This window comes from Serinibacter arcticus (assembly GCF_003121705.1).
Taxonomy (GTDB): Bacteria; Actinomycetota; Actinomycetes; order Actinomycetales; family Beutenbergiaceae; genus Litorihabitans.
Window position 1 is genome coordinate 3,393,223 of the sequence record NZ_PYHR01000002.1, and the last position, 57,671, is coordinate 3,450,893.

Sequence of the window (57,671 nt, forward strand, 5' to 3'; positions counted from 1 at the left end):
TCGGGCGCGACGACGACGTTCCAGTCGGCGGCGGCCGCGCCCCAGGAGGCCTCGCCCCAGGAGATCGCCCCCCAGGAGGCGACGCCGGCAGCGGCGCCGGCCGCCGCGGCCGCCGACGACGGCCCCGCCCCCACGTTCGAGGCCGACTACCTCGACGGCGTCAGCGGGAGTGTCCCCACGACCTCCGTCAGCCTGGCGGGCACGTGGGACTTCGAGGTCGTCACCGAGACCGAGTGCGCGAGCATCTACCCGTACCCGATCGGTCCGCAGCGCTGCACGACCACCGAGTCCGACCTGGAGACCACCATCCAGGTGCCGGGCGGCGGCTGGCACAAGCAGGGCTTCACCTCGGTCTCCCAGGCGATCTACAGCCGCGAGATCACGGTCCCCGACATCGGGTCGCCGCAGGTGACCACGATCGCGCTCGGCGCCGTCAACCACCAGGCGACGCTGTCGGTCGACGGCGAGGTCGTCGCCACGAACATGACCGCGTTCACGGACTCCGTGTTCGACATCAGCGCGTTCGTCACCCCTGGCTCGACGCACACCGTCGCGATCGACGTGAAGGGCCGCAACGCCCTGGTCGACGAGGGCGGCTACTACACGGTGCCCGAGGCGGCGTCGTGGTCGAAGAACGTGCCGCAGGGCATCTTCCGCTCGGCGACGCTCGAGGTCGTCCCCGCCCTCAACATCGCCGACACCTTCGTCACGACGTCGGTGGCCGACGGCACCGTCACGATCGACGCGTGGCTGCACAACGGTGGCGACGCCGTCGCGACGGGTGAGCTCACCGGCGTCATCGGCAGCGCCTCCGACAGTGACTTCGACTACCCGGCCGTCCCGGCGCAGGCCGTCTCCGTGCCGGCCGGCGAGACCGTCAAGGTCACCGTCGGACCGCTCGCGTGGAAGGAGGGCAGCGACTCCTACTGGTGGCCCAACGTCCCGTACGTGGAGGGCTACCGCGCCGAGCTGCACGAGCTGGACCTCTCCCTCGAGGGCGAGGCGGCGACGTCGTCGTCGCACGTCCGGTTCGGCTTCCGGGAGATCGAGCAGGTCGGCGACGGCTACGAGCTCAACGGCGCTCCGGTGAACTTCCGCGGCGACAGCCCGCAGGGCGCCAACTACGACAGCATCGACTTCCACGGTCGCGGCGACGCCTTCCACACCTACCCGGGCTTCCTCGAGCCCAGCGCGGACAACGCCGGCTGGCCCCAGGTCGTCGACAACTACCAGCGCCTGAACTACAACAGCATCCGGATCCACCAGGAGCCGGCGTCGCCGTACATGCTCGACGTCGCCGACGAGATGGGCCTGATGATCATGAGCGAGACCGCGATCCGCGGCTCCAACGGTCGTCAGAACCTGACCACCGGGTTCGACAACATGGTCAGCCACGTCGGTGACCTGGTGCGTCGCGACCGCAACCACGCGTCCGTGCTGCGCTGGAGCCAGGCCAACGAGCCGACCACGGGCTTCCAGTCGCCGTTCCCGGCGCCCGGCTACACGCTCGAGTTCGACCGCGCGCTCTACTGGGCCGTGATGGCCGAGGACACCACGCGCCCGATCAGCAGCGACGGCAACTCCGAGGACCTCGGCTACGACAACTACACGACCTGGTGCCACTACGTCGGGGAGGACTCCGACAAGTACACCGACGACGTCTGCGAGGGGTTCCCGGCACCGGGCAAGCCCCACGGCTCGGGCGAGCACATCTGGTACAAGGACAACACCCACCAGGGCTTCATGTGGTTCGCCACGAGCACCGAGCGCATGCGCACCAAGGGTGCGGCCGACATCCGGCCCTACAGCCTGCTGTCCGCCTGGGGCTCCTTCGTGCCCGGGGTCAGCACCACCGACGTGATCCTCGAGCAGGTGCCGGGCGCTACCGGCGACTCGCACCCGCTGTACGGCGAGGACAACCTCGCCGACCCGTGGTCGCAGACGCAGATCGCCCGGATCCAGAAGGCGTTCTCGCCGCTCCTGGTCTCCGACGACGGCTACTGGGAGGCCAACAAGAAGTCGAACGCGGCGGGGGAGTGGCCGGCCCGTCCGGTCACGCTCGCTCCCGGCACCGAGGTGACGCGCACGTTCAACGTCTTCAACGACACGCTCGACAGCACCGAGGTCACGGTCGACTGGTCGGTCCACCGGGGCGCGGCCGACGGCCCGACCGTCGCCGAGGGCGTGCTCGAGCTGGAGATCGGTATCGGGGAGGACGTCCAGGAGGACATCACCTTCACGACGCCGGCCGGGCAGGAGGACCTGGTCCTCGTCGTCGCGTCCTCCACGCCCGAGCACGGTGAGGTCTTCGTCGACGACGGCACGCGCTTCGTCGTCGGTTTCGCTGACGTCGCGGCCGACAACCTCTTCTTCGAAGAGATCGCCTGGGCGCGCCAGGCCGGGATCACCACGGGCTGGACGGAGCCGGACGGCTCGACGACGTTCCGTCCCCTGGAGAAGATCAACCGCGACGCGATGGCGGCGTTCCTCTACCGCCTCGCCGACCCGGAGGGCTTCGTCGCCCCGGCGGTCTCGCCGTTCACCGACGTGCCGACGAGCAACCAGTTCTACACGGAGATCGCGTGGCTGGAGCAGGAGGGCATCACCACCGGGTGGACGGAGGCCGACGGGACGCGGACGTTCCGGCCGCTGGAGCAGATCAACCGCGACGCCGTCGCCGCCTTCCTCTACCGGCTGGCGGACTCGCCGGCCCACGAGGCACCGGCCGTCTCGCCGTTCACCGACGTGACCCCGCAGACGCAGTACTACGCGGAGATCACGTGGCTGGCCGAGACGGGCGTCGCCCGGGGGTGGGAGGGCAACGACGGGACGTTCCAGTTCGAGCCGCTGCTGCCGATCGCGCGGGACGCGATGGCCGCGTTCCTCTACCGGTTCGACCAGCTGTAGGTCGATCCCGCAGAGGTTGACCGATCGACGACGACCCCGTCCGGCACGCGCCGGGCGGGGTCGTCCGTCGTCGTCCGCCGGCCGAGGTCGGTCGGCCGCCGCAGCCCCCGGGCCGGGGTGGCGTGCGTCACGTCGCGGACTCCGACGAGCGGCGATGTGCAAAGATGCTGGTGACGGCGCGCCCATCCGGTGCGCCGTGCCGCGAGATCTTCCGCGCTCCACGGGTCCACGTCAGCGAACAGCGACACCCGCTCCGAGCAGCGATCGCATCCTTCCGCGGCCCCGGCCGCGAGACGCGGGCGCACAGCGCCCCGATTCGCAGAATCACAGAACTGGACCCACGTGTCTTCACCTACCTCCGCTGCGCCCACCTTCGCCGACCTCGGCGTTCCGCAGCAGATCGTCGCCGCCCTCGAGGCCCGCGACATCACCTCCCCGTTCCCGATCCAGGTCGCGACGCTGCCCGACTCGATGCAGGGCCGCGACGTCCTCGGCCGCGGCCGCACCGGCTCGGGCAAGACGCTCGCGTTCGCGCTGCCGCTCGTGACGCGCATCGCCAAGGGTCGCCACGCCGCGCCGAGCCACCCGCGCGCGCTGGTGCTGGCCCCCACCCGCGAGCTCGCCAACCAGATCACCGACACGCTGCAGCCCCTGGCCAAGGCCATGGGCCTGAGCGTCTCGACGATCTTCGGCGGCGTCGCCCAGGGCAAGCAGGTCTCCGCGCTGCGCGGCGGCGTCGACATCCTCGTCGCCTGCCCCGGCCGCCTCGAGGACCTCATGGGCCAGAAGCACGTCTTCCTCGACGCCGTCGAGATCACCGTGCTGGACGAGGCCGACCACATGGCCGACCTCGGCTTCCTCCCCGGCGTTAAGCGGATCATGGGCGCGACGCCCGAGGTCGGCCAGCGCCTGCTGTTCTCGGCCACGCTGGACAACGGCGTCGACGTCATCGTCAAGCGCTTCCTCAGCAAGCCGATCACGCACTCGGTGGACCCCGCCAGCTCGCCCGTCGCGGCGCTGACCCACCACCTGTTCGAGGTCGGCAACGCCGAGGAGAAGAAGGACGTCGTCGAGACGCTCGCCTCCGGCCGCGGTCGCCGCCTCCTCTTCATGCGCACCAAGCACCAGGCCCGCCAGATGGCCCGCCGCCTCACGTCCGTCGGCATCCCCGCCACGGACCTGCACGGCAACCTGAGCCAGGGCGCGCGCGAGCGCAACCTCGCCGCGTTCCACTCCGGCGACGTCCGCGTCATGGTCGCCACCGACATCGCCGCGCGTGGCATCCACGTCGACGACGTCGACCTCGTCGTCCACGTCGACCCGCCGGCCGAGCACAAGGCGTACCTGCACCGCTCGGGCCGTACCGCCCGCGCCGGCGCCGGCGGCGACGTCGTCACCCTGGTCCTCCCGGAGCAGCGCGGTGACGTCAAGCAGCTGACGCGCGCCGCCAAGATCACCGCGACGCCGCAGCGCGTCCGCGCCAACGACGCCGCCGTGCTCGCCCTCGTGGGCGAGATGGCGGACCGCGTCGACCCGAGCGCGATGCCCGCGGGCGCCGCGACCAAGCCCGAGCCGCAGCCGGTCCGCCGCAAGAGCGGCCCGGGCGCCGGTGCCGTGGCGGGTCAGGGCGGTGGCCGCCGCGGTGGCCGCAGTGCCGCTCGCCCGGCGACGGCGAACGCCAGTGGTTCGGGCGGTTCCGGCGGTTCCGGCGGTTCCGGCCGTCAGGGCGAGCGCTCCGCTCGTCCGGCCGGCGCCGGCGCTCCGGCGGGCAACGGTTCCGGCGGCGGGCGCGGCCGTGGCCGCGGTCAGGGCCAGTTCCCGGCGTCCGAGCCCCGCACCGCGGGTGCCGGCGCGCCGCAGCACGGTCGTCGCGGTCAGCGTTCCGCGGCCAAGGGCCCCAAGGGTGAGTCGCGCGGCGAGGGCGTGCGCGGCGCAGGCCAGGGCGGCGCCGGTGGGCGCGGCAAGGGCGGCAGCCGCGGTCGCGCGCCCGTCACGTACAGCACGAGCTCGGGTGGCGGCGCCGGCTTCGTCCAGATGACGCAGCGCTGACACCAGCTCCACGCAGCACCACGCCGGCGGCGGCGGACCCCAGGGTCCGCCGCCGCCGGCGTCGTTCGTGGGGCGGGCCTGCTCGTGGGTCGTGCGCGGGGCGTTGGCCGCGCCCTTGTGGTTGTTGCCCGACGGCGAGGGTGCCCTTGTGGTCGTGATCTGGTGCCCGCGGCGACCACAAGGGCGCGGTGGAGTGCGCGCGGCGACCGCAAGGGCGCGCCCGCGCCGCACCCCCCGCCCCCCCCGGACCGCCCGATCGTCGGACCGGAGGTTCACCCCGGCGCGAGAGTCGGGCAGGGTGGGGGGATGGCTGACCACGTCTCGCGAGGACCGACCATCGCCGCATCGATCGAGGCACGGCTGGAGCGTCGCGCCACGACGGTGCTGGCGAGGCGGGGCTGGCGACCCACGCCGCTGGTGTTCGACTCCTACGGCCGTGCCGCCGTCGACGGCGAGCCCGGCTGGGTCCGACTCCTGTGCCGCGTCCTGGTCATGCCGCCGACCGAGCGCCGCAGCGCCGAGGGCCGCTCGCGCGGCTGGCGCCGCTACCTGTCGGTCTCCGCTCCTGACCTGCCCGTCCACGTCCACCTCGGCGACACGGTCCACAAGGTGCGCACCGAGCCCGGCGGCTACATCGACGTCAGGCTCCCCGCGAACCTCCCGCCCGGCCGGCACGAGGTGTTCGTCGACGTCCCCGGCGGTGCCGAGGCGGGGCGGGGACGCATCGACGTCATCGACCCGGCCATCGCGCACGGGGTCGTCAGCGACATCGACGACACGGCGATGGTCACGCTGCTGCCGTCCCCGGTCCAGGCGTTCTGGAACACCTTCGTCATGCACGAGGGGCAGCGCCGTCCCGTGCCCGGGATGGCGGCGTTCCTCGAGCGCGAGAGCCGCGGGTTCATCGTCTACCTCTCCACCGGCGCGTGGAACTACGCCCCGGTCATCCGCGAGTTCCTCCGGCGCCACGGCTACCCCTCGGGCGCGCTTCTCATGACGGACTGGGGACCCTCCGCCCAGCGCTGGTTCCGCTCCGGCGTCGAGCACAAGCGCACCCAGCTGCGGCGGCTGCGCGAGGAGTTCCCCGAGCTGCGGTGGACGCTCGTGGGCGACGACGGCCAGCACGACCCCGCCATCTACGCGGACTTCGCGGCCGCGTTCCCCGACGCCGTCGACACGATCGCGATCCGGATGCTCACGCCCGCCGAGCACCTCGTCACGGGGGCGTGCCCATCCCGCCCGACCAGCTCGCCGCGATGCTGCCGGTGCCCGTCCTCGAGGGGCACGACCCGGTGACGGTCCCGCCGGTCGTGCGGCAGCTGCGCGGGGGCGACGGCAACGCGCTCGTCGTCGCGACGCTCACCGAGACCACCGACCCCTGGCACGCGCCCGGCGGCCGGCGCGCCACCCCGGCGGAGGCGGCCGCGGCGTCGAACGACGGCGAGGGCTGAGCCCCGCCCGTGGTCGCGCCACTCACGTCGCGTGCGCTGGGCCGCGCCACGCTCGCGCGTCAGCACCTGCTGGAGCGGACGCCGGTCGCCGTCGCCGACGTCCCCGCCTTCGTCGACGCGCTCGGCGGGCTCCAGGCGCAGCACCCGCAGAGCTTCTACACGGGACTGCTGTCGCGCATCGACGGTTTCACGCGGGCGGACGCGGCGGCGGTCGGTGAGCTGGTGGAGACCGGCGCCCTGGTGCGGCTCGCCGTCATGCGCTCGACGATCCACCTGTGCTCACCCAGGGTCGCCGGGGCGTGGCGCCGGGCGTCGCAGCCGGTCCTGGACATGGAGATGCGCCAGGTCGTGCGGTTCCGGGCGCTCGCGGCGGTGGACGTCGTCGCCGTCGCGCGGCGGGCGGCCGAGCTCCTGGCCGAGGGCGAGCTGACGACGGCGCAGCTCGGCGCCGCGCTCGCGCTCGAGTTCGAGGCCCCCGCCGACGCGCTGGGCTATGCCGCCCGCAACGCGCTCACCCTCGTGCAGGCACCGCCGCGCGGGGTCTTCGAGCGGGCCGGGGCGACGCGGTACCGACAGCTGCCGGGCTCCGGCGTCGACGAGCCGTTCGGCCCCGACCTCGAGGACCTGCCCCGGCGATGGTTCGCCGAGCGCCCGCGCGGCTCCCGCCCGCTGGCCGCCGTCGTCGACCAGCCGGGAGTGCGCGCCCTGATCCGCACCGCCCTGGCGGCCTACGGGCCGATGAGTGTCCGAGACCTGCAGCGCTTCACCGCGCTGACCCGGCTCGCGGAGATCACCGACGACATGCCCGGGCTCGTGCGGCTGCGGGCCGCGGACGGCCGCGACCTGCTCGACGTCGACGGCGAGGCCGCGGCGCTGCCCGACGAGGACACCCCGGCGCCCGCTCGCCTGCTCTACGACTACGACGCCGTGCTGCTCGCGCACGACGACCGCACGCGCGTGATCGACCCGGCCGTCAGCGCCCGCTGGCCGGTCGTCACGAACGGCGTGCAGCACCCCGCCGTCCTGCTCGACGGCCTGACCGCCGGGTACTGGGCGCTGCGGCGCGAGGGGCGCGGCGGGCCGGGCGACCCCGCGCGCCTGGTCGTGACGCTGCTGCGCCGGACCCGGACAGGGGAGCGGCCCGCGTTGCGCCGCGAGGCGGACCGCGTGCTCGCGTTCCTCGCGCCGGGCGACGGCGAGCGGGAGGTCCGACTCGACGTCGCCGTCGACTGACGGCCGCAACCGATCCAGCGGCACCCCGAACCGTCGCAGCGGCGATCCACCGCCGATCGGGGCCGCCCGGCGGCATCGCCGCAGGTCAGAGGGTCGCGACGGCGACGCCGGCGCCCGCGTTGCCGCTCCGGCGGATCCAGGTGCCGCTGGAGCGGTCGGGCGGTCGGGCGGTCGGGCGGTCGGCCGGCCCGCCCGTCGGCCGGCCCGCCCGTCGGCCGCCGTCGTCAGCGCGCGATCGCGTTGCGCAGCGGTTCGCCCGCGAGCAGCGCCGCGACGTTCGCCTCGACCAGCTCGTCCGCCCCGAGCGGGCGCCCGCCCGCGGAGTGCGGCGTCACGATGAGGTTCGGCGCCTCCCAGAGCGGGTCGTCGGACGGCAGCGGCTCCGGCGTCGTGACGTCGAGCGCGGCGCCCGCGATCACGCCGTCCCACAGCGCGGTGCGCAGCGCGTCCTGGTCCACGGTCGCGCCGCGGCCGACGTTGACCAGCCAGGCCCTCCGCGGCAGGAGCGCGAGCGTCGCGGCGTCGATGACGCCCGTCGTCGCCGTCGTGGCCGGGAGGATGTTGACCAGGACGTCGGCGTCGCCGAGCACCTGGGGCAGGTCGTCCGTCGTGACGACGGGGAACCCGGCCCGCTCGCCCGCGCTCTGCGCGATCCCGACGACGTCGGCGCCCATCGCCCGCAGGTAGCCCGCGAGGCGCTGACCGATCCCGCCGAACCCCCAGATGACGACGCGCGCGCCGCCCACCAGCGTGAACCGCGTGCTGTTGTCGAGCGGCTGCCCGAGCGTCAGCTCCGTGGCCCACCGGCGCTCGCGCTGCGCGTCGAGAGCGACGTCGAGCCGTCGGGCGGCCGCGAGGATCAGCCCGAGCGCGTGCTCGGCGACGGGGCCGTCGTGCAGCCCGTTGCCCGAGGTGATGACGGCCCCGGGCCGGAACCCCGCGGCCTCGACCGCGTCGGTGCCGGCGGAGAGCGTCTGCACCCAGCGCACCGCCGTGAGGTCCTGCGCGGCGCGGCCGAGGAAGCGGGAGGACAGGCTCCAGAGCACGATCGCGTCGGCGTCGTGGTGCTCGGGGGGAAGGGGATCGCGCCCGGAGTAGTGGACGACGTCGACCTCGTCGGGGAGGTCGGGGTGGAGGGGGAAGGAGTCGGGCAGCAGGAGCTTCACCCCTCCATCCTGCCTCGCTAGCCCAGGTGGAGCTCCAGGAAGCCCTCGGCGTTCTGCGGACCGAGCGCCGCGGTGACCTCGTCCCGGATCTCGGCGAGCACGTCGTCGCGCACGTTGAAGTCGGCGTCCTGGACGTCCATGTCGTGCGCCAGCTCGATCCTCATCACGGCGACGACGGCGCGCAGGTAGTCCTCGAGGCTGTCCGCCAGCGGGAGGACCACGCGCCCGACGCTGCCGCGGACCGCGCACGCGGTCGTCGCGGTGTCCACGACGACGGCCTCCTCGCCCCGCGTGGCGACGACCACCCACGTCGTGGGCCAGTCCGTGCTGCGCTGCGGCACGCCGTTCACCGCGATCACCGCGCGGTCCTCCTGGAACGTGTGCAGGTCGTCCCGACCGGCGAGCGACAGTGCGAGGACGCCGCCGATCACGGGGTGCTCGCGCAGCTCGAGGCTGTCCAGGTAGACCTCCAGCGCGCCGGAGCTGGCGACCTCGGAGTCGGGCGGCACCTCGCGCAGGGAGAGGTGACCGAGGTCGTGGCCCTCCCGCCCGAAGATCCCGGCGAGCGCGGTGACGGCGTCGGAGAGCGACATGGCGCCATCCTGCCAGCGCGGGGCTGGCCCCGACCGGAACCTCGCCGGGGCTTCGCCCGAGATCGGTGGGAACACCGGCGGCCGGGACGTGGTTGCCTTGAGGCAGCACCCGGCGAGAAGAGAGGTTCGCGAGATGAGCTACAAGGTCTGGAAGAGCGACGACGAGTGGCGCAGCCTGCTCGACCCCACCGAGTACGCGATCCTGCGCGAGGCGGCGACCGAGCGCGCCTGGACGGGCGAGCTGCTCGACGAGAAGCGCAGCGGCACGTACTCGTGCCGGGCGTGCAGCGCGGAGCTGTTCACGGCGGAGACGAAGTTCGACAGCCACTGCGGCTGGCCGAGCTTCTACGCGCCGAAGGACGGCGACGCGGTCGAGCTGATCGAGGACCGCAGCCACGGCATGGTCCGCACGGAGGTGCGCTGCGCGAACTGCGGGTCGCACCTGGGGCACATCTTCGACGATGCGCCCCAGACCCCGACGGGCGACCGGTTCTGCATGAACTCGGTGTCGCTGACGTTCGACGCCGCGGAGTAGGACGACGACGGGCGCGGTACCCGGGTTGCCGGGTACCGCGCCCGCGGTACGTCTGTGGTCACCCAACGGTGACCGGTACGACTAGCGTCGCGCCGAGCCCTTGCGGCCCGCGAGCGCGCCGTAGATCACGAGAACGAGCAGCGAGCCGCCGATGGCGAGGAGCCACGTCTGCAGGCTCCAGAACTCCTCCAGCGGGGCGTCGAACAGCACGCTCCCGAGGAATCCGCCCAGGAGGGCACCGACGACACCGATCACCAGGGTGGCGAGGATGCCACCCGGTGCGCGGTCCTTGAGGACGGCCTTGGCGATGGCGCCAGCGATCAGTCCGAGGACGATCCAACCGAGAATGCCCATGGTGTTCTCCTTCTATCTCACGGTGACCTGGATCAGCAGGTCGTTCTTTCAACGGTTGCACGCCGTGCGACGTGGTGGCAAGGATGGTGATTCGACCTTGAACGATCGTCGGTCGCCGACAAGAGCCTGATGGGGGTCCCTTGGTCAACCCGTGGTAGGCGCGATCGCGACGAGCAGCCGCCGCGCCTCCGCTGCCGCACGGGATCGTCCGCCGGCGAGCCCGCGCAGCCCCTGCGGCAGCTCGGGCCCCGCGTGCTCGGGGACACCGTGCTCGACCACGAGCGAGGTCGTCAGCGCGAGCAGGTCGGGCAGACCTCGGGCCGCCGTCGTCACGAGCGGCGGCAGTGCCGTGACGAGCGTCACCAGCACCTCGCGCGCCCCGCCTCCTGCCGCGATCGTGCGGAGCGGGTCGACCACGCGGGTCAGGACTGCGCCGTGCGCGACGGCGTCGACGAGCCGCAGCGCCGTCCACGCACCCCACGGCTGACCGGTCGCCGCCAGGTGGAGCGCGACGTCGACCGCCGTCGTCCGCGCGCGGGCCCCGCCGGTGAGGAGCTGCGCGAGCACCGCGCCGGTCGCGACGCCGACCCGCCCGTCGACCGAGGTCAGGGCGGCCGGCGAGGGAAGCCCGGCGCCGTCGCCGTGGAAGGACAGGGCCGGGAGCATCCAGGCGGCCTGCACCTCGGGGTGGTGCGGCAGCGGTACCAGGTCCAGCCAGCCGATCGCCCCGCTCGGCCGCTCGCTGCCGTCGACGTGACGCTGCACGACACCGGTGACGGGGACCGCGAGCAGGGACGCCGTCAGCGGTCCGGGGGGAGCGGCGCGCGCCGTCACGGTCGGGGCCAGCCACGAGGCGGGACGGCCGCCGTGGGGCCCCGTCGGTTCCGCGTCGAACCGGCTCACCGTGACGCCGGGGTCGGGCAGCCCGCCGTGCTCGAGCCAGCGGGCGAGAGCCGTGCCGGCGGGGGTGGCGAGGGCGTGGGCGACGCGCGCCAGGTCGAGTCGGGTGGCCCCGTCGAGCGGGATCGTCGTGCGCAGCAGCGCCTGCTCGAGGTCGATCGGCCACGGCTCCCACCGGCCGTGGGCGGCCAGGGTGAGGCGTTCGAGCAGGATGTCGACGGCGAGGCTCCCGTCCGTGTGCGTCGGCGTCGCCACGAGCATCGGCACGGGGCGCTCGCGCAGGTGACGCGCGGCCTCGGCCAGCCGCGCGAGGTGGGGGAGCGGCGAGAGGAGCGAGCCGTCGGGAGCGTTCCAGTCGGGTTCGCCGTCCGTCCCGACGGCACCGGTCAGCCGCGAGAAGAACGAGCGCACGGAGCCGCGCAGGCCGACGAGCGGCTCGTCGCGGATCTCGCGCAGCAGGCGTCGCGCGATGGCGGGGCCGTGCGGGCCGCCGTGCCAGCCGCCCACCTCGAGGTCGGCCACGCCGTCGCGCAGCGCGGTCGGATCGGTCGCCCGGAGGTGCACGAGCGCGGCGAACGCCGACTCCCACGCGACCAGGTCGCCGCCGAGCACACCGCGCAGGAGGCGCGCGACGTCGCGAGGCTCGGCGTCGACGACCGGCCAGGGCCGGCGCACCGGCGGCGGCGGGCGGTCGAAGGTGGCCACCGCCGGCAGCGCCGGCACCGCCGGCACCGCCGGCACCTCCGCGGCCGGCGCCCCCGTTCCCGGCGACGGGTCCCCGAACACCTCGCCCACCCGTTCCCGCAGTGCGGGGTCGATCACGACGGCGGCGCGCGCCAGGTCCTCCCGGGCGCGCGGCGTCAGCCGCGGCAGCAGCCGGGCGACCAGGTCGAGCGCGCGCTCGGCGACGTCGTGGGCGGGATGGTCGAACCCTGCGGCGGCCGTCCGCGCCACCGCTTCGGCGTTGATGCCTGCGTCGAGCTCCGCGTCGAGGCCTGAGCGCCCGGCCACGGCCTCCAGCAGCCCGAGGGAGTCCCGAGCGGTGCCCTTCGCGGGCAGCCGGAGCACCGTCGCGGACGCCTGGACGACGGCGTCGTCGGGGATGAGCTCGTAGCCGTGCAGGCGCCGGACCACGTCGAACGCGTAGGAGACGACGGGCCCGACGTCCGACCCCGTCAGCTCCACGAGCGCGCGGCCGTGCGGCTGCCACTCCGCCAGGGTCGTGCCGAGACGGTCGAGCAGGAGCGTGTACGGCCGCAGCTCGGCGGCGCTGCCGCCTCGTCCCAGCCGTGCGACGGCGCTCGCGACCAGCGCCGAGCGGTCCATGAGCCCCCGCCGAGAGATCTCCGCGATCCCCGACGGCAGGAGCGAGGTGCCGCGATGATCGACCTGGACCTGGGCGCCCAGCGCGCGCTCGGCGCCGTCGGCGACGATCCCGGGCAGGAGCTGGACGGCGAACGGGTCGGCCAGCAGGGCGTCCGCGGCGGCCGCGGGGGTCCGGTCCGGCCGGCGGTGCAGCTGCGCCGTCGCCCCGTCCAGCCACCCGACCACGGCGCCCGCCGGCACCGGGTCCGGCAGCGGGGTGCCCGTGGCGGCGAGCAGGGCGCTCGCGAGAGGGTAGAGGTCGGCGTCGGCGGGGGTGAGCGTGGCGAGCAGACGGAGTCCGAGCTCCCCCTGCCACCGGACCTCGCGGGTGAGGGCCACCCTCACGAGGGCGTCGAAAGGGAGGTCACGAGACGATCCGACGAGGGCGCGACGCGTCAGCGTCGCGGTGACACGGGCAGCCGTCGGCTGGGTCGCGACGGCGGTCAGCAGGACGCCGTGCACCTCGGCCCGGGCGGAGCGGCCCCAGGCGGTCCGGCCCCGGCTGCGGATCAGCTCGCCCAGCTCACGGGCCACGTCCGTGCGCTCCAGGGTCGGGTCGGCGAGCACGCGCTCGAGGGCGTCGAGGTCGCCGCGCCGAAGGTCGCGGTGGACGGCGTTCCACCCGGTCACGGGGCTCGTCGGACGCGGGTCACGCCGGGAACGACACGTCGGCGGCGTCGAGCACCTGGGCGGTGCGGCCAGGCGCCGCCTGGAAGCTCCAGTACAGGTTGGTGTGCGCCACGACGTCAGGCACGGACGGGGCTCCCCACTCGCTCTTGTCCCCGGCGGTGTGCGCGTCCCCGACGAGCGTGACGTCGTAGCCGCGCGTGAACGCGCCGTGGATCGTGGAGCGGATGCACGCGTCCGACTCGGCGCCCGCGACGACGAGGTGCCCGACACCGGCCGACGCCAGCTCGCCCTCGAGCGTCGTGTCCTCGAAGGAGTCGCCGTACCGCTTCGCCACGAGGGGTTCGGAGTCGAGCCGGCTCAGCTCCGGGACGTACTGCCACGCGGGGCTCCCCGCCTCGAGCTCGTCGTCGGAGTGCTGCACCCACACGACGGGGGTGCCGGCCGCGCGCGCCCGCTCGACGAGGGTGGCGATGCGGGAGACGACGGCGTCCCGCTCGTGGGCCCCGTCGACGACGCCCTGCTGGACGTCGACGACGAGGAGGGCGGTGCGGGGTCGGTCGGTGAGCGTGGTCACGGTGGCTCCTCGGGATGACGTCGTGGTCGGGCCCGGACGGGTCGGCGCCAGCGTACGACCGTGGACCGACATCCGGTCGGAGACGGTCGCGAACGACGACCGGGTCTAGGTTCGAGGGGTGACGGGAGTCCTGGCCGGTTTCGCGCTCATCGGCGCGATCATCGCCGTCGGGTACCTCCTCGGCCGCACCGGGGTGCTCGGCGAGGGCGCGGGGACCGTGCTGTCGCGGCTCGCCTTCTTCGTCGGCGCGCCCGCCCTCCTGTACGTCACGCTCGCGGGTGCCGAGGTCGGCACCCTCGTGGACGCCCGCTCCCTCGTCTCCTACGGCACGTCGGTCGCGATGATCCTCGTCTACGTGCTCGTGGCACGGTTCCTCATGCGCCGCCCCGCGGGGGAGACGGTCATCGGCGGGCTCAGCGCCGGGTACGTCAACGCCGGCAACCTCGGGATCCCGATCGCGGTGTACGCCCTCGGCGGCGCCGAGGCGGCCGCGCCGACGATGATCTTCCAGCTCGTGATCCTCGCCCCGGCCTCGTTCGTCGTGCTCGACCTGCTCGAGCGCCGCGGTCAGGGCAGGCGGCTGCGCAACGCGCTGGCGCCGTTGGTGAACCCGCTGCTGCTCGCGTCGGCGGCCGGGGTCGTCAGCGCCGTCGTGCAGTGGCAGCCGCCCGAGATCGTGCTCGCCCCGATCCAGACCCTGGGCGGGCTCGCCGTACCCGCGATGCTGCTGGCGTTCGGCATCTCGCTGCGCGGCTCGCCGCTGCCGGGGCGTTCGCCGGTGCGCGCCCAGCTGGCGCTCGTCGTCGTGCTCAAGTCCGTCGTCCAGCCGGCGCTCGCGTGGGGGGTGGGGGCCGCCGTCGGGCTCGAGGGCCCGGCGCTGCTGGCCGCCGTCGTCATCGCGGCGCTCCCGACGGCGCAGAACGTCTTCACCTACGCCGTGCGCTACGACCGCGGCGTCGTGCTCGCGCGCGAGTCGGTGCTGGTCACGACGCTCCTGTCGGTGCCCGTGGTGCTGCTGGCCGCCGCGATCCTCGCCTGAGGGCGCCTCGCGCGACGGCCGACGCGATCCTGGCTTTCCTCCCGCCGTCGTGCCTACGGTGGTTGAGCAGTCAACAACCTGCGAACGCCACGACGAGGAGGACTCCGATGGAGATCACCGCCCACCACGGCCTGTTCAAGGACACCAACCTGCACGTCGACGACACCGGCGGCCCCGGCCGTCCGGTCGTGCTCATCCACGGCTGGCCCCTGTCGGGCGAGTCCTGGAGCGAGCAGATCCCCGCGCTCCAGGCCGCCGGGTACCGGGTCGTCAGCTACGACCGTCGCGGTTTCGGCCGCAGCGACAAGCCGCTCACCGGCTACACCTACGACACGTTCGCCGACGACCTCGCGTCCGTCCTCGACGGGCTCGACCTCACCGACGTCACGCTCGTCGGCTTCTCGATGGGTGGGGGCGAGGTCGTGCGGTTCGCGGCCAAGCACGGGACCGAGCGCCTGCGGAGCACGGTCCTCGCCGCCGCCGTTCCGCCGTACCTGGCGAAGACCGGTGACAACCCCGATGGTCCGCTCACGGCCGAGCTGGCCGCCGAGATGGAGAAGGGCCTGCGCAGCGACCGCGACGCGTTCTTCGAGCAGTTCACGACGGACTTCTTCTCGGTGGACGGCGAGCTCAAGGTGAGCGAGGAGCAGCGCCGCGAGGCGGTGGCGCTGGCCCAGCAGTCCGACCAGCGCGCGGCCCTGCACGCGATGGAGGCCTTCGCGACGACGGACTTCCGCGAGGACCTCGCCGCGCTCACCGCGGTGCCCACCCTGGTGATCCACGGCGACGGCGACGGAACCGTGCCGTTCGAGGGCTCCGGCGCCCGGACGCACGCCGCGCTCCCGGGCAGCGACCTGCACGTCGTCGCCGGCGGCCCGCACGGGATCAACGTCAGCCACGCGGAGGAGTTCAACCGGGTGCTGCTGGAGTTCCTCGCCCGCTGATCAGGGTCGAGGCCGAGGACGACGACGGCGGTGGCCTGCGGGCCGCCGCCGTCGTCGCGTCCCGGCTGTCGCACCCCGGCTCGGCGTGCTTCCGCCGTCGCACCCCACCGCCCACGGCGCGTCCCGCCGTCGCTATGGTCGCCGGATGACCTCCAAGCGCGTCGGTGCCCTGCTCTGGATCCTCACGCTCGCGTACTGGCCGCTGCAGGTGCTCGTGGCCGGGCGCTGGCCCGAGCCGTACAGCTGGTCGGCGAACTACATCAGCGACCTGGGAGCCACGCTCTGCGGCACGGTCACCGACGACGGCCCGGCGCGCGCGGTCTGCTCGCCCGAGCACGAGTGGTGGAACATCGGGCTCGCGTTCGTCGGCGTGCTCACGGCGCTCGGCGCCGTCCTGCTGTCTCGCGGGCGCCGGACGGCCGAGCGGGTCGGCCTGCTGCTCGTGATGGCGGGCGGGCTGGCCGTCGTCGTGACCGCGGTCGTACCGTTCGACGTCGACACGGACGTCCACGACCTCGCCGCGCTCGCGCAGTTCGTGCTCCAGATCCTCGGCATGGTCGTGCTCGCGTTCACGCTCAGGACGCGCGGCCGGGTGGCTTTCGCCGTCGTGACTCTCGTGATGGTCCTCGTCGCGGGGGCAGGGTTCGCGGCCTTCCTGAGCGAGGGGCACCTCGGGTTCGGCGTCGGGATCGTCGAGCGGGTCGCGTTCGACACCCTGACGCTCTGGACGGTCGTCGCGGGGCTCTTCCTCGTCGGCGGCCGGGAGTCCGGCGTCCGCGTCCGCGGGTCGCGCCGGTAGGCGGTCGGTGGTCGTCCTCGCTCTCTGCGGACGGATCGATCCACACGGCGGGCCGCCATGCCCTGACCTGCGGTGATGCGCGACGGCGGATCGGCTCGCCCGATTCTGTCCGCAGAGAGCGAGGGCCAGGGGCCCGTTCGGCCGCACAGGGCCGCACCGGCATTCGTCAGCGATGGCGACGACGCGGGGTGAGTCGCACGTTCGGCAGCGGGGGAGCGGGGATGAGCTCCTCGCCGTGGCCGACCACGTGACCGAAGCGCTCCTCGCGGCGCTCGCGGTCGGACCAGTCGGCGCGCGCGGCGACGACCTCCTCGTGCGTGCGACCGACGAAGTTCCACCACATCAGCAGATCCTCGCGCAGCGGCTCGCCGCCGATGAGGAGGAGGCGGGTGGCGCCGTGCCGGCCGGTCGTGGGCGCCTGGAGCGCCTCGAGCCGGAGCGAGGTCCGCCCGGTGCCGAGGTACAGCAGCGGCCCCTCGCCGAGGTCCTCGCCGGCGACGCGAGCGGCGCCGTCGATGAGCTGGACCGCGTGCTCGAAGTCGGCGCGGAGCGGGATCTCGACGTCGGCCCCCGCGTCGAGCTCGATCTGGGCTCCGAGGATCGGCGAGTGGACGGTCGCGGGCGAGGCCCCGCCGTCGTGCTCCCCGAGGAACACCGTCACGCGGATGCCGGGTCGCTCGAGGACGGGCAGGTCGGCCACGTGCTCGAAGGCGCGAGGAACGCGCCGCGCCTCCTCCGGCAGCGCCACCCAGAGCTGCAGGCCGCGCGCGCCGACGTCGTCGACCATGAACTCGGAGTGGGCGACGCCGTCGCCGCTCGTCATGAGGTTGAGCTCGCCGGCGCGGAGCAGCTGCTCGGAGCCGAGCGAGTCGCGGTGGAGCATCTGCCCGGACAGCGGCCACGTCACGGTCTGGAGCCCGATGTGTGGGTGCGGCAGCACGTTCATCGGTGTCTCGCCGGGCACGAACGCGTCCAGGAAGCACCACGCCCCGACGGTGGACAGCGCGCGGTGCGGCAGCGTCCGGGAGACGACGGCGGAACGGACACCACCGAGCGGGACGTCGCGCGCCTCGTACCGCTCCAGCACGGGGGCGTTCGCGGCGTCGGCCGGGCAGGACTGCTCGGCGGGACGGGCCTCGAGATCGGTCATGGGGCCATCCTTCCCCCTCGGCGCTCGTCGCGCCCCGCTCCGTGCACGACCTCGGGCACGGCAGCGCGGTGCGCGAAGAAGATCGACGGGCACGAGGAGGTGTTCACGAATGTCAAAGAATGCACAACGGACTGCGAGAGCGGAGAAATTCGCCTCTTACCGGCATAAAGCACGGCCGAAAGATCCCGCAATTCTTAGGTAATGCGAAAAGTCAAAGGCGCCGCTAACGTTTCGCCCACGTGCGGTGCGGCCACGTGGCCACCGCCGGCTCGACCGAGCCGGCGCATGCGGAACTCCTCCCCAAGGTGCGACATGCGACTTCGATCTTCTGGGCGACACGCGGAGCGGCGATCCGCCCGGCGACGCCAGCTCCGTTCTCTCTCTGCGGCCGTCGTAACGACGGCCCTCGTCCTCGCCGGGGGCTCCTCGGCGATCGCCGGGCCCGCCGACTCCTCCCGAGCCTCGGCCCAGTTCCTCTCCGGCGGCATCCTGACCGGCATCGATCTCGACGACGTCGTCGGGCTCGGCGGTTCGGCCGCCGTGAACAACGGCCAGTCCTTCGATGTCGTCGACGCGGCTGACCTCGACCTCACCGCCCTGAACCTGCTCGGTGTCTCGCTGCCGGGAGGCCTCGACCTGCCTCTGGGTGACGTGCTCCAGCTGGGCGCCGTCAACCAGTACGCCGAGGCGTCTGACCTCGGGGTCTCGCGCGCCGCGTCCGGTGCCGTCAGCGACGACGGCGCCGTGTCGGTCAGCGGAGGCGACGGGTTCCCGGCGTCGGCCGGCCTGCGCCTGCAGCCGTTGCTCGGCCCGCTCAGCTCGACGATCGGCGACCTGCAGCTCGACCTCGAGGCCGTCACCGGCGTCGCCTCCCTCGACGCCTCCCAGGTCGGCGACCCGGCGGAGGAGTGCACCGACCTCTCCGACCCGACGCACTGCCTGGACTACTCGATCGCCGGCGGTGAGCTCCGGGTCGACCTGCCCGCCATCACCACTCTGACCGCGACGCTCACGGGTCCGGGCGGAGTCGCCTCGACCGTGGACGGCACGGTCGACGAGCTCGTCGGTCCGAACGGGTTGATCGCCGGCGCCCTCGTGACGCTGAACTCGGCGCTCGAGCCCCTGATCGGCAACGACGCGCTCACCGTGACGCTCGAGACCGACGTCACCGGCGCGCTGAACGCCGTCCTCGACACCCCGCTGACCGAGGACGGCAGCGCCGTCTCGATCAACCTGCGCACGGGCCGCATCACCGCCGACCTCGACGCGCTGCTCTCCTCGACGCCCGGCGTCGGGACGGGGCTGGCGAACCTCGACCCGAGCACCGAGATCCTCTCGGCACCCGTGCTCGCCGAGCTCGTCAGCCAGGTCACCGGGCTGCTGAACCAGGTCCCGGAGCTGGTGAACACCGCGCTGACCGAGACGCTTCAGGCTGCTGACCTCACCGTCGCCGCGAACGTCTGCCTCGCCGGGAGCGCACCGGACTGCACCACCCCCTTCGTCGACCTGGGCACTGGCATCAACGTCAACGTCTCCGGGACCGTGCAGCAGCTCATCGACCGCGACCCGGAGGCCACGGCCACCATCACCGTCAAGGCTCTCGGCCTCCCGATCACGATCTCCGCGGACGCCCTGCTCTCGACCCTCCTCGCCCCGATCACCACCGCCCTGTTCGACCCGACCACCGGCGTCATCGCCACCGTCACCGGCAGCACCTCGGCGCTGACCGGCGCCGTCACCGGCGTGATCGGTGGTCTCGCCACCCCGCTGCAGGCGATCAACGGCATCGTCTCGATCCTCGGCAACGTGCAGCAGCACTCCGGCGGCGTCCACCGCGAGACCGCCCTGTCGGTGACGCTGCTGGGTGGCATCGCGGGCGGCGTCGTGGTCAACCTCGGCCAGGCGCAGGTCGGGGAGAACGTCGTGGTCACCGTGCCCACGGCCGACGCGCTCAGCCCCACGTCCGGACCTGCCGCCGGCGGCCAGACCGTCACCGTGACGGGGTCCGGCTTCGTCGCGGGACAGACCAGCGTCACCATCGGTGGCATCACGGTCCCGGCGGACTCCGTCGCCGTGACCAGCGCGACGTCGCTCACGTTCACCACCCCCGCCCACGCTGCCGGCCCCGTCGACGTCACCGTCACGAGCCTGGGCGGCACGACCGCGCCGCTGGGCTACACCTACGTCGCGGCCCCGACCGCCGCGAGCATCGCCCCGGCCTTCGGCCCGGTGGCCGGTGGTCAGACCGTGACGATCAACGGCAGCGGATTCGTCGTCGGAGCCACGACCGTCACGATCGACGGACTCACGGTCCCGGCGACGGTGAACAGCCCGGTGCAGCTCACCTTCGTCACCCCGGCGCACGCCGCCGGGCCGGTCCAGGTCACAGCCACCACCCCGGGCGGGACCAGCGGGGCCCTGACGTACACCTACCTCGACACCCCGGTGGCGTCGTCGCTCACGCCCGATGCCGGACCGATCGCCGGCGGCCAGAGCGTCACGATCACCGGTGACGGTTTCGTCGCGGGTCTGACGTGGGTGAACGTCGACGGCGTCCAGCTCCCGCTCAGCTCAGTGTCGGTGACGAGCTCGACGTCCCTGACCTTCACGACCCCGGCGCACGCCGTCGGACCGGTGCCGGTCACCGTCACGACGCTCGGCGGCACGTCCGCGCCGCTGACCTACACCTACGTGGACCAGCCCGTCACGTTCTTCCTGACCCCGCCGTCCGGACCGGAGGCCGGTGGCAACAACGTGCTGGTCATCGGTGACCGGTTCGTGCCCGGCGCCACGACCGTGGCGATCGACGGGGCGCCGGTCCCGGGGACGGTCATCGTCCTCAACCCGACGATCCTCCTCTACACCGCCCCGGCGCACGCCCCCGGCCCGGTGGCCGTGACGGTCACGACGGCGGGCGGGACCTCGGCTCCTCTCGTTTACACCTACCTCCCGGCACCCTCGATCGCCGGGCTCGACCCGACGTCGGGCCCGGTCGCCGGTGGCACCTCGGTCACGGTGACGGGCGAGGACTTCACACCCGACGCGTTCGTCGCGGTCGACGGCGTTCCCGTCGACGCCGCGGATGTCACGGTCGTCTCGGAGACCGAGCTGACCTACGTCAGCCCGGCGCACCCCGCCGGTGCTGTGGACGTGACGGTAACGACGCCGGGTGGTACGTCCGCCCCGTTGACGTTCACCTACCTGGACGCGCCGACGCTGAGCACGCTCGACCCCGACTCCGGCCCCGTCGCGGGTGGGACGACGGTGACGGTGTCCGGTGCCGGATTCGTGGCGGGCGCGTTCGTCACGGTCGACGGCGTTCCCGTCGACGCCGCGGATGTCACGGTCGTCTCGGAGACCGAGCTGACCTACGTCAGCCCGGCGCACCCCGCCGGTGCCGTGGATGTGACGGTAACGACGCCGGGTGGTACGTCCGCCCCGTTGACGTTCACCTACCTGGACGCGCCGACGCTGAGCACGCTCGACCCCGACTCCGGCCCCGTCGCGGGTGGGACGACGGTGACGGTGTCCGGTGCCGGATTCGTGGCGGGCACGGTCGTGACGGTGGACGGCACCGACGTGCCGGCCGCGGATGTCACGGTCGTCTCGGAGACCGAGTTGACCTACGTCAGCCCGGCACACCCCGCCGGTGCCGTGGATGTGACAGTGACGACGCCGGGTGGTACGTCCGCCCCGTTGACGTTCACCTACCTCGACGCCCCGACGGCGGCCTCGCTCACCCCCGAGCAGGGTCCGGTCGAGGGCGGTACCACGGTCACCGTGACGGGGACCGACTTCGTGCCGGGGGCGGTCGTGACGGTGGACGGCACCGAGGTGCCGGCCGCCGACGTCGCGGTCGTCTCGGAGTCCGAGCTGACCTACGTCAGCCCGGCGCACCCCGCCGGTGCGGTGGACGTGACGGTCACGACGCCGGGCGGCACGTCCGCCCCGCTGACGTTCACCTACCTCGACGCCCCGACGGCGGCCTCGCTCACCCCCGAGCAGGGTCCGGTCGAGGGCGGCACCACGGTCACCGTGACGGGGACCGACTTCGTGCCGGGCGCGGTCGTGACGGTGGACGGCATCGAGGTGCCGGCCGCGGATGTCACGGTCGTCTCGGAGACCGAGCTGACCTACGTCAGCCCGGCGCACCCCGCCGGTGCGGTGGACGTGACGGTCACGACGCCGGGCGGCACGTCCGCCCCGCTGACGTTCACCTACCTCGACGCGCCGACGGCGGGTTCGCTCACCCCGGACTCCGGTCCGATCGCGGGTGGCAACCTCGTCGTCGTGACGGGCACCGGCTTCACGCCGGGCACCGTCGTCACGGTCGACGGTCTGCCGGCCTCGGTCACGGTGGAGTCCGCCACCCAGCTCACCTACCTCGCTCCGGCGCACCCCGCCGGTCCGGTGGACGTCGTGGTGACGACGGCCGGGGCACCTCCGCCCCGCTGACGTACACCTACCTGGACGCTCCGACGTTGGAGAGCCTCTCCCCGACCTCTGGTCCGGTCGCGGGCGGCACGACCGTCACGGTGACCGGTACCGACCTGGTCGCCGGTTCGGTGGTCACGGTCGACGGCATCGCGGTTCCCGCCGCGGACGTCACGGTTGTCTCGGACACCGAGCTGACCTACGTCAGCCCGGCGCACCCCGCTGGGGCCGTGGACGTGACGGTGACGACGCCGGGCGGCACGTCCGGCCCGCTCACGTTCACCTACCTGGACTTCCCGACCGTGACCGACCTGATCCCGACGTCGGGTCCGGTCGCGGGCGGGACCGGGGTCACAGTGACGGGCACCGGCTTCGTGCCGGGCGCCGTCGTCACCATCGACGGCGTGGCAGTCGCTCCGATCGCCGTCACCGTCCTCTCCTCGACGCAGCTCGTGTTCAGCACACCGCCGCACGCTGCCGGTCCGGTCGCGGTCACGGTCATCACTCCGGGAGGCACGAGCAACCCGGGAACCTTCACCTATCTCGACATCCCGACGGCGACCTCGCTGGACCCGACGGCCGGTCCGGTCGCGGGTGGGACGCCGGTCACGGTGACGGGCACGAACCTCGCTCCGGGGTCGGTCGTCTCGGTCGACGGTGTCGACGTGGAGACCGAGGTCGGTGAGGACGGGACGACCGTCTCGTTCGTCACGCCGGAGCACGCGGCTGGTCCGGTCGATGTGGTGGTGACGACCCCGGGCGGTGTCACCGCGCCGCTGACGTTCACCTACGTGGACGTGCCGACGGCGATCTCGCTGGACCCGACGGCCGGTCCGGTCGCCGGGGGCACGGAGGTCACGCTGACCGGTACCAACCTGGTGCCGGGGTCGGTCGTCTCGGTCGACGGTGTGGACGTGCCGACGGTCGTCGGTGAGGACGGGACCACGGTCTCGTTCGTCACCCCGGAGCACGAGGCCGGTCCGGTGGACGTCGTGGTGACGACCCCGGGCGGGGTCACCGAGCCGCTGACGTTCACCTACGTCGACGTGCCGACGGCGACCTCGCTGGACCCGACGGCCGGTCCGGTCGCGGGTGGGACGCCGGTCACGGTGACGGGCACGAACTTCGTGCCGGGGTCGGTCGTCTCGATCGACGGCGTCGACGTGGAGACCGAGGTGGGTGAGGACGGGACGACCGTCTCGTTCGTCACGCCGGAACACGCCGCTGGTCCGGTCGAGGTTGTCGTGACGACCCCGGGCGGGGTCACGGCGCCGCTGACGTTCACCTATGTGGATGTCCCGACGGCGATCTCGCTGGACCCGACGGCCGGTCCGATCGCGGGTGGAACGCCGGTGACGGTGACGGGCACGAACTTCGTGCCGGGTTCGGTCGTCAGCATTGACGGTGTCGATGTCGAGACGACGGTGGGTGAGGACGGGACCACGGTCTCGTTCGTCACGCCGGAGCACGACGCCGGTCCCGTGGATGTCGTGGTGACGACGCCGGGAGGGGTCACCGCCCCGCTGACGTTCACCTACGTGGATGTCCCGACGGCGATCTCGCTGGACCCGACGGCCGGTCCGGTCGCCGGGAACACCGAGGTCACGGTCACGGGCACGAACTTCGTCCCGGGTTCGGTCGTGAGCATCGACGGTGTCGATGTCGAGACGACGGTGGGTGAGGACGGGACCACGGTCTCGTTCGTCACCCCTGTGCACGAGGCCGGTCCGGTGGATGTCGTGGTGACGACGCCGGGCGGGGTCACCGAGCCGCTGACGTTCACCTACGTGGACGTGCCGACGGCGATCTCGCTGGACCCGACGGCCGGTCCGGTCGCGGGTGGGACGCCGGTCACGGTCACGGGCACGAACTTCGTGCCCGGTTCGGTCGTCTCGATCGACGGTGAATCTGTGGAGACGACGGTGGGTGAGGACGGGACCACCGTCTCCTTCGTCACGCCGGAGCACGAGGCTGGTCCCGTGGATGTCGTGGTGACGACGCCGGGAGGGGTCACCGCCCCGCTGACGTTCACCTACGTGGACGTACCGACGGCGATCTCGCTGGACCCGACGGCCGGTCCGGTCGCCGGTGGCACGCCGGTCACGGTGACGGGCACGAACTTCGTGCCGGGGTCGGTCGTCTCGATCGACGGTGTCGACGTGGAGACCGAGGTCGGTGAGGACGAAACGACCGTCTCCTTCGTCACCCCGCCGCACGCCGCTGGTCCGGTCGAGGTCGTGGTGACGACCCCGGGCGGGGTCACCGCGCCGCTGACGTTCACCTACGTGGACGTCCCGACGGCAACCTCTCTCGTTCCGGACGCCGGGCCCGTGGCCGGCGGGAACATCGTGCGGATCAACGGATCCGTCCTCGAGGCTGGCACGGTGCAGGTCGGGGGCGAGACGGCGGTCGTCGTCGCACGAGCTGTCGACGGCACCTGGATCGACTTCGTCGCACCCGCCCAGGAGGCTGGACCGCAGCCGGTCACGGTCACGACCGCGGGCGGCGTCACCGCACCGCTCACCTACACCTACGTGGACGTGCCGACGGCGATCTCGCTGGACCCGACGGCCGGTCCGGTCGCCGGTGGCACCGAGGTCACGGTGACGGGCACGAACTTCGTGCCCGGCTCGGTCGTGAGCATCGACGGTGTTCCGGTCGAGACCGAGGTGGGTGAGGGCGGGACCACGGTCTCGTTCGTCACCCCGCCGCACGAGGCTGGTCCGGTGGACGTCGTGGTGACGACGCCGGGCGGCGAAACGGAGCCGCTGACGTTCACCTACGTGGACGTGCCGACGGCGATCTCGCTGGACCCGACGGCCGGTCCGGTCGCCGGTGGCACCGAGGTCACGGTGACGGGCACGAACTTCGTGCCCGGCTCGGTCGTGAGCATCGACGGTGTTCCGGTCGAGACCGAGGTGGGTGAGGGCGGGACCACGGTCTCGTTCGTCACACCGCCGCACGAGGCTGGTCCGGTGGACGTCGTGGTGACGACGCCGGGCGGCGAAACGGAGCCGCTGACGTTCACCTACGTGGACGTGCCGACGGCGACCTCGCTGGACCCGACGGCCGGTCCGGTCGCCGGTGGAACGCCGGTCACGGTCACGGGCACGAACTTCGTGCCTGGCTCGGTCGTGAGCATCGATGGTGTTGGGGTCGAGACCGAGCTGGGTGAGGACGGGACGACCGTCTCGTTCGTCACCCCGCCGCACGAGGCTGGTCCGGTGGGCGTCGTGGTGACGACGCCGGGTGGAGTCACCTCGCCGTTGACGTTCACCTATGTCAACGTCCCGACGGCGATCTCGTTGGACCCGACGGCCGGCCCTGTTGCGGGTGGGACGCCGGTGACGGTGACCGGTACCAACCTGGTGCCGGGTTCGGTCGTGAGCATCGACGGTGTGGACGTGCCGACGGTGATCGGTGAGGACGGGACCACGGCCTCGTTCGTCACACCGCCGCACGAGGCTGGTCCGGTCGACGTCGTCGTGACGACGCCGGGTGGGGTCACCGCGCCGCTGACGTTCACCTACGTGGACGTGCCGACGGCGATCTCGTTGGACCCGACGGCCGGTCCGGTCGCGGGTGGGACGCCGGTCACGGTGACGGGCACGAACTTCGTGCCTGGCTCGGTCGTCTCGATCGACGGCGTCCCGGTGGACACCGAGCTGGGTGAGGGTGGGACCACGGTCTCGTTTGTCACTCCGGCGCACGCAGCTGGTCCGGTGGACGTTGTCGTCACTACTCCGGGTGGGGTCACCGCGCCGCTGACGTTCACCTATGTCGACGTCCCGACGGCGATCTCGTTGGACCCGACGGCCGGTCCGGTCGCGGGTGGGACGCCGGTGACGGTGACGGGCACGAACTTCGTGCCCGGCTCGGTCGTGAGCATCGACGGTGTTTCGGTCGAGACCGAGGTGGGTGAGGACGGGACCACGGTCTCGTTCGTCACCCCTGAGCACGAGGTTGGTCCGGTGGACGTCGTCGTGACGACCCCGGGTGGGACGACGGCACCGCTGACGTTCACCTACGTCGACGTCCCGACGGCGACCTCGCTGGACCCGACGGCCGGTCCGGTCGCGGGTGGGACGCCGGTGACGGTGACGGGCACGAACTTCGTGCCCGGCTCGGTCGTGAGCATCGACGGTGTTTCGGTCGAGACCGAGGTGGGTGAGGACGGGACCACGGTCTCGTTCGTCACCCCGCCGCACGAGGCTGGTCCGGTGGACGTCGTCGTGACGACGCCGGGTGGGGTCACTACGCCGTTGACGTTCACCTACGTCGACGTCCCGACGACCGGAAGCCTCGCGCCCGAGGTCGGTCCGGTCGCCGGTGGCACCGAGGTCACGGTGAGGGGTGCGAACTTCACGGCTGATTCGGTCGTGACGATCGACGAGTCCGAGGTCACGCCGACCGTGGTCGACGGGGAGGGCACGTCGCTGACGTTCCTGACTCCGCCTCATGCGGCCGGTCCGGTGCCGGTCTCGGTCACGACCCCGGGTGGTTCGACCGAGCCGCTCACCTTCACCTACGTAGAGGGCCCGGTCGTTCCCACGGCCGCCTCGCTGACCCCGGCGTTCGGTCCGGTCGTCGGCGGTACGGAGGTGACCGTCGCGGGTTCGGACTTCGGCGAGGGTTCGGTCGTCGTCATCGACGGTCTCGAGGTCGAGCCGACGGCGGTGAACGAGGAGGGCACGTCTCTCACGTTCCTCACCCCGGCTCACGAGGCCGGGCACGTTCCGGTCACCGTGACCACGGCGAGCGGCACGTCAGCTCCGCTGACCTACACCTACGTGAACCTCGAGGTCGTCGTCGACGGTCCCGGTGTTCCCGGCGGAACGGTCCCGGTCACGGGCGAGTGCTGGCCCCCCGGAGCGACGGTGACGGTCCAGCTGCAGACCCCGGCCGGCGTGAACGTCGGTGCACCCGTCACGGTCGTGACGGATGAGGACTGCACCTTCGAGGTGGACCTTCCCATCGGCGGGACCACCCCCGCCGGCGGATACCAGGTCGTCGTGACCGACGAGCTGGGCAACAGCACCGTCGTCCCCGTCCAGGTGGTGAACCCGGCACTGACGATCGACCGGGCTCGCCAGTCGAGGAGTGCGGGCGAGTCCAACACCGTTCGAGGGAGCGCGTGGGAGCCGGGCGTCGGCGTCGTGCTGATGACCTACTCGACCCCGCGGTCGCTCGGCACCGTGATCCCGCTCGCGGACGGGACCTTCGCGGTCACGTTCGACACGAGGGGCTACGAGATCGGGACCCACACGGTCCAGGCCACGCAGACCCGGAGCAACGGGCAGGTCGTCGTCAGGCAGGTCACGTTCGAGATCACCGCGGCGACGCGGAGCGGTGGAGGCCTCGCCACCACGGGCGCCGGAGTCCTGCCGGTCGCCATCGGTGCGCTGGTCCTGATCTCCGCAGGTGCCGGTCTGATGGTCCGACGCCGCCAGCAGGGAGGCCGCGTCTGATCGCGCTGACGCGGTAGCAGCGCCGCCCCGCGTCACCCCTCACGGGGTGGCGCGGGGCGGCGTCGTTCCCGGCCGAGGGCCCGTCAGGCCTGGAAGCCCTCGGGCACCTCGGTGAGGGCGGCGTCGTGCTGGTGGTTCTTGGTGAGCCAGTGCACGACGTACGGGCAGGTCGCGGCGAACGCGCCGCCGCGCTGGGCGACGTCGGCGATCGCCCCGTCCACCAGGACACCGGCCAGGCCGCGGCCCTCGAAGTCGTCCTGGATGACCGTGTGGGTGAAGATCGTGACGCCGCCCGAGACCTCGTAGGCGGCGATGCCGGCGAAGGCGTCGTCGACACGGATCTCGTAGCGGCTGCGCTCGGAGCGGTGGGTGACGTCGGTGCTCATGCCCCAGTGTGGCCCGCGGAGCGGCCGGGCGGCTAGCGCGCCACGAGCTCGACCTCGAAGCCGTCGGCGTCCAGGAGGTAGGCGGCGTACACGCCGCCCTCGTAGGCGGCGCCCCCGCCGTCGGGATGACGGTCGGGGTGGAGGTGGCTCCAACCGGCGGCCGTCGCGAGGCGCACGACGGCGTCGAGCTCGCCCCGCGTGGCCACGTGCAGGGCGAGGTGGTTGAGACCGGGACGGTGCCGGTCGTGCCCGCCCGCGAGCATCGCCGGCGACTGCTCGAGCACGATGTACGTCGGCCCCAGCCGCCACGAGACGCCGTCGGGCCACTCCTGGAAGGGCCGGTAGCCCAGCGCCCCGAGCAGGGTGCCCCACGCCGTGCGTGCCCGCGCGAGGTCCGGCACCCACAGCTCGACGTGGTGCGGCGTCCCGGTCGGGGCGAGCGGCGCCGTCGTTCTCCCGGACTCCCAGTCCGGACGGAGCAGCGCGTAGGCAACGGAGTCGAGCAGTTCGCCGTCCGCCGTCGGCCACGCCTGGCGGTAGGTGGCCTCGTGGACGAAGCCGGCGGCGTCGAACGCGCGGCGCATCCCCGCGTTGTCGGAACGCGTGGCGCCCTCGAGGCGGTGCACGGCCGGGTATCGCGTGAACGTCCAGGTGGCCAGGGCGGCCAGCGCGGCACGGCCGTACCCGTGGCCGCGGTGGTCGGCGGCGAGCCGGAGGTCGAACAGGGGTGCGTCGTCGGTGAGGTCCTCGAGCACCGCCAGGCCGATCCGGCCGTGCTCGGGGTGGGTGATCCACAGGGGCTCGTGGTCGTCGTCGACGTAGACCTCGGACGCCCGACGGCGGGCCTGCGCCTCGGTCAGCGCCGAGCCGACGTGGAAGGGCCACGTGTGGGCCCGCAGGAACGCGACGACGGCGTCCGCCTCGTCGGGGAGGACGAGGGGCTCGAGGGCGATCGGGACGGCGGCGGGCACCCGGGGAGCCTAGCGAGCCTCTACAGGCCGGCGAGCTCGGGCAGGAGGAGCTTCGCCGTCGTGAAGTAGATGATCAGGCCCGTGCCGTCCACGATCGTGGAGATCATCGGGCCGGACACGACGGCGGGGTCGACCCGCAGCTTCTTCAGCAGCAGCGGGATCACCGAGGCGATGAGGCTGGACCACAGCACGATCGCGACCAGCGCGACCGAGACCGTGACCATCACCGGACCCCCGACGCCGAGGGTCCAGGCCCGCAGCAGCCCGGCGGCCGCCATCGCCGCCGCCACGAGCGCGCCCGTCGCCATCTCCTTGCGGAGCACGCGGCCGACGTCGCGCAGCCGGACGTTGTCGGTCGACATCGCCCGGATCAGGGTGGTCGTGATCTGGGTGCCCGTGTTGCCGCCGGTGCCGATGAGCAGCGGGATGAAGAACGCCAGCACGACGACGGCCTCGAGCTCGTCCTCGAACGCCTGCATGACGGTGCCGGTGTAGGCGGCCGCGACGAACAGCACGAGGAGCCAGATGATGCGCTTGCGCCAGAGCAGGAAGGGGGAGGCGCGGAGGTAGGGGATCTCGAGCGGCTGCGAGCCGCCCTGGAGCTCGGCGTCCTCCGTGGCCTCCTCCTGGGCGATGTCGTTCGCGTCGTCGGAGGTGAGGACGCCGAGGAGGCGCCCGTCGTCGTCGACCACGGGGATGGCCAGGAGCCGGTGGGCGACGACGACGCGCGCCGCCTCCTCCTGGTCGGTGAGCGGTCCGACGGTGATGACGTCGGACTCGACGAGGTGGGCGACGGGGGTGTCGGCATCGGCCAGCACGAGCTCGCGGAAGGAGACGACGCCGTGCAGCCGGCGCTCGTCGTCGACCGAGAAGACGTACGCGCCGATGTGGGCGTCCTGGCGCATCTTGGCGCTGTGCTCGCGAACCTGGCGGATCGCCTCGGCGGCCGTGACGGTCCCGCCGACCGTGAGGACCTCGGGGACCATGTGTGCGGCGGCGGACTCGTCGGGCCAGGTCAGGAGCCCCCGAAGGACGGCCGCGTGCTCGGCCGGGATCGCGGCGACGAGCGGCTCGCGCTCGGCCGGGGTGAGCTCGCGGAGGATCTCCGCGGCGCGGTCGGACTCCAGCGCATCCAGGACGGCGGCGGCGCGCGGGGTGGGAATGACGCGGAGGGCGTCGACGACGACGTGGAGGTCGAGCGTGTCCATCACGTCGGCCGCGACGGCCACCGGCATCAGCTCGCCGAGGCGGACCACCTCGGCGGGGGTGAGATCGGTGAGCTGGTCCGAGCGCAGGCGCGGGTCGTCGACGACGTCGAGCCACAGATCGATCGCCTTGGGGTTGCCGATGGCGATCGCCTGGTGCAGGTCGAGCGTCTGGCTGCCGATGGTCGATGGGCTCATGGGTGTCCCTCCCCGGTGGTGCGCGGTGGCCGGCGCGGTCGGGGCGAGGAGGTCCGGTGCGGACGACACCCGGCGCGGGCCGCCACCCATCCTCCCCGACGACGCAGCGCGGCGCGACGCCCGGGTGGACGTCGCGCCGCGCGCGGGAGGGACGGTGGGGTGTGGGAGTCGTCAGCTCGCCGCGAGGACGAGAACCGGGTCCGTGGTCGGTGCGGTCGAGCCGCCGTCGGGCTCGATGCTCACCGCGAGCACCTCGACCGGGATGTCGGCCGAGACGGTTGTCGTGACGCGACCGTCGTGGACGGTGAGGACACCGGCGGAGACCATCACATCGCCGTCGGCCCGCCACAGCTGGTAGTCGCGATCGTCGCCGGGATCGGGCAGGTCGCTCGCCGTGAAGACCGCCTCGCCGCCCGTGAGGACGGCGGCGGCACGGCCACCGCCGGCGACCTCGCCCTGGACGAGCGTGGCGCCGGGCTCGCGGAGCGCGGTCTCGAGCGCCGACACCTGCTGCTCGGCCTGCGAGGCCCGCTGGTCGTTCTGGACCGCGAGCGTCGAGGGGACGGCGATCGCTCCGGCCACGACGGCGGCCAGCGCGAACCGCTGCCAGCGGGCGGCACCGTAGCGGCGAGGCGTCGGGGCCGCGGCCGTCACCGGGAAGATGACCGGCTCGGTCGATGCCGCCGTCGTCGCGGCGGCGTGCCTGGCCGTCGCGCGCGTCTCCGTGGGGGAGGCCAGGGGAGGCTCCGAGGCCTCCGCCTCGCTGGCGATCAGCGCGAGCACGTCGCCGCGGAGCGCGGGCGGGGGAGCGGCGGCGACGGAGCCGGCCAGCAGGGCGGTCGTCTCCAGGAGGCCACGGGCCTCCGCGGCGAGCTCCGGGTCGGTCTCGATGGCCCTCTCGACGAGGGCACGCTCGCGGTCGTCGACGGCGTCGAGCGCCCAGGCGGCGAGCAGCTCGTGCGGGTCCTCGGGCTCCGGGCCCGGTCCGTTTGTGAGGATGGTCATCGTGCCCCCAAGCACAGGCGAAGGCGGGTGAGGCCGTCGCGGATACGACTCTTGATCGTGGGAAGGGCGGCACCGAGACGCTCGGCGACCTCGCGGTAGGAGAGTCCGTCCCAGTACGCCAGGGTCACGGACTCGCGCTGGGTGTCGGTCAGACCGCCCAGGCAGTGGGCGACACGCTCGGCGTCCGCACGGCGGAGAACCTCGTCACTCACCTCGTCCACCTCCCGTACATAGCTGCGGACGGCATCCTGCTCGTCCCGTGTTCGTTGTGCCTGCACCGACCTCACGCGGTCCACCGCACGGCGGTGGGCCATCGTGGCCAGCCAAGCCTTGGCGCTGCCGCGGTCTGCGTCGAAGGAGGCGGCGGTGCGCCAGGCTTCGAGCATGACGTCCTGCATCGCCTCGGACGCGAGATCCGGGTCACGAAGGACCCGCAGACACGTCCCGTAGACCAGCGGACCGATCGCGTCGTAGACCTGGGCGAAGGCCGACTGGTCGCCGTCGGCGCTCGCGCGAAGGAGCGACGCGAGTCGTTCGACGTCGTCGTGGACCGGTGCAGGGGTACTCATCGAGTACGAGTCTGCCCCACAAAGCCCGCTCCTTCCTCTGTTTGCTCCTGGTGTCATGGGTGGTTCGGAGCCGAACGCAGGTCGGATGGGTGAGCGCGGTCACCTTGTCAAGGGTGGTGATGCGGGTGCGGGAGGGTGCCGGCGGGCCGCTGCGCGCGGCGGCGGGCGGCTCCGCGCGCGGCGGCGGGCGGCCCTGCGTCGGTAGGCCCCGTGGGACTCGAACCCACAACCCACGGATTAAAAGTCCGCTGCTCTGCCAGTTGAGCTAGAGGCCCTCGTGCTTCTGCGGCTGCTGGCCCGAGGGCGTCTCGAACCCAGGGCGCAGGTGCGGGTCAAGGTTACGGGAAGCGCCTCAGCACTCTCCGTCGGAGCCCTCGGGGACGGCGGACGGCGCGGGGCGTCGCGACCCGACGGTGGTCGACTTCGATGTCGGTTGAGTGCGGGTGTGCCGGCGCCGTCCGATGGTCACCCGGACGACGCCGGCCTTGTCCTAGGAGTTCAGGCCGTCCACGCGGCGTCGCCACAGGACTGTGAACGTCCCGACCACGACGAGAGCGGCAGCGCCGGCACCCATGGCGAGGAGCGTGTTCCCGGCGCCGGTGTCAGCAAGCGTTCCCTGCCGCGCGCCTGCCGCGGCGACGTCCCTGCGCGGACCCGTCGGCGATTGCGAGACGGAGCTCGACGGCGATGGGGTCGCGGGAGGGGACGTGGTGTCGGACGGGGGGCCTGACGGCGGTGAGGTCGTCGGGGGCGAGCTTTCGTCGGACGGCGGCCCGGACGGCGGCGGAGACGTGCCGTCCGTCGGGGGCGGTGCGGGCTCCTCGCTGGGCGGCGGGGTCGGCCCGTCGGTGGGACCGTCCGTCGGTCCGTCGGTCGGCGGGTCCGTCGGCTCCTCGTCGTCGCACGACGCATCGGTGAACGTCGTCGCGTCGAGCGTGACCGCCCCGTTCCTCGCGAGGGCTCGACCCTGGATCGTGGTGCCGGTGGTCGTGGAGATCGAGGTCAGCGCCATCATCGTGCCGACGAATGTCGTGGCCGACCCGAGAGTCGCCGAGCTGCCGATCTGCCAGAACACGTTGCACGCCTGCGCGCCGTCGATCAGCGCCACCGTGCTGCTGGAGCCGGTCGTGAGGGCCGAGCCGATCTGGAAGATGAAGACCGCGTCGGGGTCGCCGCCGGCATCCAGGGTGAGCGTGCCGGTGATCGCCGTCGAGCTCGCAGCCGTGTAGACGCCGGGGGCCAGGGTCTGCCCACCGATGTCGGCCGAGATGTCGGCGTCCGAGGCCTGCCCGGCAGCGTTGTCGTACGCCGTCACGAGATCGAGCTGGGCCTGCAGGGCCACGGCGTCGGCCACGTGGACGGCACCTACCACGATCCCCGGCGGGAAGCCGGTGACGCTGGACCCGGGACTCACTCCGGCGCCGCCGACCAGCAGGCTCGGACCGGTGTTGGTGATGGTCGAGCCGGCCAGGACGGAGTAAGGATCGGCCGTACCGAGACCGACGCTCGTGCCGATGGCCTGGGCCGGGCTCGCGCCGAGAGGGACGCCGATGGAGGTGAGGACGAGCGCAGCAGCAGCGCCTGTCGTTCGAAGAAGAAGGGACCGCATGGGCGGCCGGGTGGTGCGGACAGGCGTGCTTCGCATGGAAGCTCCTTAGATCCCCGTATCGCGGGGCCAATCACACAATGTGAATATGCTGATGCTAACGAGAAGCGGCTGTAAATAATAGGAAAACATTAAGCCCTCTTGTGCGATCCATAGGTCGTTCACAGGCCGATGGGCAGCGTATGAGATCGCGGGAAGCGCCCCCGGTGTGACGAGCTAGGCGTCCAGCGAGGTGCCGGCGTCGATCGGGCCACGGACGGGCGCGATTGCCGCGGACAGCAGGAGAAGGGCTGCTGCTCCCCAGAAGGCGATCCGCACGTCCACGTGCGCGACGGCGGCTCCGGTCAGGGCGGCGCCCAGCGCCTGCCCCGCCGTGAGGGCCGTGAAGAGCACGGCGGTGGTGGGTCCGGCGGCCTCGGGTCGTCGCTCGCTCGCCCAGGCGATCAGCACGCCGCTCAGCGCGGTGTAGGCGCCGCCGAAGACGGCGGCCGCCACGGCCACCACGACCACCTCTCCCGGCAGGAGCGCCAGCGCAGCGGTCGCGGCGGCGGTGGCGAGCGCCGTCAGCGACCACGAGCGTCGCAGCCCCAGGAGGCGGACGGCGTCCCCGCTCACGGCGCCGAGTACCGCCGCCGCGCCGAGGCCGACCCACAGCGCCGCCGTCGTGCGGCTGTCGAGGCCACCCGTGGTGGTGACGAGATCGCGTCCGAAGGTCCAGACCGCCGCGCTGCCGACGCCGGCGACGAGCGCCGCGAGCACCGGGCGACGCAGCAGGATCACCGTGGTGCGGGAGGGTGAGGTTCGGGCCGAGGGACCGGCCCCGGAGGGCCTTGCTGGCGACGCCGGCGACGCTGGCGACGTCGGCCGCTCGGGCCAGCGGGCTCGCCGATCCACCACCGCGGCCGTGGCCAAGGCCCCGACGGCGGCCACGACCCAGACGGGCCGCCACATCGTCGGCGCCGCCAGGACGGCGACCCCCACCACCGCCACGCCGACGCCCGTCCCGGCGTTCACCACCGCCTGTGCCCGGCCGATGCGCGACGACGACACCGAGCTCTCCACCGCCACCACCAGCGCCGGTGACGCAGCCCCCGCGGCGCTGCCCGCCACCAGAACTCCGAGGGCGAGCGTCGGCGTCGACCAGGACGCTGCGACCAGCAGTGCCCCCGCGGCGGCCAGCGTGGCGGCGAGCCACAGCACCACCCTCGCCCCGCGGCGGGGGACGAGGCGCTGGGCGGCGATCGCGGCGACGCAGTAGGCCGCGAAGCTGCCCGACGCCACGAGTCCCGCCGTGCCCGCGGAGAGGGAGTACTCGGCGGCGAGCTCGGGCAGCTGGAGCCCGTAGCCGTACCGGACGACACCGTAGGTCACCGCGACGAGGCCGGTCCCGCCGAGGGCGACGCCGGTCGCGGATCGTGAGGGCGTCGGGGCGGTATGTAACGAACGTTTCACCATAGTGATCGTTACACTAGCGGCATGTCAGCCACCCCCGCGAGACTCTCCGCCCGCGATCGACTGCTGGACGCCGCCGAGGCGCTGTTCTACGAGCAGGGCATCGCGGCGACCGGGGTCGACGCGATCCTTCGTCGCGCGGAGGTCGCCCCGGCCACGCTGTACGCCCACTTCGCCGGCAAGGACGGCCTCGTGGCTGCCTACCTCGAGCGGCGTCTGGACCGGTGGCGGGGGACGTGGGACGAGGCCCTGGGCCGCGCCGGGGACGACGCCGACGCGCGCGCCGTCGCGGTGTTCGACGCGCTCGCGGAGTTCCGCCCCGGGGTCGGCCCCCGCCGGGGCTGCGCCTTTCTCGCGGCGTCGGTCGAGGTCACGAGGCCGGAACACCCGGCCCACGCGTGGCTCGTGGCCGACACCCGGCTGCTGCACGAGCGACTCCTGGCGCTCGCCGCCGACACGGGGACTAGTGACCCGGCGGCGCTGGCCGCCGAGCTGCTCGCGCTCTACGACGGTGTGCTGGCGGCCCGGGCCCGCGACTCGCTCCTTCGCGAGGCGCCCGAGTCGGCGCCCGAGCCTGCGCGAGCTGCGCGCGACCTCGCGCTTGCCGCCGTGGAGCGCCACCGCGGCTGATCGGGCCCCGGCTCGAGGATCCCGACCTGCCCGCCCCGACCTCCCGTGAGAGCATCCCCAGATGCTCGTGACTCTCACCGCGACGGCGCGCCCGAACGGTCCCCTCACCGACGCTCGCGACCTCGGCCACCTGCTCCACAAGCACCCCGACCGCGCGCAGCGCTTCGAGCTGCCTGTCGGCGTCGCCCACGTCTTCTACCCGGAGGCGACGGCGGAACGCACCACGGTCGCCCTGCTGCTCGAGGTCGACCCCGTCGGCATCGTGCGGAACAAGCGGTTCGGCACGTCGGGCGACTTCAGCCTCGCGCAGTACGTCAACGACCGGCCGTATGCGGCGTCGTCGCTGCTCGCCGTCGCCCTCGGGAAGGTCTTCTCCACCGCGACGGCGGGACGGAGCGGGTCCCTGCCCGAGCTGGCCGAGAGCGCGCTCCCGCTCACGGTGCACGTGCCGTCGCTGCCGTGCCGCGGCGGGACCGAGCTCGCCGAGTCGATGTTCGCGCCGCTCGGCTGGAAGGTCGGCGCGACGCCCGTCCCGCTCGACCCCGAGGTGCCCGCGTGGGGCGACTCGCGCTACGTCGACCTCACTCTCACCGGCGAGGTCCGGCTCGCCGACGCGCTGCGTCACCTCTACGTCCTGCTGCCCGTGCTCGACGGCGCGAAGCACTACTGGGTCGGCACCGACGAGATCGACAAGCTGCTGCGCAACGGTGAGGGCTGGCTCGCCGCCCACCCGCACCGCGAGGAGATCCTGCGCCGCTACCTCGCCCACCAGCGCCGGTACGTCGAGGACGCGACGGCCCGGCTGCTGGCGACCGAGGAGCCGGACGACGACGGCGAGGACGACGCGGTCGCCGTCGCCCTCACCCCCGAGGGAGCCGACGGCGACGCGGCCGCGCCCCCACCGTCGCTCGCCGCCCTGCGCTCCACGGCCGTCGTGGCGGCGCTCCGCTCGGAGCGCGTGGGCTCGGTCGTCGACCTCGGCTGCGGGGAGGGCGCGCTGCTGCGGCACCTCCAGGCCGAGAGGTCCTTCACCCGGATCCTCGGCACCGACGTCTCCGTCCGCGCGCTCGAGCGGGCCGCCGAGCGGCTGGACCTGCGCGGACGCAGCGACGCCGAGCGCGACCGCCTGACCCTGCTGCAGTCCTCGCTCACCTACCGCGACGACCGGCTGCAGGGCTTCGACGCCGCCGTGCTGATGGAGGTGATCGAGCACCTCGACCTCGACCGGCTGCCCGCTCTTGAGGACACGGTGTTCGCGCACGCCCGCCCCCGGGTCGTCGTCGTCACCACCCCGAACGCCGAGTACAACGCGACCTACCCCCACCTCCACACCGGCCCCGACGGAAGACCGATGCGCCACACCGACCACCGGTTCGAGTGGACCCGCGCGGAGCTGGCGGCCTGGGCCGACGGCGTCGCCGGGCGCCACGGCTACACCGTGAGCCACGCCGGGATCGGCCCCGCGGATCCCGTGCTCGGCGCCCCCACGCAGCTCGCCCTGTTCGTGGCGGGGGCGGACGCGTGACCGCGCTGCGGGTCCAGGACCCGAGCCTCGTCGTGCTCGTCGGGATCTCCGGCTCGGGGAAGTCGACCTTCGCGGCGACGCACTTCGGGCCGTACGAGACCGTCTCCTCCGACCACTGCCGCGGCCTGGTCTCCAACGACCCGAACGACCAGAGCGTGACCAGGGAGGCCTTCGCGCTCCTGAACGAGATCGTCGGGGCGCGCCTGCGTCGCAACCTGCTCACCGTCGTCGACGCCACCAACGTGCAGCCGCACGCCCGCAGCGAGCTGATCGCGCTCGCGCGCGCGCACGACGTGCTGCCGGTCGCGATCGTGATCGACGTCGGTGAGAGCGTCGCGAAGGAGCGCAATGCGGGGCGGGCCGACCGCGACCTCGGCCCGAGCGTCATCCCGCGGCAGCAGGCGCAGCTGCGCAAGAGCCTGCGCGGCCTGCAGCGCGAGGGCTTCCGCACGGTGCACCACCTGCGGTCGGCCGAGGAGGTCGCCGGGGTGACGATCGAGCGGGTGCCGCTGCTGACCGACCGGCGATCGGAGACGGGGCCGTTCGACGCGATCGGCGACGTCCACGGCTGCCTCGACGAGCTGGTCACGCTGCTGGACCGGCTCGGGTACGCGGTGGTGCGCGACGACGCCGGGCGCGCCGTCGACGCCGTCCACCCGCAGGGGCGCCGGGCGGTCTTCCTCGGCGACCTGGTCGACCGCGGGCCCGACTCACCGGGCGTCATGCGCCTGGCGATGGGCATGGTGCGCGCCGGGCACGCCCTGGCCGTCCCCGGCAACCACGAGGACAAACTCGTGCGCGCGCTCGCAGGCCGGAAGGTCACCGTCAGCCACGGTCTCGAGACGACTCTGGCCCAGCTGGCGGAGGAGGACGAGGCGTTCCGGCGCGACGTCGAGGAGTTCGCGCGCGGGCTCGTGTCCCACGCCGTGCTCGACGGCGGCGCGCTCGTCGTCGCGCACGCGGGGCTCAGGGAGAGCTACCACAACCGCGCCTCCGGGAGGGTCCGGGCGTTCGCGCTGTACGGCGACACGACGGGGGAGTCGGACGAGTACGGGCTACCGGTGCGCTACCCGTGGGCCGAGGACTACCGGGGCTCCGCCGTCGTGCTCTACGGACACACGCCGACGCCGAGCGCGGAGTGGGTGAACAACACGATGTGCCTCGACACGGGCTGCGTTTTCGGCGGGTCGCTGAGTGCGCTGCGCTACCCCGAGCGCGAGGTCGTCTCGGTGCCGGCGGCGCGGGTGTACTACGAGCCGGCGCGGCCGTTCCCGACGGCGGAGGAGACGGTGGGCGGGGAGCGCGCAGTGGGTGCGGACGCGGTGCGCGCGCCGGACGTGCTCGACCTCGCCGACGTGATGGGTACCCGCGTCGTGGACACGGCGCTGCTCGGGCGCGTCTCCGTGCCGGAGGAGAACGCCGCCGGCGCGCTCGAGGTGATGAGCCGGTTCGCCGTCGCGCCGCGCTCGCTGCCCTACCTCCCACCGACGATGAGCCCGGTCGCGACGTCGACCCTGCCCGGGTACCTCGAGCACCCCGAGGGCGCGTTCGCAGCCTACGCGCGCGACGACGTCGGGCAGGTGGTGTGCGAGGAGAAGCACATGGGCTCGCGGGCCGTCGTGCTCGTGTGCCGCGAGGACGGCGGGACCCGGTTCGGGCTCGAGGACGGGAGCGCGGGCATCGCGTACACGCGCACGGGCCGCCGGCTGCTGGCCCCCGCGCTGGAGGCCGAGCTGCTCGGGCGGCTGCGCGACGCCGTGACCGCCGCCGGGCTGTGGGACCGGTTCGACGGCGCGCAGTGGCTGCTCCTGGACACCGAGATCGTGCCGTGGTCGCTCAAGACCGAGCCGCTCATCCGCGAGCAGTACGCCAGTGTCGGCGCGGCGGCGTCCGCGGTGATGCCGGCCGCCGTCGCCGCGCTGGAGGCGGCGCAGGCGCGCGGGGTCGAGGTCGGGGAGCTGCGGGAGCGCGTCGTCGAGCGGGCCGGGAACGCCGAACGGTTCCGCGACGCCTACCGGCACTACCGCTGGGACGTCGACGGGCTGGACGGCGTGCAGCTCGCGCCGTTCCAGGTGCTGGCGAGCGGTCGCGCCGAGGTCGGACCCGACGGCGACGGCGCGACCTACGAGACGCAGCCCCACTCGTGGCACCTCGACGTCGCGGACGCGCTGGTCGCCGTCGACCCGGTGCTGGTGCGACCGACGCGGAGGCTCGTGGTTGACCTCGCGGACGAGGCGTCGTGGGAGGCCGCCACGGCGTGGTGGGAGGAGCTGACGGCAGGTGGCGGCGAGGGGATGGTCGTGAAGCCGCTGGCCAACCTGGTGGTCCAGGATCGCGGTGGGAGACCGGTGCAGCCCGGGCTCAAGGTGCGCGGGCGCGAGTACCTGCGGATCATCTACGGGCCCGACTACACGAGCGAGGCGAACCTGACGCGGCTGCGGGAGCGGCACCTCGGGCGCAAGCGGTCGCTCGCCCAGCGCGAGTACGCCCTGGGGCTCGAGGCGCTCGCGCGGCTGGTGCGCGGAGAGCCGACGTGGCGCGTGCACCAGCCGGTGTTCGCGGTGCTGGCGCTGGAGTCCGAGCCGCTGGATCCGCGGCTGTAGCGCGGTGCGGAGGGAAAGGCGGGACCCGGGCGCGCGACGCCGTCGTGCGCAAGACTGGAGCGATGAGCGACGACGCCCGTCCCGAGTCTCCTGCCCTGCCTCTCTCCGCCGAGCAGCTGGCTTTGCTGCTCACCTCCTTCCAGAAGGTGGCCGATGCGGCTCAGGCCCAGTCGCAGGAGCAGGACTTCGTCGGCGAACGTGTGATGTCGAGGGTGGTCGAGCACCTCGGTGTCGACCCGCGGGGGCTCCCCGTCGTCACCGAGATCATTCCTCCGCTCCGCGCGGTCGACGCCGACGTCGCCCTGGCGCACGTGATCGAGGAGCACGGTGGCGGTGTGCTGGTCGGGCTCTCGGGCGGCGAGCAGCGCTGGCACATGTCGCTGGTGGAGATGTTCCAGAACAACAGGTGGAACCCGTTCTCGATCGGCGCCGTCGACTACCGCAAGGAGACGACCGGACCGGACTCCGAGCGCGACGTGGTCGCCCTGGGTCTGCACCTGTTCCACGTCGACGGCGTCCCGGTCGCCGTGATGCAGCGCGGCGTCAATCCGCAGTACGGCGCCGAGGCCAAGCTCGAGGTGGTGAGCCCCGATCCAGGGACGACGCGCGTGCTGCTCGAGCACGTCCGGGACGCCATGGACCGGTTCTGGGTGCTGCGAGGCCAGGTCGTGCAGTTCTCGTCGTCACCGTTCGAGCAGGGGTCGGGCGGGGTGACGTTCCTCCCGCGTCCGGCGGTGCCCGCCGACTCGATCGTGCTGCCGGACGGGCTGCTGGACCGGGTGCGGCGGCACGTCATCGGGATCGGTGAGCGCGCGGAGGAGCTGCGCGGTCTGGGTCAGCACCTCAAGCGCGGCGTGCTGCTGTACGGGCCGCCCGGCACGGGCAAGACGCTGACGGTGCGGCACCTGATCGGGGAGTCGACGGCGACCGTGATCATCCTGACCGGGCCGGCGCTCGCGGCCGTCGGCCTCGCGGCCAGGACGGCGCGCGCGCTCGCGCCCGCGATCGTCGTGCTCGAGGACTGCGACCTCGTGGCGGAGGAGCGGAACCCCCAGACCAGCTCGCCGCTCCTGTTCGAGGTGCTGGACTCTCTGGACGGGCTCGACGCCGATGCGGACGTCACGTTCCTCCTGACCACGAACCGGGCCGACGTGCTCGAGCCTGCGCTCGCCCAGCGTCCGGGCCGGGTGGACCTCGCCGTCGAGATCCCGCTGCCCGACGAGCCTGCCCGCCGCGCGCTGCTCGACGTCTACGCGCGGCGTCTGCCGCTGAGCGCCGCGGTGCTCGACGAGGTGGCGCGGGAGGCGTCGGGGACGACGGCGTCGTTCGCCAAGGAGCTCGTGCGTCGCGCCGTGCTCGACGCGGCCGAGGCCGGTCGGGACGTGAACGACGACGACCTGCGATCGGCGCTCGCGGAGATGACGTCGGAGGCGGCGAGCATCGGACGGTCGATCCTCGGTGGGGCGGACGAGGGGCGGTAGGGCTCGGGCGTGATCGCGGGGCGTGCGGGTCAGGTCACGACGGCGAGCGTCGCGAGGATCTCCTCGGCCGCCGTCTCGTCCAGGCCGGCGACGTACGTGAAGAACGTCTCGCCGCCGGGCAGCTCCGCGAAGTAGACGGTGTAGAGCTCGCCGTAGCACTCGTTGGTGCACTGCTCGTAGTCGACGGTGAACCGGTGGACGGAGGCGAACTGCGCACCGAGGTCGACCAGCTCGGCGTCGTCGGGGAGCTGCGCCGTCGAGGCCCAGGCGGGGAATCGGCCGTTGAGCGCCGAGTCGTCGGGGCAGCCGTCCTGGGACACGCCGAAGGTGATCCGGGTGCTGTCGTCGTCGGCGCCGCTCGGCATCAGCCGTCCGCCGAGCTCGTAGCTCGCGGTCCAGCAGCCAGGGACCGCGGTGGCGTCCTCGGCGGGGTCGTCCGGGTCGGGGGTCGAGAGGTCGTCGGGAGCCTCGACGGTGAACGCCAGCGGCCCGAGGTCCACGGTCACCTCCAGGGGCTCGCTCCTCGGGTCCAGCGGGGCGGGAGAGGCGTCGCAGCCGGCGAGGGCGATGCCCGCGACGAGGGCGAGGGCGGCGACGGCGTGGGTCCGCGGGGGCATGACGTGAGGGTAGGCGGGTCGGGTCGGGGGCGGGGGATCGGGATGGGTGGGTGGGGGAGCTGCGTGGTCGGAGCGGCTGCGTGGTCAGACGAGCTGTGTGGTCAGAGGGCGACAGTGACCCGCTCGTCGACGGGCGAGTCCGGGTCGAGGATCCAGACCTGATCCACATCGGCGCGATAGAGGCGGAGTCGGGCGGGTGCCCTGACGCGGGAGGCGTCCCAGGCCCCCGTGCCGTGGACCTCCGTGCGGGCCGAGAAGACCGCGAGGCCGTGCGCCAGGGAGGACGGGTCGGCGACCTGCTCGGCCCGGCCCGAGGCGTAGACGGCCTGGCCGGCGTTCGGGGCGGCCGTGGAGTCGAACACCACGAGCGCGATCTCGGGGCGGGCCACGAGGTTGCGGGAGTGGCGGGTGTCGGGCGCGGAGACCCAGTAGTAGGCGTGACAGCGGTCGTGGGCGAACCAGACCGGGGTGGCCCACGGCGTGCCGTCGGCGTCGGCGGTGGACAGGACGGCGTAGGTGACCGTGTCGAGGATCGACCGGGCGAGGGCTGGGTGGTCCATGGTCGAGGGTAGGGGCGAGGCCGGGGGTGGTGGCCCGGGCAGTTGTCCACAGAAGTTCCGCGCCTCGGTTCGATGTCAGTGGTCACCGCTAGTCTTCCAATACCAGTTCGAAGACGACTGGAGGGGAGGTGAGGGCGATGGTGGCGGAGCCGGTTCGTGACGAGAACCAGGACGACGACGGCGGTGCGTCGCGTCTCGGTCCTGACCTCGCCGCGAACGGCTTGTGCGGCGTCGGGGCCGAGGTCATTGATGGCCGAGCCCTGCCGTTCCGCACGGTGGTCGATCGTGCTCTCGAGGCCGCCAGGGAGCTGGCCGCCCGGGTCGAGCGGCTGCAGGGTCAGGGGCGTCCGAGTGCCGTGCTGGCGCTCGCGGCTCTGCCGCAGGTCGACGCGCTCGCGTCGATCGTCGGACTGGCGCAGGCCGGTCTTGCCGGCATCGCTCGAGCCGATGCGGCGCCCGAGGACCTCGGTGGCGAACGCGACTTCACCGCCTACCGCGCGCGTTCGAGCCGACGGGGCAGGGGAGCCGCGCTGTCCGAGGAGGGCCTGTCGCGCGCGCTGCGCGAGGTCGAGGGGCTGCAGTCCGCCGTCGCCGACGGCGGGGTCACGCTCGAGCACGCCGCGGTGGTGGCGGACGTCCTGTCTCGGGCCGACGAGCGCACGCGAGAGCGGATGACTGCGGAGGCCGAGCAGATCGTCGACGCGGCCCGGGAGCAGCAGGTTCCCGAGCTGCGGCGGACCTTGGTGGCACGAGGGGCGGCGCTCGCGGCCGATGCCGCGGACAACTCGCACCGTGCGGCGCGGGCCCGACGATTCCTCCGCGTGGTTCCTCGCGGGGGTGGCGTCGCGGTCGACGGCTTCCTCGACTCGATCGACGGTGCGACGTTGAAGGCGGCCATCGCTGCCGTCACACCGGTGCCGGCGATCGACGACGAGCGGTCCGGTGACCAGCGTGCTGCCGACGGGCTCGTCATGCTCGCGCAGCGGGCGCTCTCGTTCGGGGAGGACAAGGCCGGAGCCCAGGTGCGGCCACACCTCAACGTGCTCGTGCGGGAGGACACCTGGTACCTGCTGCTCCGGCGACGCCGCCTCCAGGCGGAGGGGTGCGCCACCGCGGGGCGGGCGACCTCGGACGCGTTCGGGCTGACGGGTCTGACGGAGGAGCCCCCGCTGGCGGAGCTGCTCGATGGCACCCTCGTCCCGTTCGCGGCGCTCGAGGTCCTCGCGTGCGACTCGTTCGTGCAGCGGATGGTGCTGGACTCCGAGGGCGAGCCGATCGACGTCGGTCGGCGGCGGCGCACGTACGCCGCTTCCGCTCGCAACGCGATCCTCGTGCGGGACCGCCACTGCCAGTGGCCCGGCTGCGCGCTCCGCGCGAGCTGGTGCGACGTCCACCACATCTTCTACTGGGCGAAGGGTGGCGGGACCGACAAGGAGAACGGCATCACGCTCTGCAGCAACCACCACCACGTGGTCCACAACCGCTCGGTGCGGATCACCCGCGTGGCGGGAGGGTTCGAGTTCACGGAGGGTAACGGACGACGGATCGGTGAGACCACCCGTCTGCGCGACGTCCTGCTGGTGCCGCGGGCACGCGGGGCCGTCGGTGGCGGGGGTGTCGGGGGTGTCGGCGGTGTCGGGAGGATGGGGCTGGACCCGGGAGGAGCCGGCGGGGCGCCGGTCGGAGGCGCAGGAGGCGCAGGAGGCGGATCGGGCGGCGGAGGAGGGGGCGGGTCCGGCGGGGGCGGCTCCGGCGGGGGTGGGTCCGGCGGGGGCGGGTCTGGTGGTGGGTCTGGGGGTGGCAGCTCTGGGATTGCGCCGGTACCCGACTCGGACGACGGCCTGCCCGAGGACTGCCCCACGCGGCTCTGGTGACCCGGCGATGCGCCGCTCTGCCCGGAGCTGTGTCCGGAGCACCGGGCCCGAGGACCGACCCGAGCTCTGGTTCGAGCAGTGCCCCATGCCGTGCCCCGAGCAGTGCGGCGAGAAGTGCCCCGACGTCAGGAGTCGTGATGAATCCGCAGTCCCAACCAGCGTGCGAGGTCGTCGATCTCGGCCGAGACGACGTCTCGCACCTCAGGGACGAACTGCTCGTCCTCGTGGAGGGCGTGGATGCGGAGCAGGCCGGCGGCCCGGTCCGCGGTCGCGTCGAGCTTGCCGATCAGACGATCGCCCCACAGCACCGGCAGCGCGTAGTAGCCCCAGCGGCGCTTCGCGGCGGGTCTGAACATCTCCAGCGCGTAGTCGAACTCGAACAGCTCGACCATCCGCTTGCGGTCGGCGAGAAGCCGGTCGAACGGCGACAGCAGCGCGGCGCGCGGTTCGAACGGCTCGTCCAGGAGGCCGGGCTCGATCCGCCAGGTGCCGCGGACGCCGTCGATGGTCGCCGGAACGCCGGCCTTGCCGACGCCGAGCGGGTCGCCGGGAGTCGCCGCCCCCGTCGCGCGGGCGATGCCGAGGGACTGCAGCCGGCGCTCGTCGCGCAGGCGCCACGCCTCGTCGAGCGACGGGTAGGGCTGGTCCGGGTACACACGAGAAGCGAGGTCCCACAGCTTCGTCCGTCCCTCCCACCCGGAGACGGCGACCTCCCCGCGCTGCACCAGGAAGCCGAGCATGACGGTGACGTTCTGGTGGTTGAGCCAGCCGGACGACCGCCACGGGCGGACGCACGTGTCGGGCAGGTCGGTCGCGGCCAGCGGACCGTCGGCCCGCAGCGCCTCCAGCAGGTCGAGGCGGAAGGTCTCGTTGTCCGCGACCCAGACCGCGTTCCCGCGCTGCCAGTCCTGGCTCGGGTCGGCTCCGGGCCAGGCATCCATCTCCGCGCGGAAGAGTGCGACGTCCTCGGCGACGCGCAGCTCTCCCCGCAGGTCGACCACGCGCTGCCGGGCGACGGCGTCGGTGAGGTCGTCGGGGTCGTACGCCGAGCCGAGGCGGCTCCAGAGCACCAGATCGGCGCTCGGCGCGATCGCCGCCGTCGGATTGAGCTGGACGAAGGTGAGGTGACGGACGATGTCGAGAACGTCGTCCGGCCGCGCCGCCGTGAGCAGCTGCGCACGGATCGCCAGGCGCCGGGCGTCCTGACGATCGAGCGCGAGCGGTACGGGCTCCGGCGACGTCACCCGGCAGAGTGTAGGGATCGGAGTGCAGGGACGCGGTCGTCGTGGGGAGCCTCGGGTGGCCGGATCGGTCGTGGGACGAGGCGAAGGTGGAGTGATGCAGCAGCGGGACGAGGGTGGAGTGGCACGTCGACGAGGCGAGGCAGCGGCAGCGGCAGCGGCGACCAGGGAGGCGTACGACACCGTTGCCCTGGACTACGCCCGGATGCTTCCCGACCTCGCGGCCGAGGCGGCCCTCGACGTCGCGATGATCGACGACTTCGCGACCCGGTGTCTGGCGTCCGGTCGCGGACGGGTGCTCGACGCCGGCTGCGGCACCGGTCGGGTCGGGACCCGGCTCGCCGGCCACGGCCTCGAGGTGGTGGGGGTCGACCTCTCACCGGGAATGCTCGAGGTCGCCCGGGACCTGCATCCTGGGCGTCGCTTCGAGGTCGGGTCTCTCGCCGACCTCCCCCTGGCCGACGGCGCCGTCGGAGGAGTTCTGGCCTGGTACTCGGTGATCCACACGGCTCCCGAGGACCTCGATGACGTGGCGCGTGAGCTCGCTCGCGTCCTGGTCCCGGGTGGCTGGTTGCTGGTCGCGTTCCAGGCTGGGAGCGGCGAGCGTGTGGACCGGCGAACGGCCTACGGGCACGACGTCGAGATGACGAGTTACCGGCACCATCCCGATCGGGTGGCCACGCTTCTCCGAGCCGCCGGTGTCGACGAGGTCGTCCGGATGGTGAGGCGCGCCGCTGCGCACGAGAGCGCGGACCAGGCGGTGCTCCTGGCGCAGCGGCGGGCGTGAGGGGATCGACGTCGGGCGCGGCAGATCGCGCGTCACGTGCGTGGACGTGTGCGGGTCAGGCCCAGGAGGGCGGCGGTGGAGCGGGAGGCGTCGTCGGCGAGGTGGGTGGGGGCTGCGGCGGCCCGCCGGGTCCGGGCGGGTGCGGGAGCGAGCCCGGTCGCTGGTGATCCGGAGGTTCGCCGGGTTCGGTCGAGGGGCCGGGGAGCGGGACGTGCCCGGGATCGTGGGTCGGCCCTGGATCGTGGGTCGGCCCGGACGGTGATCCGTGGTCGGGCGCCCCGCCCGGTAGCGGTGGCGGACCGGCCGGCCCCTGCGGCGCGGGCGGCTCGGGTGGTGGTCCGGACGGCCGAGGGGGCGGGGCGACGGTCGGGCCGTCGTGGTCGTCGTCGCGGTCAGGGCCATGACCGGGAGCGTGGCCGGGCCCGTTCGGTGGGGTGGACGGCGGGGCGGGAGGCGGCGGCACGGTGCCGTACCCCGGAGGCGGCGGCACGGTGCCGTGCCCCGGAGGCGGCGGGGCGTAGCCGGCCCCGCCGGGCGATCCGGGAGGTGGCACGCCCAGGGTCCGCAGACGCAGGTCGAGCGAGGCGCCGGAGGCCTCGAGGTGGGTCAGCGCACTGACGACCCGCTCGCGCTCACCCGGCGGCACCGGGCGTCCCTGCGACTCGAGGTAGGCGAGAGCGCCGAGGTCGTGCAGGTAGGAGCCGGCGTCGGTTGCGCCGAAGCCCCCGGAACCCCCGGAGCCGCCCGGACCCCCGAGCCCGGCACCTGCCAGGGCGGAGTCCGCCTTCGCCATCATGTCGCCCGCGGCGGCCTTGGCCTTGTCGAGAAAGCCCATCGTGATCTCCTTCGATCCACGCACGAGCGGACCGAACCCGGCCCAGGATCCAGGCTAGTTCGCCGTCGCTGCCAGGACTAGCCTGGGCCCGATCGTGCGTCGGCCCGATCGTGCGCCGTTCCCGATCGTGACTTGCGCGGGCGGTGCGCCACCGCCTGAGGAGGAGTGGTCGTCATGACCGTGCACGGATCGTTGTTCCAGCAGTTCGCGGAGAACACGTCGCAGGACCAGTTCTCGCTGCAGGGCAAGAAGATGCTCAAGGTGCAGATGAACTACGGCCCGGTGTGGGCGCTCGAGGGCGCGATGGTCGCCTACCAGGGCGACGTCCGGTTCGAGAAGAAGGGCACGGGGGTCAGCCGGATGCTCAAGTCCGCCGTCACCGGCGAGGGCGTGAGTCTCATGAGCTGCAGCGGCCAGGGTGAGCTCTTCCTCGCCAACCAGGCCGACGACGTGCAGATCGTCTACATCGAGAACGACGTGCTCTCCGTGAACGGCGCGAGCATCCTCGGGTTCAGCGGCTCCATCGAGTGGGACATCCACCGCATCCAGGCGTCGGGTGCCGCCATGATGGGCGGCCTCTACAACGTGTCGCTGCGCGGCACCGGCTTCGTCGCCGTCACGACCAAGGGTGAGCCGGTCGCGCTCGACGTCGCCGCCGCCCCCACGTTCGGTGACCCGCAGGCCGTCGTCCTGTGGACCTCCGGAGTTCAGATGCAGGTGAAGGTCGACTCGGGCGGCATGGGCTCGCTGCTGCGCGGCGGCAGCGGCGAGACGTTCCAGATGGCGTTCGGGGGTCAGGGCTACGTGCTGGTCCAGCCGAGCGAGGGCGTCGTCGTCGGAGCCGCGGCCCCGAAGAGCGGCGGCCTGTTCGGCTGACCGGCCGGCCACCCACCCACGAACCCCGGCCCTCGTCCGCAGCTGCGGACGAGGGCCGGGGTTCGTCGTGGGTGACCGACCGTCAGGGGAGGTGCAGGTACTCCGCCGCCGGCACCCCGGTGGAGCGGAACCACGCCGTCATGAAGCCGGAGACGTCCCGACCCGCGACGTCGTCGACCAGGTCCTCGAAGTCGGAGAACGACACGTTCTGGTCGGCCTTCTCGGTCGCCCAGCGCTCCAGCAGCGTGAAGAACGCCTCGTCCCCGAGCTCGAGCCGAAGCGCGTGGACCGCCAGCGAACCGCGACCGTACACGTCGTTGAACTCGTTGCCGGCGCCCATGTCGACGAGCGGCCGCGACCAGTACGCCGCCTGGGCCGGGGCGAGCCGCGGCGTCAGGGTGCCGGTGTACTTCGTGGCCAGGTTCGTGCCCGAGGAGTGCTCGGCCCACAGCCAGGAGGCGGCGTACTCGGCGAGGCACTCGTTCAGGCACATGTCGGCCCAGCTCGCCACGGTGACGTTGTTGCCGATCCACTGGTGCGCGATCTCGTGGGCGATCGTGCCCAGGCTCGCGTTGCGCGAGTAGGACGAGCGCGTCTGCGTCTCGAGCGCGTAGCCGAGGCTGTCGTTGGTGAACTGGCCACCGTTCGTGGTGAACGGGTACGGGCCGAAGAAGTCCTCGAAGAAGTCCTGGATCTCACCGGTGCGCGCGGCTCGATCCTTGACGGCCTGCGAGACGCCGGGGGAGAAGGTGTTGTAGATCGTCACGCCGCCGTCGGTCACCGTGGTGGTCGAGGTGAACGTGTCGATGAACAGCGTCGTGAGATAGGTCGCCATCGGCTCGGGCGCGGCCCAGCCGAACGTGCGCCAGCCCTCGGGGCCGGCGGCAGGTCGGTGACCGGCTCGCCGTTGGAGGAGACCTGCCACTGCTGGTCCTCGGGGAGGCCCTCGGAGTACGGGACGGTCGCGGTGACCGAGAACAGGGCTCGGTCCAGCGGGTGGGCGTTGGAGGGGAACCAGGCGGACGACGACGCCGGCTCGCCCATCACGAGGCTGCCGTTGCCGGTGAGGTGGTGCCAGCCCGAGTCGCCGTAGATGTCGGGCACGTAGCCGGGGGTGCCGGAGTAGGTGATCTGCGCCGTGAAGGTCTCACCGGGCTCGAGGCCCCGAGCGGCACCAGGTCGATCTCGCGGTCGGCGTGGGTGAAGCCGGCGCTGCGGCCGTCGATCTTGGCCTTGGACACGACGAGCGTGGGGTCGCCGGCCGAGCTCTCGGTCTCGAAGTCGAGCGTGAGCTGACCGATGCGCTCGGTCGCGGTGACCTGGGCGACGACGGTCGCGGTCGCGACGAGCTCGCGGGTGGGCGGGTTCCAGACCAGGTCGACGTGGTAGCTCTCGACGTCGAAACCGCCGTTGCCGGCCTCCGGGTAGTAGGGGTCGCCGATGCTCGGGTCGGCGATCGCACCGTCGATCTCGACGGGGACGATCGCGGCGTCGTCGAGCCGGAACAGGAACGCGGCCATCGCCTCGCGGCTGAGGTTCTCGAGGGGGCGGAACGTGCCGTCCTCGTAGCCAGTCGTGATGCCGAGCTCGACCGCCCAGGTGATCTCCTCGCAGAACTGCATCCCCGGCGGCACGTCCGAGAAGGCGGTCCCGCACTCCGTCGCCGAGGGATCGGCTCCGGCGAGGCGGCTGACGAACGCCATCGCGGCGTCGCGCGTCAGCGGCTGGTACTGGCGGTAGGTGCCGTCCGGCCATCCGGTGGAGAGACCGGTGTCGGACATCCAGGTGATGACGCCGCAGAACGGGTCGGTCACGGACACGTCGATGAAGGGGGCCGTCGTGCAGGTCGGGTCGGGGGCACCCGGGTTCTGCATCCGGAAGAGGAACGCGGCCATGGCCTCACGGCTGATCGGCTCGAGCGGACGGAACGTGCCGTCGGGCCAGCCGGTGGAGATGCCCTGCTGGGCGAGCCAGCCGATCTCGTCCGCGAAGAGCGCGTCGGCCGGGACGTCCGAGAACACCGGGATCGCGGCCGTGGCCACGACGGGGTCGGGGGCGACCAGGGCGTCGAGGGCCGCGACGTCGACAGGAGCGACGTCGAGGGCCGCGGCGTCGGGGCCGGAGGAGACGTCCGGGGCGCCGGACGCGCCGAGCGGGGTGAGCAGCGTGAGGGCGAGGGCCGCCGTCAGGCCGGAGCCGAGAAGTCGAGATCGTGAGCGCACCTGGTGCCTCCTGGGTAGGGATCCGCCGTCGACGGAACCGCGCGTTGCCCCCGCGAGGCTCAGAAGACCACAGCGCGGACCGCGGTGCGCTTCGGTGGGGTTACCTCGTCGTTAACTTCGGCAACTTCGGCGCGAGGGCCGGAGCCGCGGAACGTCGGCGGATGCCGAGCGTCGGCGGGCCGGCGTCAGTCGAGGCAGAACTCGTTGCCCTCGGGGTCGGCCATCACGATGTGACCGGCCCCGACGTACGGCTCGGGCTCGTGCCGCTCGACGCGGGTGGCACCCAGCGCGACGAGCCGCTCGCACTCGGCCTCGAGAGCCGCCAGGCGCTCCTCGCCCTCGAGCCCGGGCGCCGCGCGGAGGTCGAGGTGGAGCCGGTTCTTGGCGACCTTGCCCTCCGGGACGCGCTGGAAGAACAGTCGCGGGCCCAGGCCGTCGGGATCCTCGGCGGCCGACCGGCTGGTGCGCTCGCTCTCGGGCACCCCGAGGTCCGCCAGGAAGGAGTCCCAGGCCTCGAGCGGGTCGGCCCCGTCCGGCAGCTCGACCCCGGGCGGTCCGGGGATGACGTAGCTCAGCGCCGCGGCCCAGAACCGGGACTGCGCCGCGGGATCGTGGGCGTCGAACGTGACCTGGAACTGACGGCTCATCACGGGCTCCTCCTCGGTGGGGCGGATACGAGCACGAGGCTAGACCTCCGCGCCGAGGCGCCCACGCAGCGCGAAGGCCGTGGACGACACCCGGTTGCTGCTGTAGCGTTAAAGTCCCGATCGACTGCAGGCGAAGGAGCGTGCCGTGGTGACTCTTGCCGACGTGGCCAGACTGGTCGGCGTCTCCGCGATGACCGTCTCCAACGTCGTCCACGACCGTCCCGGCGTCAGTGACGACGTGCGTCGCCGGGTCCAGGAGGCGATCGTCGCCACGGGCTACCGCCCCAACCCCTCGGCCCAGGCGCTCAAGTCGGGACGGACCGGGGTGATCGGCCTCGCCGTCCCCTCGCTCGGCGCCGCCTACTTCGGTCAGCTCGCCGTCCGGGTCGGGGCGGTCGCGGCCGCCCGCGGCTACCGCCTCGCCGTCGAGCAGACGGGCGCACGGGTGGCGGGTGAGGTCGAGGCGATCGCGACGTCCCGGCGCACGGCCCTGGACGGGCTGATCCTGTCGGTGGTCGACGCCGACCCGTCGGACCTCCGGGGCTACGCCGCCGACACGCCCCTCGTGCTGCTCGGCGAGCGTGCGCCGGACCGCGAGATCGACCACGTCAGCATGCCGAACGACGTCGGGGCCGAGGCCGCGACCCGGCACCTGTGGACGCAGGGCTCGCGGCGGATCGCGTTCATGGGGCCCGAGGCCTCCGACCGCCCCGACGGGCTGGCGCGCCGCCTCGCCGGGTACGAGTCCGCCGTGGCCGACCTGGGCCAGTCACCGGTCAGGATCGCCGCGCCGACGCTGTCGATGGAGGCCGGGCGGGCCGCGGCGCGCGCTCTGCCGGCCGGGGTCGACGGCGTCGTCGCAGCGACCGACACGCTGGCCCTCGGGGTGCTGCGGGGACTCGCCGATGCCGGCCGCACGGTGCCGGGACAGGTGCGGGTCGTCGGCTTCGACGACCTCGACGAGTCGCCGTACGCGGTGCCGTCCCTCTCGTCCGTGCGGCCGGACCACGACTGGATGGCCGAGCTCGCCGTCGCGACCCTCGTGGAGCGGATCGAGGGGCGTGCCGGCCCCGCCGTCGCCCACGTCGCCCCGTTCGTGCTGGTCGAGCGCGAGTCCAGCGGCTGAGGTCGCTCACGCCAGCCACTCCCGCCAGCCACCGACCCCCACCCACCCACCCACCCACCCGCCCCACCCACACCCGAAGGACGGCCATGACCGACGACGCTCTGACAGCCATCATCAATCTCGACCTGCCCGGCGCCACGATCTCGCGCCACGTCTACGGCCACTTCGCCGAGCACCTGGGACGCTGCATCTACGGAGGGTTCTGGGTCGGGGAGGACTCCGAGATCCCGAACGAGGGGGGCATCCGGCTCGACGTCGTCGAGGCGCTGAAGGCTCTGAGCATCCCCAACCTGCGCTGGCCCGGCGGGTGCTTCGCCGACGACTACCACTGGCGCGACGGCATCGGCCCGCGCGAGGACCGCCCGCGGATGGTGAACTCCCACTGGGGCGACGTCGTGGAGGACAACTCCTTCGGCACCCACGAGTTCATGCAGCTGTGCGAGATGCTCGGAGCCGACCCCTACGTGAACGGGAACGTCGGGTCGGGCACCGTGCAAGAGATGAGCGAGTGGGTGGAGTACCTCACCCGCGGGGACGAGTCGCCGATGGCCACGCTCCGCCGCGCCAACGGCCGCGACGAGCCCTGGCGGGTCCCGTTCTTCGGGATCGGGAACGAGGCCTGGGGCTGCGGCGGAAACATGACCGCCGACTCCTACGCGGCCCTCGCCCGGCAGTACGGCACGTACGTGCGCAACCACGGCGACAACGTCGTCTACAAGATCGCCGCCGGAGCGAACGTCGACGACTACCGCTGGACCGAGACCTTGATGAAAGAGCTCAACTGCCTGGGCTGCACGCGCCAGCCCGCCGGCTTCTTCCAAGGGCTCTCGCTGCACTACTACACGCACTCCGGGGCGTGGGAGACGAAGGGCTCCGCCACGGACTTCGACACCGACGACTACTACGCCACGATGCGGAACGCGCGGCGCATCGAGGAGCTCGTGGCCGGTCACGCGGCCGTCATGGACTGCTACGACCCGCAGCGCCGGGTCGGCCTCGTCGTCGACGAGTGGGGCACCTGGTTCGACGTCGAGCCCGGCACCAACCCGGGCTTCCTGTACCAGCAGAACACCCTGCGCGACGCCCTCGTGGCGAGCGTCCACTTCGACGTCTTCCACGCGTTCGCCGACCGCATCTCGATGGCGAACATCGCCCAGACCGTCAACGTCCTGCAGGCGATGGTCCTCACGGACCCCGACACGGGCGCCCTCGTCCTGACCCCCAGCTACCACGTGTTCGCGATGAACGTCGGGCACCACGACGCCTCGACGCTGGCCGTCAGCCTCAAGGGCGAGCTGCCCACCAGGGAGGTGGCGGGGGGCGAGCTCTCGCTGGTGTCGGCCTCAGCGTCCACCACGGACACCTCGGCCCTGGTCTCGCTGTCGAACCTCGACGCCGGGCACGCGCGGACCATCGTGCTCGACCTGCGCGGGCGCGACGTCACGGAGTTCTCGGCCCGGGTGCTCACCGCCCCCACGCTGCAGACGCACAACACCCCGCAGGCGCCCGACGCCGTCGCCCCCGCCGCGCACGACGGCGTGCGTGCGCACGCGCGCGGGCTCGAGGTCGACCTGCCCGCGCACTCGTACGTGACCGTCTCGCTGGCGCTGGCCTGAGGGCGGCGGGATGACGACGACGGCGGAGGTGGCGGCGGAGCGTGAGCGTCACGGGTACCTCCTGGTCCACTTCGTGGAGGACCAGGTCGGTCACGCCGAGAAGATCCATCTCTCGCTCTCGGTCGGCGACGACCCGCTGCGCTGGACGCGGCTGAACGGCGGCCGTCCGGTCCTCGAGTCCACGGCGGGGACCGGTGGGGTGCGCGATCCGCACGTCGTGCGCGGCCCTGACGGGTTCCACATCGTGGCGACGGACCTGCGCGTCTGGCGCCCGGAGGGACCCGACTGGTGGGCCTACCGCCACCGGGGCAGCCGGGACCTGGTGGTGTGGGACTCGCCCGACCTCCTGACGTGGTCGGAGCCCCGCCTCGTGACGGTGGCTCCGCCGTCGGCCGGGATGGCGTGGGCGCCCGAGGCGATCTACGACCCGGTCGCCGGCGAGTACCTCGTCCACTTCTCGGCCGGGCTGGCGGCGAGCGGGGACCCCGACGATCCGGACCCCGAGCAGCGGGGGACCGGCCCCAGCCGCATCATGATCACGCGCACCCGCGACTTCGTGACGTTCACGCCGGCCGAGACCTACCTCGAGCTGCCGGGCGGCGTGATCGACATGACGCTGCACGTGACGCCCGTCGGGGTGCACCGCTTCGCGAAGCAGGACGACGCCGCGCCCGACACCTGGCAGGTGTTCCACCAGCGCGGGGACGCCCTGTTCGCCGAGGACGTCACCACTCTCGCCCGCAACATCGGCGACGACGTGGCCCCGCAGGTGGAGGGGCCGCTCGTGTTCCAGGAGAACGGGGCCCAGCGCTGGTACCTCTGGGTGGACCAGTACTCACGACTGCCGCAGGGGTACCACGCCTACGTGACGACCGACCTCGACTCCGGCCGCTGGGACCCGGTCGAGCTGCAGCTGCCCGAGGCCACCAAGCACGGCGCCGTGATCGGTCTGTTCCGCGACGAGCACGAGGCGCTCGTCCGCCACTGGCCGGGCTGAGGCCACTCAGCCGACCCCGCCGGGCGAGGCCACCCGACCGGGTCAGGCCGGCGAGTAGCGGAGCAGGGCGACGCCGTGGGGCTCGATCGTCACCGGGATCGCGGTGCTGCCGGGAGCCACGCCCCGGGCGGTGTCGCTCTGCTCGGTCACGACCGAGGTCGCCACGGCCTCGCCGCTCCAGAGGTCCTCGATCTCCCCGTCCAGCGCGGACGGGAGGTCGAGGTCCCCGGCGTCGAGCGCCACCCCGAGCGGCGCCGACCCCAGGTTGAACGCGGCGGCGTACCGGACGCCGTCGACCCCGGCCGCGGTCCACAGCACGAGATCTCCCTCGCGGAACACCTCCCGGTTGCCGCTCGAGCCGGTGAGGATCGCGAGCACGTCGGGTCGCTGCAGCAGCGCGATCGTGTCGGGGTCGCTCGTGGGCAGGTCGCCGCCGACCATGAGGGGCGAGCGCGCGATGATCCAGAGCGAGAGCAGCGTCCGGCGCTCGGCCGGCGTGAGGCGGTCGTCACGGGGCTCGCCGCGCTCGGCACGGATACCGATCCGGCCGAGCGGCAGCATGTCGCCGTCCGGCCAGCCGCGCTCGCCGGCGTGCGGCGCCCACCGCGCGAACCGCGCGAAGTTCGCCTCGACGTCGTCCCAGGAGTCCCACAGGTCGTCGCAGATGCGCCACATCGTGGCGTGCTCGCGAAGGTGCTCGAGCCGCGATAGCGAGAGGTCACGGCCGGGGGAGAGGGAGAGCTCGATCGCGCGCCCGCTCCGGGAGATCGCGGAGTCGAGCGCCTCGATGTCGGCGGCCTGGTAGGGCCAGAGCATGTCGTCGGCCTTGAGGAAGTCGACGCCCCACGAGGCGTAGAGCGCGACGATCGAGTCGTAGTACGCCTGGGCGGCCGGGTGGGTGTGGTCGAGCCCGTCCATGTCAGGGTTCCACTCGCACCGGTTCGTCGGATCGGCGATCTCGCGCACGGTGTGCGTGGTCCCCAGCACCGGACAGTCGCGCTCGGTGGCGAGGCGGGGGACGCCCCGCATGATGTGGATCCCCAGCCGCAGCCCGAGCGCGTGGATCTTCTCGGCGATCGGGCCGAACCCGGCGCCGTCGGCGGAGCTCGGGAACCGCCCGACGTCGGGCACGAGCCGGCCGTGGGCGTCCAGCGCGAGGGGGGCGTCGGCGTTGTAGCCGTGCGAGCGCGCGGTGGGGTCGGACCAGTCGATGTCGATCACCACCGTGTTCCAGCCGTACGGCAGGAGGTGCTCCGCCATGAAGGCGGCGTTCGCGAGCACCTCGGTCTCGGTGACCGTGGTACCGAAGCAGTCCCAGCTGTTCCAACCCATCGGGGGAGCGGGTGTCGGCGACGTCGCCATGGGAGGACCTTCTTCGCGGTGAGGGTGGCGGGGCCGCGGTCCGCGTCGTCGCGGCGGGCCGTGCGGTGGTGCGTCGCTTTAACGTTAACACCACGCGTACCGTCCTCGTCCAGCCCTGATCCAGCCCCCATCCCGGCCCCGCCCCCGGGCCGGCCCGCGCCACCGGCGCACCGCGTCCGGTCGCCGATCGGACCGGTTCGTCCCTACCCTGTCCCCATGCCAGCCACGATGCGCGACGTCGCCGCGCTCGCCGGCGTCTCGCTCAAGACGGTCTCGCGCGTGGTCAACCTCGAGCCGCACACGCGTCCGGAGGTCGTGGCGCGCGTGAGATCGGCCATCGCCGAGCTCGAGTGGGTCCCGAACGGGAGCGCGCGCTCCCTGCGCACGGGGCGGACGGGGGTCATCGCGGTGGCGGTGCCCGAGCTGCGCCGGCCGTACGTCTCCGGACTGGCCGAGGCCGTTGTCTCCGAGGTGTACCGGCGGGGGCTGCAGGCCGCCGTCGAGCCGGTCCAGGGCCTGCCGGAACGCACCCGGGCGATCCTGGCGAGCCTCGGACGCGCCGTCGACGGCGTCGTCCTCATCGGGCAGCAGGACGCTACGCAGCTCGACGGGCTGCGGGCCCAGGACCCGGTCGTCACCCTCCACGCGGGCGAGGCGACCGGCGTCGACTCGGTCGACCCCGACCTCGTGGAGTCAGCCACGCTCCTCGCCCGGCACCTGGTGGTGATGGGGCGCCAGCGCCCGGTGATGCTCGGCTTCGACCGGTTTCCCGACGGCGAGCGGGTGGTGGCGAGGGCGCTGCGGCTGGCCGGGCTCACGCCGTCGACGGCCGGGGTCGCCGGACTGCGGTACCGCGCCCAGGCCGCGCTGGCCACCCCTCGGCTGCTCGAGGCGTTCCCCGACGCCGACGCCGTGCTCTGCGGGAGCGACGAGCTCGCCCTCGGCGTGCTCGCGGTGCTCGCGCAGCGGGGGATCGCGGTGCCGGACGACATCGCCGTCGCCGGCTTCGACAACCTCGACGACAGCACGTTCTCGACACCGTCCCTCACCACGATCGACCCCGGCACGCACAGGCTCGCCCGTTCCACGCTGGACCTCCTCGCGGACCGGTTGTCCGGCCTGGGGGATCCGACGCCGAGACGCGTCATCTCGCCGGTCGACCTGGTCCGTCGCGAGTCGACCCTCGGAGCGTCGCTCTCGTGACCGCCGGACAGCAGCCCACCCTCCAGGACGTCGCGCTGGTCGCCGAGGTCTCGGCCAAGACCGTCTCGAACGTGCTCCTGGGGCGCCCCGGCGCCTCGCCGACGACCCGCGCACGCGTGCTCGAGGCGGTCGAGAGCGTGGGCTACCGGGTCAACCGCGCCGGCCGCGGCCTCGCCTCCGGGCGCACCGGCCGCGTCGCGATCGTCATCCCGATGCTCTACCAGCCCTACTTCGCCGAGGTGGCCGAGCGGCTGATCCTGGCGCTGGCCGAGCACGGGATCGACACCACCCTGCGGATCGCGCCTGACCCCGAGGCCGAGCGCGACGCGGCCCTGGGTCTCACCACCCCGGACGTGGACGGCGTCATCGTCTGCCCCCACGGCCACCTCGCGGAGATGCTCCGGGGGGTCACCCTCACCCGGCCGGTCGTCCAGCTCGGCGGGCTCCCCACCGACGCGATCGACTGCGTCGTGATGGGCGAGGAGG

At 73.1% G+C, this 57,671-nt stretch carries 44 protein-coding genes and 1 tRNA gene (2 of these 45 only partly in view); 23 read left to right on the forward strand and 22 right to left on the reverse strand.

From position 1 onward, the window contains the following. The 5 genes from C8046_RS19565 to C8046_RS15150 all read left to right on the forward strand — a co-directional run. Window positions 1-2,907: the 3' portion of a glycoside hydrolase family 2 TIM barrel-domain containing protein gene (locus tag C8046_RS19565; RefSeq protein ID WP_109230154.1), read on the forward strand. 150 nt of this gene lie to the left of the window's left edge; 2,907 of the gene's 3,057 nt are visible here — the last part of the coding sequence; the start codon falls outside the window, past its left edge; the stop codon is at window positions 2,905-2,907. A gap of 342 nt (window positions 2,908-3,249) precedes the next feature. Continuing rightward, on the forward strand, window positions 3,250-4,956 hold the full coding sequence (locus C8046_RS15135) for a DEAD/DEAH box helicase (protein ID WP_109230155.1): 1,707 nt from the start codon (window positions 3,250-3,252) through the stop codon (window positions 4,954-4,956). A 306-nt stretch (window positions 4,957-5,262) separates the two neighbouring features. After that, a complete protein-coding gene (locus tag C8046_RS15140) occupies window positions 5,263-6,252 on the forward strand; it encodes an App1 family protein (RefSeq protein WP_109230156.1) in 990 nt (329 codons plus the stop codon). Further along, a complete protein-coding gene (locus tag C8046_RS18520; protein ID WP_158277234.1) occupies window positions 6,249-6,407 on the forward strand; it encodes a hypothetical protein in 159 nt (52 codons plus the stop codon). The genes C8046_RS15140 and C8046_RS18520 overlap by 4 nt, the downstream gene beginning before the upstream one ends. 9 nt (window positions 6,408-6,416) lie before the next feature. Continuing rightward, on the forward strand, window positions 6,417-7,640 hold the full coding sequence (locus tag C8046_RS15150; protein WP_109230158.1) for a DNA glycosylase AlkZ-like family protein: 1,224 nt from the start codon (window positions 6,417-6,419) through the stop codon (window positions 7,638-7,640). 224 nt (window positions 7,641-7,864) lie between these two features. On the opposite strand, the gene C8046_RS15155 is transcribed toward C8046_RS15150, so the two are convergent. Continuing rightward, complete coding sequence (locus C8046_RS15155; RefSeq protein ID WP_109230159.1) at window positions 7,865-8,806, reverse strand: NAD(P)-dependent oxidoreductase; 942 nt, start codon at window positions 8,804-8,806, stop codon at window positions 7,865-7,867. Window positions 8,807-8,823: 17 nt separating this feature from the next. Then, on the reverse strand, window positions 8,824-9,399 hold the full coding sequence (locus C8046_RS15160) for a hypothetical protein (RefSeq protein ID WP_109230160.1): 576 nt from the start codon (window positions 9,397-9,399) through the stop codon (window positions 8,824-8,826). A gap of 133 nt (window positions 9,400-9,532) precedes the next feature. Between C8046_RS15160 and msrB the strand changes: the two genes are divergently transcribed. Beyond that, on the forward strand, window positions 9,533-9,934 hold the full coding sequence (gene msrB, locus C8046_RS15165; protein ID WP_109230161.1) for a peptide-methionine (R)-S-oxide reductase MsrB: 402 nt from the start codon (window positions 9,533-9,535) through the stop codon (window positions 9,932-9,934). Between the two features lie 81 nt (window positions 9,935-10,015). Here msrB and C8046_RS15170 read toward each other — a convergent pair whose 3' ends face one another. From C8046_RS15170 to C8046_RS15180, 3 genes are all read right to left on the reverse strand, one after another. Then, window positions 10,016-10,288 carry a GlsB/YeaQ/YmgE family stress response membrane protein gene (locus C8046_RS15170; RefSeq protein ID WP_109230162.1) on the reverse strand — a complete coding sequence of 91 codons (273 nt, stop codon included), beginning with the start codon at window positions 10,286-10,288 and terminating at the stop codon, window positions 10,016-10,018. A gap of 144 nt (window positions 10,289-10,432) precedes the next feature. Further along, window positions 10,433-13,183, reverse strand: coding sequence for a hypothetical protein (locus C8046_RS15175; RefSeq protein WP_109230163.1), 2,751 nt, complete (start codon window positions 13,181-13,183; stop codon window positions 10,433-10,435). 19 nt (window positions 13,184-13,202) lie between these two features. After that, window positions 13,203-13,757 (reverse strand): isochorismatase family protein, encoded by a 555-nt coding sequence (locus C8046_RS15180; protein WP_109230164.1) that lies wholly within the window; start codon window positions 13,755-13,757, stop codon window positions 13,203-13,205. A gap of 118 nt (window positions 13,758-13,875) precedes the next feature. Between C8046_RS15180 and C8046_RS15185 the strand changes: the two genes are divergently transcribed. The 3 genes from C8046_RS15185 (at window position 13,876) to C8046_RS15195 (ending at window position 16,539) form a co-directional block, all read left to right on the forward strand. Further along, on the forward strand, window positions 13,876-14,796 hold the full coding sequence (locus tag C8046_RS15185; RefSeq protein ID WP_109230165.1) for an AEC family transporter: 921 nt from the start codon (window positions 13,876-13,878) through the stop codon (window positions 14,794-14,796). Between the two features lie 107 nt (window positions 14,797-14,903). After that, window positions 14,904-15,740: an alpha/beta fold hydrolase gene (locus tag C8046_RS15190; protein WP_109230166.1), complete on the forward strand. Its 837-nt coding sequence runs from the start codon at window positions 14,904-14,906 to the stop codon at window positions 15,738-15,740. A 145-nt stretch (window positions 15,741-15,885) separates the two neighbouring features. Continuing rightward, window positions 15,886-16,539 (forward strand): DUF998 domain-containing protein, encoded by a 654-nt coding sequence (locus C8046_RS15195; RefSeq protein WP_109230167.1) that lies wholly within the window; start codon window positions 15,886-15,888, stop codon window positions 16,537-16,539. A 166-nt stretch (window positions 16,540-16,705) separates the two neighbouring features. On the opposite strand, the gene C8046_RS15200 is transcribed toward C8046_RS15195, so the two are convergent. Further along, window positions 16,706-17,689, reverse strand: coding sequence for a pirin family protein (locus C8046_RS15200; RefSeq protein ID WP_109230168.1), 984 nt, complete (start codon window positions 17,687-17,689; stop codon window positions 16,706-16,708). 312 nt (window positions 17,690-18,001) lie between these two features. Between C8046_RS15200 and C8046_RS15205 the strand changes: the two genes are divergently transcribed. Both C8046_RS15205 and C8046_RS15210 read left to right on the forward strand, forming a co-directional pair. Further along, window positions 18,002-22,144 (forward strand): IPT/TIG domain-containing protein, encoded by a 4,143-nt coding sequence (locus C8046_RS15205; RefSeq protein ID WP_109230169.1) that lies wholly within the window; start codon window positions 18,002-18,004, stop codon window positions 22,142-22,144. A gap of 26 nt (window positions 22,145-22,170) precedes the next feature. Next, entirely contained in the window at window positions 22,171-27,591 is a 5,421-nt protein-coding gene (locus tag C8046_RS15210; RefSeq protein WP_109230170.1) for a beta strand repeat-containing protein, read from the forward strand. 83 nt (window positions 27,592-27,674) lie between these two features. On the opposite strand, the gene C8046_RS15215 is transcribed toward C8046_RS15210, so the two are convergent. The 8 genes from C8046_RS15215 to C8046_RS15250 all read right to left on the reverse strand — a co-directional run bounded on the left by C8046_RS15215 (window position 27,675) and on the right by C8046_RS15250 (window position 34,986). After that, window positions 27,675-27,977, reverse strand: a complete 303-nt coding sequence (locus C8046_RS15215) for a GNAT family N-acetyltransferase (protein ID WP_109230171.1) — start codon at window positions 27,975-27,977, stop codon at window positions 27,675-27,677. A gap of 32 nt (window positions 27,978-28,009) precedes the next feature. Continuing rightward, window positions 28,010-28,948 carry a GNAT family N-acetyltransferase gene (locus tag C8046_RS20055; protein WP_109230172.1) on the reverse strand — a complete coding sequence of 313 codons (939 nt, stop codon included), beginning with the start codon at window positions 28,946-28,948 and terminating at the stop codon, window positions 28,010-28,012. A gap of 20 nt (window positions 28,949-28,968) precedes the next feature. Then, window positions 28,969-30,351 (reverse strand): magnesium transporter, encoded by a 1,383-nt coding sequence (gene mgtE, locus C8046_RS15225; RefSeq protein WP_109230976.1) that lies wholly within the window; start codon window positions 30,349-30,351, stop codon window positions 28,969-28,971. A 171-nt stretch (window positions 30,352-30,522) separates the two neighbouring features. Next, complete coding sequence (locus tag C8046_RS15230; RefSeq protein ID WP_109230173.1) at window positions 30,523-31,356, reverse strand: anti-sigma factor; 834 nt, start codon at window positions 31,354-31,356, stop codon at window positions 30,523-30,525. Next, a complete protein-coding gene (gene sigK, locus C8046_RS15235) occupies window positions 31,353-31,925 on the reverse strand; it encodes an ECF RNA polymerase sigma factor SigK (protein WP_109230174.1) in 573 nt (190 codons plus the stop codon). The genes C8046_RS15230 and sigK overlap by 4 nt, the downstream gene beginning before the upstream one ends. 202 nt (window positions 31,926-32,127) lie before the next feature. Further along, window positions 32,128-32,200 (reverse strand) — tRNA-Lys (locus C8046_RS15240). A 215-nt stretch (window positions 32,201-32,415) separates the two neighbouring features. Beyond that, the gene (locus tag C8046_RS18895) at window positions 32,416-33,570 is read right to left on the reverse strand and encodes an ice-binding family protein (RefSeq protein WP_199224498.1); all 1,155 of its coding nucleotides are present in this window, start codon (window positions 33,568-33,570) and stop codon (window positions 32,416-32,418) included. Between the two features lie 177 nt (window positions 33,571-33,747). Next, the gene (locus tag C8046_RS15250; RefSeq protein ID WP_109230175.1) at window positions 33,748-34,986 is read right to left on the reverse strand and encodes an MFS transporter; all 1,239 of its coding nucleotides are present in this window, start codon (window positions 34,984-34,986) and stop codon (window positions 33,748-33,750) included. Window positions 34,987-35,007: 21 nt separating this feature from the next. On the opposite strand from C8046_RS15250, the gene C8046_RS15255 reads away from it, so the two are divergent. The 4 genes from C8046_RS15255 to C8046_RS15270 all read left to right on the forward strand — a co-directional run bounded on the left by C8046_RS15255 (window position 35,008) and on the right by C8046_RS15270 (window position 41,222). Continuing rightward, the gene (locus C8046_RS15255; protein WP_109230176.1) at window positions 35,008-35,613 is read left to right on the forward strand and encodes a TetR/AcrR family transcriptional regulator; all 606 of its coding nucleotides are present in this window, start codon (window positions 35,008-35,010) and stop codon (window positions 35,611-35,613) included. A 61-nt stretch (window positions 35,614-35,674) separates the two neighbouring features. After that, complete coding sequence (locus C8046_RS15260; protein ID WP_109230177.1) at window positions 35,675-37,138, forward strand: 3' terminal RNA ribose 2'-O-methyltransferase Hen1; 1,464 nt, start codon at window positions 35,675-35,677, stop codon at window positions 37,136-37,138. Next, on the forward strand, window positions 37,135-39,741 hold the full coding sequence (locus C8046_RS15265; protein WP_109230178.1) for a polynucleotide kinase-phosphatase: 2,607 nt from the start codon (window positions 37,135-37,137) through the stop codon (window positions 39,739-39,741). Before C8046_RS15260 ends, C8046_RS15265 begins: the two co-directional genes overlap by 4 nt. 62 nt (window positions 39,742-39,803) lie before the next feature. Next, window positions 39,804-41,222 (forward strand): AAA family ATPase, encoded by a 1,419-nt coding sequence (locus C8046_RS15270; protein ID WP_109230179.1) that lies wholly within the window; start codon window positions 39,804-39,806, stop codon window positions 41,220-41,222. Between the two features lie 29 nt (window positions 41,223-41,251). On the opposite strand, the gene C8046_RS19825 is transcribed toward C8046_RS15270, so the two are convergent. Both C8046_RS19825 and C8046_RS15280 read right to left on the reverse strand, forming a co-directional pair. Beyond that, a complete protein-coding gene (locus tag C8046_RS19825; RefSeq protein WP_109230180.1) occupies window positions 41,252-41,839 on the reverse strand; it encodes a hypothetical protein in 588 nt (195 codons plus the stop codon). Between the two features lie 101 nt (window positions 41,840-41,940). Further along, on the reverse strand, window positions 41,941-42,399 hold the full coding sequence (locus tag C8046_RS15280; RefSeq protein WP_109230181.1) for a pyridoxamine 5'-phosphate oxidase family protein: 459 nt from the start codon (window positions 42,397-42,399) through the stop codon (window positions 41,941-41,943). Between the two features lie 137 nt (window positions 42,400-42,536). Between C8046_RS15280 and C8046_RS15285 the strand changes: the two genes are divergently transcribed. Continuing rightward, a complete protein-coding gene (locus C8046_RS15285; protein WP_109230182.1) occupies window positions 42,537-44,273 on the forward strand; it encodes an HNH endonuclease in 1,737 nt (578 codons plus the stop codon). A 125-nt stretch (window positions 44,274-44,398) separates the two neighbouring features. Here the strand turns inward: C8046_RS15285 and C8046_RS15290 are convergent, their stop codons facing one another. Further along, complete coding sequence (locus C8046_RS15290) at window positions 44,399-45,517, reverse strand: DNA glycosylase AlkZ-like family protein (RefSeq protein WP_109230183.1); 1,119 nt, start codon at window positions 45,515-45,517, stop codon at window positions 44,399-44,401. Between the two features lie 118 nt (window positions 45,518-45,635). Here C8046_RS15290 and C8046_RS15295 point away from each other — a divergent pair, with 118 nt between their 5' ends. Further along, entirely contained in the window at window positions 45,636-46,301 is a 666-nt protein-coding gene (locus tag C8046_RS15295; protein WP_235866354.1) for a class I SAM-dependent DNA methyltransferase, read from the forward strand. Between the two features lie 55 nt (window positions 46,302-46,356). Here C8046_RS15295 and C8046_RS15300 read toward each other — a convergent pair whose 3' ends face one another. Further along, complete coding sequence (locus C8046_RS15300; protein WP_109230184.1) at window positions 46,357-47,136, reverse strand: hypothetical protein; 780 nt, start codon at window positions 47,134-47,136, stop codon at window positions 46,357-46,359. Window positions 47,137-47,310: 174 nt separating this feature from the next. Here C8046_RS15300 and C8046_RS15305 point away from each other — a divergent pair, with 174 nt between their 5' ends. Beyond that, a complete protein-coding gene (locus tag C8046_RS15305) occupies window positions 47,311-48,012 on the forward strand; it encodes an AIM24 family protein (RefSeq protein WP_109230978.1) in 702 nt (233 codons plus the stop codon). 82 nt (window positions 48,013-48,094) lie between these two features. Here C8046_RS15305 and C8046_RS15310 read toward each other — a convergent pair whose 3' ends face one another. The 3 genes from C8046_RS15310 to C8046_RS15325 all read right to left on the reverse strand — a co-directional run bounded on the left by C8046_RS15310 (window position 48,095) and on the right by C8046_RS15325 (window position 50,881). Next, window positions 48,095-48,937: a M1 family aminopeptidase gene (locus C8046_RS15310; protein WP_109230185.1), complete on the reverse strand. Its 843-nt coding sequence runs from the start codon at window positions 48,935-48,937 to the stop codon at window positions 48,095-48,097. A 118-nt stretch (window positions 48,938-49,055) separates the two neighbouring features. Then, window positions 49,056-50,234, reverse strand: a complete 1,179-nt coding sequence (locus tag C8046_RS15320) for an S-layer homology domain-containing protein (protein WP_109230187.1) — start codon at window positions 50,232-50,234, stop codon at window positions 49,056-49,058. 185 nt (window positions 50,235-50,419) lie between these two features. Further along, entirely contained in the window at window positions 50,420-50,881 is a 462-nt protein-coding gene (locus C8046_RS15325) for a VOC family protein (protein ID WP_109230188.1), read from the reverse strand. 145 nt (window positions 50,882-51,026) lie between these two features. Here C8046_RS15325 and C8046_RS15330 point away from each other — a divergent pair, with 145 nt between their 5' ends. From C8046_RS15330 to C8046_RS15340, 3 genes are all read left to right on the forward strand, one after another. Then, complete coding sequence (locus tag C8046_RS15330) at window positions 51,027-52,007, forward strand: LacI family DNA-binding transcriptional regulator (RefSeq protein ID WP_199224499.1); 981 nt, start codon at window positions 51,027-51,029, stop codon at window positions 52,005-52,007. 86 nt (window positions 52,008-52,093) lie between these two features. Further along, entirely contained in the window at window positions 52,094-53,623 is a 1,530-nt protein-coding gene (locus tag C8046_RS15335) for an alpha-N-arabinofuranosidase (RefSeq protein ID WP_109230189.1), read from the forward strand. A gap of 10 nt (window positions 53,624-53,633) precedes the next feature. Next, window positions 53,634-54,620: a glycoside hydrolase family 43 protein gene (locus tag C8046_RS15340; protein ID WP_109230190.1), complete on the forward strand. Its 987-nt coding sequence runs from the start codon at window positions 53,634-53,636 to the stop codon at window positions 54,618-54,620. A 42-nt stretch (window positions 54,621-54,662) separates the two neighbouring features. On the opposite strand, the gene C8046_RS15345 is transcribed toward C8046_RS15340, so the two are convergent. Further along, window positions 54,663-55,952, reverse strand: coding sequence for a glycoside hydrolase family 27 protein (locus C8046_RS15345; protein ID WP_235866355.1), 1,290 nt, complete (start codon window positions 55,950-55,952; stop codon window positions 54,663-54,665). 246 nt (window positions 55,953-56,198) lie between these two features. Here C8046_RS15345 and C8046_RS15350 point away from each other — a divergent pair, with 246 nt between their 5' ends. Together C8046_RS15350 and C8046_RS15355 are read left to right on the forward strand one after the other, a co-directional pair. Continuing rightward, window positions 56,199-57,185 carry a LacI family DNA-binding transcriptional regulator gene (locus C8046_RS15350; RefSeq protein ID WP_109230192.1) on the forward strand — a complete coding sequence of 329 codons (987 nt, stop codon included), beginning with the start codon at window positions 56,199-56,201 and terminating at the stop codon, window positions 57,183-57,185. Further along, a protein-coding gene (locus tag C8046_RS15355; RefSeq protein WP_109230193.1) for a LacI family DNA-binding transcriptional regulator crosses the window boundary here: on the forward strand, window positions 57,182-57,671 show its start. The gene runs 518 nt beyond the window's last position; 490 of the gene's 1,008 nt are visible here — the first part of the coding sequence; it begins with the start codon at window positions 57,182-57,184; the stop codon falls past the right edge of the window. Before C8046_RS15350 ends, C8046_RS15355 begins: the two co-directional genes overlap by 4 nt.

What these genes read in the sequence shown, in the direction of transcription:
- C8046_RS15325 (WP_109230188.1), bottom strand. Translation starts at nt 50,881, where the DNA reads ATGAGCCGTCAGTTCCAGGTCACGTTCGACGCCCACGATCCCGCGGCG.
- C8046_RS15160 (WP_109230160.1), bottom strand. Translation starts at nt 9,399, where the DNA reads ATGTCGCTCTCCGACGCCGTCACCGCGCTCGCCGGGATCTTCGGGCGG.
- C8046_RS15195 (WP_109230167.1), top strand. Translation starts at nt 15,886, where the DNA reads ATGACCTCCAAGCGCGTCGGTGCCCTGCTCTGGATCCTCACGCTCGCG.
- C8046_RS15170 (WP_109230162.1), bottom strand. Translation starts at nt 10,288, where the DNA reads ATGGGCATTCTCGGTTGGATCGTCCTCGGACTGATCGCTGGCGCCATC.
- C8046_RS15200 (WP_109230168.1), bottom strand. Translation starts at nt 17,689, where the DNA reads ATGACCGATCTCGAGGCCCGTCCCGCCGAGCAGTCCTGCCCGGCCGAC.
- C8046_RS19825 (WP_109230180.1), bottom strand. Translation starts at nt 41,839, where the DNA reads ATGCCCCCGCGGACCCACGCCGTCGCCGCCCTCGCCCTCGTCGCGGGC.
- C8046_RS15255 (WP_109230176.1), top strand. Translation starts at nt 35,008, where the DNA reads ATGTCAGCCACCCCCGCGAGACTCTCCGCCCGCGATCGACTGCTGGAC.
- C8046_RS15270 (WP_109230179.1), top strand. Translation starts at nt 39,804, where the DNA reads ATGAGCGACGACGCCCGTCCCGAGTCTCCTGCCCTGCCTCTCTCCGCC.
- C8046_RS15215 (WP_109230171.1), bottom strand. Translation starts at nt 27,977, where the DNA reads ATGAGCACCGACGTCACCCACCGCTCCGAGCGCAGCCGCTACGAGATC.
- C8046_RS15305 (WP_109230978.1), top strand. Translation starts at nt 47,311, where the DNA reads ATGACCGTGCACGGATCGTTGTTCCAGCAGTTCGCGGAGAACACGTCG.
- C8046_RS15300 (WP_109230184.1), bottom strand. Translation starts at nt 47,136, where the DNA reads ATGGGCTTTCTCGACAAGGCCAAGGCCGCCGCGGGCGACATGATGGCG.
- C8046_RS15335 (WP_109230189.1), top strand. Translation starts at nt 52,094, where the DNA reads ATGACCGACGACGCTCTGACAGCCATCATCAATCTCGACCTGCCCGGC.
- C8046_RS15340 (WP_109230190.1), top strand. Translation starts at nt 53,634, where the DNA reads ATGACGACGACGGCGGAGGTGGCGGCGGAGCGTGAGCGTCACGGGTAC.
- C8046_RS15140 (WP_109230156.1), top strand. Translation starts at nt 5,263, where the DNA reads ATGGCTGACCACGTCTCGCGAGGACCGACCATCGCCGCATCGATCGAG.
- C8046_RS18895 (WP_199224498.1), bottom strand. Translation starts at nt 33,570, where the DNA reads ATGCGAAGCACGCCTGTCCGCACCACCCGGCCGCCCATGCGGTCCCTT.
- C8046_RS15350 (WP_109230192.1), top strand. Translation starts at nt 56,199, where the DNA reads ATGCCAGCCACGATGCGCGACGTCGCCGCGCTCGCCGGCGTCTCGCTC.
- C8046_RS15260 (WP_109230177.1), top strand. Translation starts at nt 35,675, where the DNA reads ATGCTCGTGACTCTCACCGCGACGGCGCGCCCGAACGGTCCCCTCACC.
- C8046_RS15190 (WP_109230166.1), top strand. Translation starts at nt 14,904, where the DNA reads ATGGAGATCACCGCCCACCACGGCCTGTTCAAGGACACCAACCTGCAC.
- C8046_RS15345 (WP_235866355.1), bottom strand. Translation starts at nt 55,952, where the DNA reads ATGGGTTGGAACAGCTGGGACTGCTTCGGTACCACGGTCACCGAGACC.
- C8046_RS15230 (WP_109230173.1), bottom strand. Translation starts at nt 31,356, where the DNA reads ATGACCATCCTCACAAACGGACCGGGCCCGGAGCCCGAGGACCCGCAC.
- C8046_RS15280 (WP_109230181.1), bottom strand. Translation starts at nt 42,399, where the DNA reads ATGGACCACCCAGCCCTCGCCCGGTCGATCCTCGACACGGTCACCTAC.
- C8046_RS15205 (WP_109230169.1), top strand. Translation starts at nt 18,002, where the DNA reads ATGCGACTTCGATCTTCTGGGCGACACGCGGAGCGGCGATCCGCCCGG.
- C8046_RS15285 (WP_109230182.1), top strand. Translation starts at nt 42,537, where the DNA reads ATGGTGGCGGAGCCGGTTCGTGACGAGAACCAGGACGACGACGGCGGT.
- C8046_RS15250 (WP_109230175.1), bottom strand. Translation starts at nt 34,986, where the DNA reads ATGGTGAAACGTTCGTTACATACCGCCCCGACGCCCTCACGATCCGCG.
- msrB (WP_109230161.1), top strand. Translation starts at nt 9,533, where the DNA reads ATGAGCTACAAGGTCTGGAAGAGCGACGACGAGTGGCGCAGCCTGCTC.
- sigK (WP_109230174.1), bottom strand. Translation starts at nt 31,925, where the DNA reads ATGAGTACCCCTGCACCGGTCCACGACGACGTCGAACGACTCGCGTCG.
- mgtE (WP_109230976.1), bottom strand. Translation starts at nt 30,351, where the DNA reads ATGAGCCCATCGACCATCGGCAGCCAGACGCTCGACCTGCACCAGGCG.